At 60.4% G+C, this 56,050-nt stretch carries 52 protein-coding genes (1 of these 52 running past the window's edge); 32 read left to right on the top strand and 20 right to left on the bottom strand.

What is annotated here, in order from left to right; all coding sequences use genetic code 11:
* Window positions 1-4 precede the first annotated feature (4 nt).
* On the top strand, window positions 5-1,372 hold the full coding sequence (radA, locus tag ACW9HX_RS08755) for a DNA repair protein RadA (protein ID WP_039771749.1): 1,368 nt from the start codon (window positions 5-7) through the stop codon (window positions 1,370-1,372).
* Here radA and ACW9HX_RS08750 read toward each other — a convergent pair whose 3' ends face one another.
* A complete protein-coding gene (locus ACW9HX_RS08750) occupies window positions 1,373-1,741 on the bottom strand; it encodes a PilZ domain-containing protein (protein ID WP_085712214.1) in 369 nt (122 codons plus the stop codon).
* Between the two features lie 159 nt (window positions 1,742-1,900).
* Between ACW9HX_RS08750 and ACW9HX_RS08745 the strand changes: the two genes are divergently transcribed.
* From ACW9HX_RS08745 to yjiA, 3 genes are all read left to right on the top strand, one after another.
* Window positions 1,901-3,967, top strand: a complete 2,067-nt coding sequence (locus tag ACW9HX_RS08745; protein ID WP_457380267.1) for a carbon starvation CstA family protein — start codon at window positions 1,901-1,903, stop codon at window positions 3,965-3,967.
* A 15-nt stretch (window positions 3,968-3,982) separates the two neighbouring features.
* On the top strand, window positions 3,983-4,180 hold the full coding sequence (locus tag ACW9HX_RS08740; RefSeq protein ID WP_003228401.1) for a YbdD/YjiX family protein: 198 nt from the start codon (window positions 3,983-3,985) through the stop codon (window positions 4,178-4,180).
* Window positions 4,181-4,341: 161 nt separating this feature from the next.
* On the top strand, window positions 4,342-5,316 hold the full coding sequence (yjiA, locus tag ACW9HX_RS08735; protein ID WP_457380266.1) for a GTPase: 975 nt from the start codon (window positions 4,342-4,344) through the stop codon (window positions 5,314-5,316).
* A gap of 122 nt (window positions 5,317-5,438) precedes the next feature.
* On the opposite strand, the gene ACW9HX_RS08730 is transcribed toward yjiA, so the two are convergent.
* From ACW9HX_RS08730 to morA, 5 genes are all read right to left on the bottom strand, one after another.
* Window positions 5,439-6,149 (bottom strand): GntR family transcriptional regulator, encoded by a 711-nt coding sequence (locus ACW9HX_RS08730; protein WP_457380265.1) that lies wholly within the window; start codon window positions 6,147-6,149, stop codon window positions 5,439-5,441.
* Between the two features lie 24 nt (window positions 6,150-6,173).
* A complete protein-coding gene (locus ACW9HX_RS08725; RefSeq protein WP_457380264.1) occupies window positions 6,174-6,878 on the bottom strand; it encodes a FadR/GntR family transcriptional regulator in 705 nt (234 codons plus the stop codon).
* A gap of 49 nt (window positions 6,879-6,927) precedes the next feature.
* Window positions 6,928-8,241, bottom strand: coding sequence for a C4-dicarboxylate transporter DctA (locus ACW9HX_RS08720; RefSeq protein ID WP_457380263.1), 1,314 nt, complete (start codon window positions 8,239-8,241; stop codon window positions 6,928-6,930).
* Between the two features lie 278 nt (window positions 8,242-8,519).
* A complete protein-coding gene (glyA, locus tag ACW9HX_RS08715) occupies window positions 8,520-9,773 on the bottom strand; it encodes a serine hydroxymethyltransferase (protein WP_007950978.1) in 1,254 nt (417 codons plus the stop codon).
* 239 nt (window positions 9,774-10,012) lie between these two features.
* A complete protein-coding gene (morA, locus tag ACW9HX_RS08710) occupies window positions 10,013-13,861 on the bottom strand; it encodes a cyclic di-GMP receptor MorA (protein ID WP_457380262.1) in 3,849 nt (1,282 codons plus the stop codon).
* Between the two features lie 276 nt (window positions 13,862-14,137).
* Here morA and ettA point away from each other — a divergent pair, with 276 nt between their 5' ends.
* Both ettA and gdhA read left to right on the top strand, forming a co-directional pair.
* The gene (gene ettA / locus ACW9HX_RS08705; RefSeq protein WP_007950976.1) at window positions 14,138-15,802 is read left to right on the top strand and encodes an energy-dependent translational throttle protein EttA; all 1,665 of its coding nucleotides are present in this window, start codon (window positions 14,138-14,140) and stop codon (window positions 15,800-15,802) included.
* A gap of 193 nt (window positions 15,803-15,995) precedes the next feature.
* Window positions 15,996-17,333: an NADP-specific glutamate dehydrogenase gene (gene gdhA / locus ACW9HX_RS08700; RefSeq protein WP_457380261.1), complete on the top strand. Its 1,338-nt coding sequence runs from the start codon at window positions 15,996-15,998 to the stop codon at window positions 17,331-17,333.
* Here gdhA and ACW9HX_RS08695 read toward each other — a convergent pair.
* The 4 genes from ACW9HX_RS08695 to ACW9HX_RS08680 all read right to left on the bottom strand — a co-directional run bounded on the left by ACW9HX_RS08695 (window position 17,330) and on the right by ACW9HX_RS08680 (window position 20,771).
* A complete protein-coding gene (locus ACW9HX_RS08695) occupies window positions 17,330-17,824 on the bottom strand; it encodes a GreA/GreB family elongation factor (protein ID WP_457380260.1) in 495 nt (164 codons plus the stop codon). The genes gdhA and ACW9HX_RS08695 overlap by 4 nt on opposite strands.
* A 70-nt stretch (window positions 17,825-17,894) precedes the next feature.
* On the bottom strand, window positions 17,895-18,251 hold the full coding sequence (locus ACW9HX_RS08690; protein ID WP_457380259.1) for a hypothetical protein: 357 nt from the start codon (window positions 18,249-18,251) through the stop codon (window positions 17,895-17,897).
* An 84-nt stretch (window positions 18,252-18,335) separates the two neighbouring features.
* Entirely contained in the window at window positions 18,336-20,189 is a 1,854-nt protein-coding gene (locus tag ACW9HX_RS08685; protein WP_457380258.1) for an Lnb N-terminal periplasmic domain-containing protein, read from the bottom strand.
* Between the two features lie 93 nt (window positions 20,190-20,282).
* Entirely contained in the window at window positions 20,283-20,771 is a 489-nt protein-coding gene (locus ACW9HX_RS08680) for a DUF3015 domain-containing protein (RefSeq protein WP_025108775.1), read from the bottom strand.
* A gap of 301 nt (window positions 20,772-21,072) precedes the next feature.
* Between ACW9HX_RS08680 and ACW9HX_RS08675 the strand changes: the two genes are divergently transcribed.
* Together ACW9HX_RS08675 and ACW9HX_RS08670 are read left to right on the top strand one after the other, a co-directional pair.
* On the top strand, window positions 21,073-23,511 hold the full coding sequence (locus ACW9HX_RS08675; protein ID WP_457380257.1) for a Lon protease family protein: 2,439 nt from the start codon (window positions 21,073-21,075) through the stop codon (window positions 23,509-23,511).
* Between the two features lie 242 nt (window positions 23,512-23,753).
* Entirely contained in the window at window positions 23,754-24,083 is a 330-nt protein-coding gene (locus ACW9HX_RS08670; RefSeq protein ID WP_457380256.1) for a PA4575 family protein, read from the top strand.
* Window positions 24,084-24,089: 6 nt separating this feature from the next.
* On the opposite strand, the gene ACW9HX_RS08665 is transcribed toward ACW9HX_RS08670, so the two are convergent.
* Entirely contained in the window at window positions 24,090-25,919 is a 1,830-nt protein-coding gene (locus tag ACW9HX_RS08665; RefSeq protein WP_457380255.1) for a hypothetical protein, read from the bottom strand.
* Window positions 25,920-26,081: 162 nt separating this feature from the next.
* Here ACW9HX_RS08665 and ACW9HX_RS08660 point away from each other — a divergent pair, with 162 nt between their 5' ends.
* The 3 genes from ACW9HX_RS08660 (at window position 26,082) to ACW9HX_RS08650 (ending at window position 27,755) form a co-directional block, all read left to right on the top strand.
* Complete coding sequence (locus ACW9HX_RS08660; RefSeq protein WP_007950967.1) at window positions 26,082-26,570, top strand: TIGR00645 family protein; 489 nt, start codon at window positions 26,082-26,084, stop codon at window positions 26,568-26,570.
* A gap of 135 nt (window positions 26,571-26,705) precedes the next feature.
* Window positions 26,706-27,011 (top strand): DUF6482 family protein, encoded by a 306-nt coding sequence (locus tag ACW9HX_RS08655; protein ID WP_457380254.1) that lies wholly within the window; start codon window positions 26,706-26,708, stop codon window positions 27,009-27,011.
* Between the two features lie 126 nt (window positions 27,012-27,137).
* Entirely contained in the window at window positions 27,138-27,755 is a 618-nt protein-coding gene (locus ACW9HX_RS08650; protein WP_096820860.1) for an FKBP-type peptidyl-prolyl cis-trans isomerase, read from the top strand.
* Between the two features lie 49 nt (window positions 27,756-27,804).
* Here the strand turns inward: ACW9HX_RS08650 and ACW9HX_RS08645 are convergent, their stop codons facing one another.
* The 3 genes from ACW9HX_RS08645 to ACW9HX_RS08635 form a co-directional block, all read right to left on the bottom strand.
* Window positions 27,805-28,062 carry a PA4570 family protein gene (locus tag ACW9HX_RS08645; protein ID WP_039771721.1) on the bottom strand — a complete coding sequence of 86 codons (258 nt, stop codon included), beginning with the start codon at window positions 28,060-28,062 and terminating at the stop codon, window positions 27,805-27,807.
* A 204-nt stretch (window positions 28,063-28,266) separates the two neighbouring features.
* Window positions 28,267-28,608, bottom strand: coding sequence for a zinc ribbon domain-containing protein YjdM (locus tag ACW9HX_RS08640; protein ID WP_457380253.1), 342 nt, complete (start codon window positions 28,606-28,608; stop codon window positions 28,267-28,269).
* Between the two features lie 124 nt (window positions 28,609-28,732).
* On the bottom strand, window positions 28,733-29,701 hold the full coding sequence (locus ACW9HX_RS08635) for a polyprenyl synthetase family protein (protein WP_007909817.1): 969 nt from the start codon (window positions 29,699-29,701) through the stop codon (window positions 28,733-28,735).
* 239 nt (window positions 29,702-29,940) lie between these two features.
* On the opposite strand from ACW9HX_RS08635, the gene rplU reads away from it, so the two are divergent.
* From rplU to ACW9HX_RS08610, 5 genes are all read left to right on the top strand, one after another.
* The gene (rplU, locus tag ACW9HX_RS08630; RefSeq protein WP_007950961.1) at window positions 29,941-30,255 is read left to right on the top strand and encodes a 50S ribosomal protein L21; all 315 of its coding nucleotides are present in this window, start codon (window positions 29,941-29,943) and stop codon (window positions 30,253-30,255) included.
* 34 nt (window positions 30,256-30,289) lie between these two features.
* The gene (gene rpmA, locus ACW9HX_RS08625) at window positions 30,290-30,547 is read left to right on the top strand and encodes a 50S ribosomal protein L27 (RefSeq protein ID WP_016773121.1); all 258 of its coding nucleotides are present in this window, start codon (window positions 30,290-30,292) and stop codon (window positions 30,545-30,547) included.
* A 193-nt stretch (window positions 30,548-30,740) separates the two neighbouring features.
* Window positions 30,741-31,964, top strand: a complete 1,224-nt coding sequence (cgtA, locus tag ACW9HX_RS08620) for an Obg family GTPase CgtA (RefSeq protein WP_457380252.1) — start codon at window positions 30,741-30,743, stop codon at window positions 31,962-31,964.
* A gap of 137 nt (window positions 31,965-32,101) precedes the next feature.
* Window positions 32,102-33,220 carry a glutamate 5-kinase gene (gene proB / locus ACW9HX_RS08615; RefSeq protein WP_045121906.1) on the top strand — a complete coding sequence of 373 codons (1,119 nt, stop codon included), beginning with the start codon at window positions 32,102-32,104 and terminating at the stop codon, window positions 33,218-33,220.
* A 10-nt stretch (window positions 33,221-33,230) separates the two neighbouring features.
* On the top strand, window positions 33,231-33,695 hold the full coding sequence (locus ACW9HX_RS08610; protein ID WP_085712193.1) for a CreA family protein: 465 nt from the start codon (window positions 33,231-33,233) through the stop codon (window positions 33,693-33,695).
* 118 nt (window positions 33,696-33,813) lie between these two features.
* Here the strand turns inward: ACW9HX_RS08610 and rpsT are convergent, their stop codons facing one another.
* A complete protein-coding gene (gene rpsT, locus ACW9HX_RS08605) occupies window positions 33,814-34,086 on the bottom strand; it encodes a 30S ribosomal protein S20 (protein WP_011336008.1) in 273 nt (90 codons plus the stop codon).
* Between the two features lie 252 nt (window positions 34,087-34,338).
* Here rpsT and murJ point away from each other — a divergent pair, with 252 nt between their 5' ends.
* The 6 genes from murJ to ispH all read left to right on the top strand — a co-directional run bounded on the left by murJ (window position 34,339) and on the right by ispH (window position 41,840).
* Window positions 34,339-35,877, top strand: coding sequence for a murein biosynthesis integral membrane protein MurJ (gene murJ / locus ACW9HX_RS08600; RefSeq protein WP_457380251.1), 1,539 nt, complete (start codon window positions 34,339-34,341; stop codon window positions 35,875-35,877).
* Window positions 35,878-36,006: 129 nt separating this feature from the next.
* Window positions 36,007-36,945 carry a bifunctional riboflavin kinase/FAD synthetase gene (gene ribF / locus ACW9HX_RS08595; protein ID WP_007959537.1) on the top strand — a complete coding sequence of 313 codons (939 nt, stop codon included), beginning with the start codon at window positions 36,007-36,009 and terminating at the stop codon, window positions 36,943-36,945.
* 13 nt (window positions 36,946-36,958) lie between these two features.
* Window positions 36,959-39,790 carry an isoleucine--tRNA ligase gene (gene ileS / locus ACW9HX_RS08590; protein WP_457380250.1) on the top strand — a complete coding sequence of 944 codons (2,832 nt, stop codon included), beginning with the start codon at window positions 36,959-36,961 and terminating at the stop codon, window positions 39,788-39,790.
* A complete protein-coding gene (gene lspA, locus ACW9HX_RS08585; protein ID WP_085712189.1) occupies window positions 39,783-40,295 on the top strand; it encodes a signal peptidase II in 513 nt (170 codons plus the stop codon). The genes ileS and lspA overlap by 8 nt, the downstream gene beginning before the upstream one ends.
* Window positions 40,296-40,302: 7 nt before the next feature.
* The gene (gene fkpB, locus ACW9HX_RS08580) at window positions 40,303-40,740 is read left to right on the top strand and encodes an FKBP-type peptidyl-prolyl cis-trans isomerase (protein ID WP_457380274.1); all 438 of its coding nucleotides are present in this window, start codon (window positions 40,303-40,305) and stop codon (window positions 40,738-40,740) included.
* A 155-nt stretch (window positions 40,741-40,895) separates the two neighbouring features.
* A complete protein-coding gene (gene ispH / locus ACW9HX_RS08575) occupies window positions 40,896-41,840 on the top strand; it encodes a 4-hydroxy-3-methylbut-2-enyl diphosphate reductase (protein WP_457380249.1) in 945 nt (314 codons plus the stop codon).
* Here ispH and ACW9HX_RS08570 read toward each other — a convergent pair.
* Window positions 41,812-42,366 carry a GspH/FimT family pseudopilin gene (locus tag ACW9HX_RS08570; protein WP_457380248.1) on the bottom strand — a complete coding sequence of 185 codons (555 nt, stop codon included), beginning with the start codon at window positions 42,364-42,366 and terminating at the stop codon, window positions 41,812-41,814. The two genes, ispH and ACW9HX_RS08570, sit on opposite strands and share 29 nt — an antisense overlap.
* Before the next feature lie 130 nt (window positions 42,367-42,496).
* Here ACW9HX_RS08570 and ACW9HX_RS08565 point away from each other — a divergent pair, with 130 nt between their 5' ends.
* From ACW9HX_RS08565 to thiO, 7 genes are read left to right on the top strand one after another with little or no spacing between them, the layout of a single operon-like run.
* Window positions 42,497-42,970, top strand: coding sequence for a GspH/FimT family pseudopilin (locus ACW9HX_RS08565; RefSeq protein ID WP_096820869.1), 474 nt, complete (start codon window positions 42,497-42,499; stop codon window positions 42,968-42,970).
* Window positions 42,967-43,416, top strand: coding sequence for a type IV pilus modification protein PilV (gene pilV / locus ACW9HX_RS08560; protein WP_457380247.1), 450 nt, complete (start codon window positions 42,967-42,969; stop codon window positions 43,414-43,416). The genes ACW9HX_RS08565 and pilV overlap by 4 nt, the downstream gene beginning before the upstream one ends.
* Window positions 43,413-44,126 (top strand): PilW family protein, encoded by a 714-nt coding sequence (locus ACW9HX_RS08555; protein ID WP_457380246.1) that lies wholly within the window; start codon window positions 43,413-43,415, stop codon window positions 44,124-44,126. The genes pilV and ACW9HX_RS08555 overlap by 4 nt, the downstream gene beginning before the upstream one ends.
* Before the next feature lie 10 nt (window positions 44,127-44,136).
* Complete coding sequence (locus tag ACW9HX_RS08550; protein WP_457380245.1) at window positions 44,137-44,616, top strand: pilus assembly PilX family protein; 480 nt, start codon at window positions 44,137-44,139, stop codon at window positions 44,614-44,616.
* Complete coding sequence (locus ACW9HX_RS08545) at window positions 44,603-47,695, top strand: pilus assembly protein (RefSeq protein WP_457380244.1); 3,093 nt, start codon at window positions 44,603-44,605, stop codon at window positions 47,693-47,695. The genes ACW9HX_RS08550 and ACW9HX_RS08545 overlap by 14 nt, the downstream gene beginning before the upstream one ends.
* A 14-nt stretch (window positions 47,696-47,709) precedes the next feature.
* The gene (locus ACW9HX_RS08540; protein ID WP_457380243.1) at window positions 47,710-48,111 is read left to right on the top strand and encodes a type IV pilin protein; all 402 of its coding nucleotides are present in this window, start codon (window positions 47,710-47,712) and stop codon (window positions 48,109-48,111) included.
* Window positions 48,112-48,168: 57 nt separating this feature from the next.
* Window positions 48,169-49,269 (top strand): glycine oxidase ThiO, encoded by a 1,101-nt coding sequence (gene thiO, locus ACW9HX_RS08535; RefSeq protein WP_457380242.1) that lies wholly within the window; start codon window positions 48,169-48,171, stop codon window positions 49,267-49,269.
* 141 nt (window positions 49,270-49,410) lie between these two features.
* On the opposite strand, the gene ACW9HX_RS08530 is transcribed toward thiO, so the two are convergent.
* The 4 genes from ACW9HX_RS08530 to ACW9HX_RS08515 form a co-directional block, all read right to left on the bottom strand.
* Window positions 49,411-50,757 carry a sigma-54-dependent transcriptional regulator gene (locus ACW9HX_RS08530; RefSeq protein ID WP_457380241.1) on the bottom strand — a complete coding sequence of 449 codons (1,347 nt, stop codon included), beginning with the start codon at window positions 50,755-50,757 and terminating at the stop codon, window positions 49,411-49,413.
* Complete coding sequence (locus ACW9HX_RS08525; RefSeq protein WP_457380240.1) at window positions 50,754-52,343, bottom strand: sensor histidine kinase; 1,590 nt, start codon at window positions 52,341-52,343, stop codon at window positions 50,754-50,756. The genes ACW9HX_RS08530 and ACW9HX_RS08525 overlap by 4 nt, the downstream gene beginning before the upstream one ends.
* Complete coding sequence (locus ACW9HX_RS08520; RefSeq protein ID WP_457380239.1) at window positions 52,333-52,566, bottom strand: PP0621 family protein; 234 nt, start codon at window positions 52,564-52,566, stop codon at window positions 52,333-52,335. Before ACW9HX_RS08520 ends, ACW9HX_RS08525 begins: the two co-directional genes overlap by 11 nt.
* A gap of 126 nt (window positions 52,567-52,692) precedes the next feature.
* On the bottom strand, window positions 52,693-53,709 hold the full coding sequence (locus ACW9HX_RS08515) for an outer membrane protein assembly factor BamD (RefSeq protein ID WP_457380238.1): 1,017 nt from the start codon (window positions 53,707-53,709) through the stop codon (window positions 52,693-52,695).
* Window positions 53,710-53,861: 152 nt separating this feature from the next.
* Here ACW9HX_RS08515 and rluD point away from each other — a divergent pair, with 152 nt between their 5' ends.
* From rluD to clpB, 3 genes are all read left to right on the top strand, one after another.
* Entirely contained in the window at window positions 53,862-54,824 is a 963-nt protein-coding gene (gene rluD, locus ACW9HX_RS08510) for a 23S rRNA pseudouridine(1911/1915/1917) synthase RluD (protein ID WP_457380237.1), read from the top strand.
* A complete protein-coding gene (gene pgeF / locus ACW9HX_RS08505; protein WP_457380236.1) occupies window positions 54,821-55,570 on the top strand; it encodes a peptidoglycan editing factor PgeF in 750 nt (249 codons plus the stop codon). The genes rluD and pgeF overlap by 4 nt, the downstream gene beginning before the upstream one ends.
* 263 nt (window positions 55,571-55,833) lie before the next feature.
* A protein-coding gene (gene clpB, locus ACW9HX_RS08500) for an ATP-dependent chaperone ClpB (RefSeq protein WP_457380235.1) crosses the window boundary here: on the top strand, window positions 55,834-56,050 show its beginning. The gene runs 2,348 nt beyond the window's last position; 217 of the gene's 2,565 nt are visible here — the first part of the coding sequence; it begins with the start codon at window positions 55,834-55,836; its stop codon lies off the right edge, out of view.

Raw genomic sequence — 56,050 nt, 5'->3', positions numbered from 1 at the left:
TCAGATGGCCAAGGCCAAGCGCATGTACGGCTGCACCGAGTGCGGCGCAACCTTTCCCAAATGGGCCGGGCAGTGCGGCGAATGCGGCGCGTGGAACACCCTGACCGAAACCATGGTCGAGAGCGGCGGTGCCGCCGCCCCGAGCGGGCGCACCGGCTGGGCCGGGCAGCAAGCCCAGATCAAGACGCTGGCCGAAGTCAGCATCGAAGAGATTCCGCGTTTTTCCACAGCCTCCGGCGAACTGGACCGGGTGCTTGGTGGTGGTCTGGTGGACGGTTCGGTGGTGCTGATCGGCGGCGATCCGGGTATCGGCAAGTCGACAATTCTGTTGCAGACCCTGTGCAATCTCGCCAAGACCATGCCGGCGCTGTACGTCACCGGTGAGGAATCCCAGCAGCAAGTTGCGATGCGCGCACGTCGACTCGGGCTGCCGCAGGATCAACTGCGGGTCATGACCGAAACCTGCATCGAAACCATCATCGCCACCGCCCGCCAGGAAAAACCCAAGGTGATGGTGATCGACTCGATCCAGACGATCTTCACTGAACAACTGCAATCGGCGCCGGGTGGCGTGTCCCAGGTGCGCGAAAGTGCAGCGTTGCTGGTGCGTTACGCCAAGCAGAGCGGCACGGCGATTTTCCTGGTCGGCCATGTGACCAAGGAAGGCGCACTGGCCGGGCCACGTGTTCTGGAGCATATGGTCGATACCGTTCTTTATTTTGAAGGCGAATCCGATGGCCGGTTGCGCCTGCTGCGGGCGGTGAAAAACCGTTTCGGCGCGGTCAACGAACTCGGCGTCTTCGGCATGACCGACAAGGGCCTGAAAGAAGTTTCCAACCCTTCCGCGATTTTTCTCACCCGCGCGCAGGAAGAAGTCCCGGGCAGTGTGGTGATGGCAACGTGGGAAGGCACCCGGCCGATGCTGGTGGAAGTCCAGGCGCTGGTGGATGACAGTCATCTGGCCAACCCGCGTCGGGTCACGCTGGGTCTGGACCAGAATCGTCTGGCGATGCTGTTGGCTGTTCTGCACCGGCATGGCGGCATTCCGACCCACGATCAGGACGTGTTCCTCAACGTGGTCGGCGGGGTGAAGGTGCTGGAAACCGCGTCCGATCTGGCGTTGATGGCCGCGGTCATGTCGAGCCTGCGCAACCGTCCGCTGCCTCATGACTTGCTGGTGTTCGGTGAAGTCGGCCTGTCAGGCGAAGTGCGCCCGGTGCCGAGCGGTCAGGAACGTTTGAAGGAAGCCGCCAAGCACGGCTTCAAGCGCGCGATCGTGCCCAAGGGCAACGCGCCGAAGGAGGCGCCTCCTGGCCTGCAGATCATTGCGGTGACGCGCCTGGAGCAGGCGCTGGATTCACTCTTCGAGTAATCAGAGCTCCATCAATGCACCAAGCTCCCGTTCGAGCTCGGCCTCATCCCCGAGGTTGAGCTCGATCAGACGTCGCAGGCGCTGAATCGACTCCAGGCTGATGTGCCGACACTGGAAGCCCAGTTGGCCATGATCGTCGTGCGCCAGTTGCACATCCATCTGGATATCGGTGTCGTCGCTGAGGTGAATGTCGACGTTGAAGTCCTGCGTTTCATCCCCCAGCCACGGCTCCGGCCGTTCGATCAGCAGCCCCTTGAGCGACAGGTCGATCAGCTTCACCGGCCAGATGTACTCGCCCTGGCTCAATTCGGTTCTGGCATCGAACGCGATACGTTTGAAGCGGCGACGCTCGGACGGGTGCTCGCTCATGGCGCAATCCTCTGGACGGTTGCCTGACTATAGACCCGCCACGTCGAGTGTTGCCAGTCAGGCGGGGCGTCCGACCAATGTCGGGGTATGGCCTTTGCCGTCAGTAGCGCTAAACTCGGGGTGGCTGTCTTTCTTGTCCACCCTGGCTGGAATAATAAAATGAAAAATAATAATAGCCTGCTGCGCCACTTACCCTGGCTAGTGCTGGCAATCGTAGGAGCGTGCGCCCTGGGCGTAGTGGCATTGCGCCGAGGCGAGGCGATCAACGCCTTGTGGATCGTGGTCGCCGCCGTGGCCATTTATCTGGTTGCGTACCGTTACTACAGTCTGTTCATCGCTAACAATGTGATGCAACTCGATCCACGCCGGGCCACCCCCGCCGTGCTCAACAATGACGGTCTGGACTACGTTCCAACCAACAAACACATTCTCTTCGGACACCACTTCGCGGCCATCGCCGGCGCGGGGCCGCTGGTCGGTCCGGTACTGGCTGCGCAGATGGGCTATCTGCCCGGTACGCTGTGGCTGATCGCCGGCGTGGTGCTGGCGGGCGCGGTGCAGGACTTCATGGTCCTGTTCATGTCGACCCGTCGCAACGGCCGTTCCCTGGGCGACATGGTGCGTGAAGAAATGGGCCGCATCCCCGGCACCATCGCGCTGTTCGGCTGCTTCCTGATCATGATCATCATCCTCGCGGTGCTGGCGCTGATCGTGGTGAAAGCCTTGGCCGAGAGCCCGTGGGGCATCTTTACCGTGATGGCGACCATCCCGATCGCGATGTTCATGGGCATCTACATGCGCTACATCCGTCCGGGCCGCATCGGCGAGATATCGGTGATCGGCGTGGTGCTGTTGCTCGGTTCGATCTGGCTGGGCGGGCAGATTGCCGCTGATCCTGTGTGGGCCAAGGCCTTCAGCTTCACTGGCATTCAAATCACCTGGATGCTGATCGGTTATGGCTTCGTTGCCGCTGTGTTGCCGGTCTGGCTGATCCTCGCGCCGCGTGACTATCTTTCGACGTTCCTGAAGATCGGTACCATCATCGCCCTGGCGATCGGCATCCTGGTCACCATGCCCGAGCTGAAAATGCCGGCGCTGACCCAGTTCGTCGACGGCACCGGCCCGGTGTGGAAGGGCGGTCTGTTCCCGTTCCTGTTCATCACTATCGCGTGCGGTGCGGTATCGGGCTTCCATGCGCTGATCTCGTCCGGTACCACGCCGAAACTGCTGGATAACGAAACCAACGCCCGCTACATCGGTTACGGCGGCATGCTGATGGAATCGTTCGTGGCCATCATGGCCATGGTCGCAGCCTCGGTGATCGAGCCAGGCGTGTACTTCGCCATGAACAGCCCGGCAGCAGTCGTCGGCGGTGATGTGGTGGCCGTGGCAACCGCTGTCAGCAACTGGGGTTTTGCAATTACCCCGGAAGCGTTGCAAGCGGTGGCGCATGACATCGGCGAAACCACCATCCTGGCCCGTGCCGGCGGTGCTCCGACCCTGGCGGTCGGTATCGCGCAGATTCTGCACAGTGTCCTGCCGGGTGAAAACACCATGGCGTTCTGGTACCACTTCGCGATCCTGTTCGAAGCGCTGTTCATCCTGACCGCTGTGGACGCCGGCACCCGTGCCGGGCGCTTCATGCTGCAGGATCTGCTCGGCTCCTTTGTGCCGGCGCTGAAACGTACCGAATCCTGGACCGCCAACCTGATCGCCACCGCCGGTTGTGTGGCCATGTGGGGCTGGTTGCTGTATCAGGGCGTGATCGATCCGCTGGGCGGCATCAACACCTTGTGGCCGCTGTTCGGTATCTCCAACCAGATGCTGGCGGGTATCGCGCTGATGCTCGGCACCGTGGTCCTGATCAAAATGAAGCGTCAGCGCTACATCTGGGTCACCCTGCTGCCGGCCGCCTGGCTGCTGATCTGCACCACGACCGCAGGCTTCATCAAGCTGTTCGACGCCAACCCGGCCGTCGGCTTCCTGTCGCTGGCCAAGAAATACAGCGATGCGCTGGCCGCAGGCCAGGTGATCGCACCGGCCAAGAGCGTCGAGCAGATGCAGCACGTGATCTTCAACGCTTACACCAACGCAACGTTGACCGCGCTGTTCCTGTTCGTGGTATTCAGCATCCTGTTCTATGCGCTCAAGGTCGGCATCGCCGCCTGGGGCAAAAAAGAGCGTACGGATAAAGAATCGCCATTCCAGGCTCTGCCGGACGCGTAACCAGAGGATTGCACCATGTTCAATGACCTGAGTCGCCTCGGTAAATACCTCGGTCAGGCCGCGCGCCTGATGGTCGGCATGCCCGACTACGACACGTACGTCGAGCATATGCAAACCAAACACCCGGACAAGCCGGTGATGAGCTACGAGATGTTCTTTCGTGAACGTCAGGAAGCCCGTTACGGCGGCAAGGGTGGGCCGAAGTGCTGTTGATCTGACAGCCTTCGGTTGATGCAGTCCCCAACTGTGGGAGCGGGCTTGCTCGCGAAAGCGGTGTGTCATTGAGCAATGATGTCGACTGACACGACCCCTTCGCGAGCAAACCCGCTCCCACATTTTTTTTGTGTTGTTCATCAATTTTGTGAAGGGGATCGATGTTGTCTTCTCCAATACCCGTAACGGTGCTCAGCGGTTTCCTCGGCGCCGGCAAGACCACCTTGCTGCGCCATCTGTTGAAAGCCGAGCACGGCCTGAAAATCGCCGTGATCGAAAACGAATTCAGCGACGCCGGCATCGACACCCAATTGCTGGATGACGAGCCGGTGCAAGTCATGACCCTGGCCAACGGCTGCGTCTGCTGCACCATCCACACCGACCTGACCAAGGCCCTGTACCTGTTGCTCGAACGCCTGGACAGTGGCGAAATCGCCTTCGATCGTCTGGTCATCGAGTGCACCGGTCTGGCTGACCCGGCGCCGGTGGCGCAGACATTTTTCATCGATGAAGAACTGCGCGAGCGTTACCTGCTAGACGGCATCATCACCTTGGTGGACGCCGCTCACGCCGAACTGCACCTGACCCAGACCATCGCCCAGGCTCAGATCGGTTTTGCCGACCGATTGCTGGTGAGCAAGACCGACCTGGTGGACGAGGCCGCGTTCACGGCGCTCAGCGAACGTCTGACCCGTATCAACCGGCGGGCGCCGATTCGCGTGGTCGAACACGGCAATATCGATCTGGCCGAATTGCTCGATGTGCGCGGTTTCAACCTGAATGCCGATCTCGGCGGCGGGGTGAGTTTGCGGCCGGTGAGCAAGGCGCCGTCCATCGACCGGATTTCCAGCCTGGTGCTGCGAACGGATCAGCCGCTGGATATCGATCAGCTCAGCGAGTTCATGAACGAATTGCTGGAAGAGCACGGCAAGCAATTGCTGCGCTACAAAGGCGTGCTGAACATCGCGGGTGAAGACCGGCGGCTGGTGTTCCAGGGGGTGCTGAAACTCTACGGCTTCGACTGGGACACCGAGTGGGCCGAGGGCGAGGCGCGGGAAAGCGTGATCGTGTTTATCGCCGATGATTTGCCGGAAGAGAAGATCCGGGCGGGGTTTGCTCGGGTCGTGGCAGGCTGAGGGATGTTCGGTGCCCGTGATGAAGTCATCGCGGGCAAGCCCGCTCCCACAGGTTAAACAGCGGGCACAATATTTTTGATCACCTCAAGTCCTGTGGGAGCTGGCTTGCCAGCGATGGCGATCTAACCGACAACGCATTGCTCAAGAGCTGAACCCAGCAACGTCTGCTCAAGATGTTCCAGATGCCGATTCATCAGCATGCCGGCTTTTGAAATATCTCCCCGCTCCACCGCCTCGACAATTGCCAAGTGTTCCTCCCACGCGCAACAGCTGTGCGTCTGCTCGCCGCAACGCGCAATCGCCAGCGAAGTCAACGGCACCAGCGTGCCGAGAAAATGCGCCAACGGTGCATTCCCGGCCATTTTCGCCAACTGCAAATGAAACTCCCCGGACAGGCGAATTGCCGCGCCGCGTCGATCTTTTTCCACCGCTAATCGCTCACGTTCGATTAACGCTCGCAGGCGCTTCAGATCTTCAGCTAGCGCGTGCTCACAAGCCAGTCGCACCAGCGTGGTCTCGGCCAGGCGCCTGGCGTGCAGGGCCTGACGGGTCTGCTCGGCGTCCGGCGCGGCAACCCGTGGTCGATGGTTGGCCCGCAGCACGATGATCTGTTCGTGGGACAGTTGGGTCAGCACCCGACGCACATCGGCGCGGCTGACGCCGAACATGTTCTTGAGACTCTCTTCGGTGAAGCGGCTGGCGGCATCGAGACGCTGTTCGAGGATCGCGTCGAATAGTCGCGGATAGAGGTCGTCCACCGGCGCTTGCAGGCGGGAGAAGGGCAGGGCCGCCGAGGTCTGGCGAGAATGCGACGGCGTGGCAAGACTGTTCATGGCCGGTCTCCAGTGTGAGGCGTTTCAGTGGTTCAGGTTGTCATCCGGAATATTCAGCTCGATGCCCATGCGCTGGCCTTCACGCAGGATATGCCGGCGCATTTCGGCGCTGGCCTGAGCGCTGTTCTTGCTGCGGATCGCCCGCACCACGGCTTCGTTTTCCTCAAGGCGTTCGGCCAGATGCTCCGGCGAATTGCGCAGCACTTCGGCGCTTTGCTTGAGGGCGTTGCTGGTCTGTTGCACCACGCTCTGGAAAATCGGGTTCGAGGTCAGGGTGAACAGTTCTTCGTGGAAGGCGATGTAAGCGCTGACGCCGGCCTCGCTGTCACCCGCTTCGAGGGCTTCGCGCATATCCATCAGGGTCAGGCGCAACTGGCCGACCTCCTTGCTGCTGATCGACTGCGCCACCAGACCGACGATGAACGGTTCAAGGGTGTAACGCAGTTGCAGCACATCCTCGAGGCTCGCGCCGGCCACGGCGCTGTCGTGGCTTTGACTGTCACTGGTCTGGGCGTCGAGCACCACCACGCCTTTGCCCGGCATCGAACGCACCAGACCGAGGGTTTCCAGCACGATCACCGCTTCGCGCAGGCTCGGACGGCTGATGCCCAGTTGTTCGGCCAGTTCGCGCTGACCCGGCAGCATGTCACCGGAGCGCCATTGGCCGCGGGCGAGGGCGGCCCGGAGTTTTTCTACCACTGAGTTGACGACGGTTGATGTAGTAATCACGTGTTCGCTCCATGAGCCGTGCCTGCATTTGCGCAGGCACGGTGGTCATTCAGAATTCTTTGGCCGCCGCTTGAGCGACGGTTTTTCTCGGCTGAAAGTTATAGCCCTGCTCGCCGTTCAGCACCTTGTTCGCCCGTTGCACATCGATGTCCCTTTCCCAGCGGGCGATGGCCACGGTGGCGACGCAATTGCCGATCAGATTGGTCAGTGCCCGGCCGATGCCCATGAACCAGTCCACCGCCAGCACCAGCACCAGCCCGACCACCGGGATCGCCGGGATGGCCGTCAGCGTGGCCGCGAGAATCACCAGCGCCGATCCTGGAATGCCGTGGGCGCCTTTGGAGGTAATCAGCGACACCAGCAAAATCGTCAGCAGATCGGTCATGGCCAGCGGTGTGCCGGTGGCGTTGGCGATGAACACGATGGCCAGGGTCAGGTAGATCGAAAAGCCGTCGAGGTTGAACGAGTAACCGGTGGGAATCACCAGCCCGACGGTCGAGCTGCCGATGCCCAGATGTTCCAGCTTGCGCATGATCTGCGGCAGCACGGCGTCGGAGGACGCGGTGCCCATGACGATCAGCAGTTCTTCACGCAGGTACTTGAGCAGTGGCCACATGCGCAGGCCGGAGGCACGCATGACCAGACCCAGAATCACGCTGACGAAAGCGATGCAGGTCAGATAAAACAGGCCGACCAGACTGCCCAGGTGTTGCAGCGAGTCCAGGCCATATTTACTGGTGGTGAAGGCGATGGCGCCGAACACGCCGATCGGTGCCAGACGTACGATCATGCCCATGATGCGGAAGATCACATGGCTCAGTTCGTTGATCAGTCGCGAGATCCCGGAAGCGGCTTCACCCACCAGATTCAGCGCGCTGCCGAACAGCACCGAGAACAGCAACACCTGGAGGATGTTGTTGTCGGCGAAGGCGCCGAGTACCGAAGTCGGGATCAGGTCCATCAGGAACTGAGTGGTGGTGTGCATGTGCTGGCCGCGCTCGGCGATGTCGCCCATGTCGGCGGCGGACAGCTGTTCCAGATGGATATTGGCGCCGCTGCCGATCCCGGTGCTGAACGCGAACACCAGGCCGATCACCAGAGCGATGGTGGTCAGCACTTCGAAGTAGATCACCGATTTGAGACCGATGCGCCCGACCTTCTTCAGATCGCCGGCGCCGCTGATGCCGCTGACGACCACGCAGAACACGATCAGGCCGATGAGCATCTTGATCAGTTTTATGAAACCGTCGCCGAGCGGTTTGAGCTGGGCCGAGTATTCAGGAAGGGTCAGCCCGCAGACGATGCCGAGCACCAGTCCGAGAACCACTTGGAGGAAGATTGAACGCGAGCACCATCTGAGCATGGGAGGAATCCTGGTCGGTGTCCTGGCTGCCGTACGCGGGGCGTATCAGATTCAGGACTTAATTATTGTGGTCTTACCGGTATGTCCAGTGCGGGTGCAGTCTAGGCGCTGTTTTTTAGGGATCGCAAGTGAAAAATGACGAATTGGCATGACCGGTCTGACCAGTTGGGCGCAATGCCCCGACCTTGAGCCATTTGCCGTTCGAAACTTTTTTGCGGACGAAAAAAAACCGGCCAATCACTTGGCCGGTTTTTCATGCTGCGGTTTTAACGTCGCAATTAAGCGCCGTATACCGGCAGTTTCTTGCAGATGGCTTTGACTTTCTCACGAACGGCGTCGATCACCGCTTCGTTGTTCAGGTCAGCCAGGATGTCGCAGATCCAGCCAGCCAGCTCTTTGCACTCTGCTTCCTTGAAGCCGCGAGTGGTCACAGCCGGAGTACCGAAGCGCAGGCCGGAGGTGACGAACGGGGAGCGTGGGTCGTTTGGCACGGAGTTCTTGTTCACGGTGATGAACGCTTTGCCCAGAGCGGCGTCGGCGTCTTTACCGGAGATTTCCTGCTTGATCAGCGACAGCAGGAACAGGTGGTTTTCAGTACCGCCGGAAACCACGTCGAAACCGCGCTCGATGAACACGCCGGCCATGGCCTGGGCGTTTTTCACCACTTGTTGCTGGTAAGCCTTGAACTCAGGCTGCAGTGCTTCCTTGAAGCAGATCGCCTTGGCAGCGATCACGTGCTCCAGCGGACCACCCTGGGCGCCCGGGAATACGGCGGAGTTCAGCTTCTTCTCGATGTCGGCGTTGGCCTTGGCCAGGATCAGGCCACCACGTGGACCGCGCAGGGTCTTGTGGGTGGTGGTGGTCACGACGTCAGCGAATGGAACCGGGTTCGGGTAGACGCCAGCGGCGACCAGACCGGCCACGTGAGCCATGTCGACGAACAGGTAGGCGCCAACCTTGTCGGCGATGGCGCGGAAGCGCGGGAAGTCCAGGATCTGCGAGTAGGCAGAGAAACCGGCCACGATCATTTTCGGCTTGTGTTCAACGGCCAGACGCTCGACTTCGTCGTAGTCGATCAGGCCGTTGGCGTCGATGCCGTACTGGATGGCGTTGTACAGCTTGCCGGACGAGGAAACGCTGGCACCGTGGGTCAGGTGACCGCCGTGAGCCAGGCTCATGCCCAGAATAGTGTCACCGGCCGACAGCAGGGCCAGGTAAACAGCGGCGTTGGCTTGGGAACCGGCGTGCGGCTGAACGTTGGCGTAGTCGGCGCCGAACAGTTCCTTGGCACGGTCGATGGCCAGTTGCTCAACAACGTCGACGTACTCGCAACCACCGTAGTAGCGCTTGCCCGGGTAGCCTTCGGCGTACTTGTTGGTCAGTACCGAGCCTTGAGCTTCCATCACCGCTGGGCTGGTGTAGTTCTCCGAAGCGATCAGCTCGATGTGTTCTTCCTGGCGCTGGGCTTCTTGCTCCATGGCGGCAAAAAGATCGGCGTCGTACTTGGCAATAGTCAAATCACGGCTGAACATGGCGGTCCTCAAGGATCGGGGGCAGAAAAGGGGGGCATTCTAACCCATCGGGTTTTGGATGGCATATGAAACGACATCATGTCGCAGACAAGTGGCGTTCATGACAGATGTGCGGTGCTTTTGCCGGCCCAATCGCCAGCAGGCTGGCTCCCACATTAATCGCGACAGCCTGCAAATTCCCTGACCGGCATCAATCCTTGTGGGAGCCAGCCTGCTGGCGATGGCAGCGCCGCACTTTTTCAGTCGAACATGAACAGCGCATCGTTGCTGAACTGCGCCTCGAACCGTGTGGCCGGCATCGGCCGCCCGAACAGATAACCCTGAACCTCGTCGCAACCATGTTCACGCAGGAAGTCCAGTTGCTCATGGGTTTCCACGCCCTCGGCGATTACCGCCAGATTGAGGCTGTGGGCCATGGCGATGATCGCCCGGGCAATCTGCGCGTCCTGTTCGCCGGACGGCAGGCCGTCGACGAAGGTGCGGTCGATCTTCAGCACGTCGATCGGGAATTGCTTGAGGTAGTTCAGCGATGAGTAACCGGTGCCGAAGTCGTCGACCGCGATGCTCAGGCCGAGGTTCTTCAGGCCGGCAAGGATCTGCATCGCCTCGCTGACTTCGCGCATCAGGATACTTTCGGTCAGCTCCAGCTCCAGGCACGCCGGCGGCAGGCCTGTTTCCTTGAGGATGGTGGCGATCCGCGTGCCGAGCTGGCCGTCGGAGAACTGTCGGGCGGAAATGTTCACCGAGACCTTCGGCACGCGCACGCGACTCTGGTGCCAGGTCTTGAGCTGACGGCAGGCCTCGCTGATCACCCAGTCGCCGACGTCCACCACCAGCCCGAGTTCTTCGAGCACCGGAATGAAGTCCCCCGGCGGCACCAGCCCGCGACGCGGATGACGCCAGCGCAGCAGGGCTTCGGCGCCGGTCAGGCGTTTGCCGTCGCCGCTGAACTGCGGCTGGTAATACAGCACGAATTCGTTCTGCTCGAGGGCGTGGCGCAGGTCGCTTTCCAGCTCCAGGCGTTCCAGGGCACTGGCGTTCATGTCGGCCTGATAGAACTGGAAGTTGTTCTTGCCGCGCTCCTTGGCGTGATACATCGCCGTGTCGGCGTTCTTCATCAGTTGACTGAGTTCGTTGCCGTCCTGCGGGCTCAGGGCGATGCCGATACTGGCGGTGACGAAGAACTCGCGACCCTCCAGCACGAACGGCCGCACCAGACTGCCAAGAATCTGCTCGGCTACATGGATCGCACGGTTCAGCGCCATCTCGCGGCTGGAGCGGTGTTGCAGCAGCAAAGTGAATTCGTCGCCGCCCATCCGCGCCACGGTGTCGTCATCGTCGACGCAGGCCAGCAGCCGGGTGGCCATGTCCTTGAGCATGCGGTCGCCGGCGGCGTGGCCGAGGGAGTCGTTGATCGGTTTGAAGCGGTCGAGATCGAGGAACATCAGCACCACCCACGACTTCTGCCGGTCGGCCGATTGCAGCGCGGTGTGCAGGCGATCCTGGAACAGCGTGCGGTTCGGCAAGTGGGTCAGGGCGTCGTAGTAGGCGAGGCGGTGAATCCGCTGTTCACTGGCCTTGCGCTCACTGATGTCGCTGAAGAAGCACACGTAACTGGCAAGGTCGCCTTCATCGTCGAGCACCGCAGTGATGCCGACCCACGCCGGGTAATGCTCGCCGTTACGGCGCTTGAGCCAGACTTCACCTTCCCAGGTGCTGTGCTGATGCAATTGTTTGAGCACATAGCGCAGGTGCGCGTCCTGCTGCTCGTCGACGGTAAGCATGTTCGGCAACTGGTCGAGCACTTCGCTCACCGCATAGCCGCTGACACGACTGAACGCTTCGTTGGCCTGGACGATGTAACCGGCCGGGTCGGTGATCAGGATCGCCGAGGTCGAATGCTCGAATACCGTGGCCGCCATGCGCAGGTCTTTCTCGGCGCGGCGCTGCTGGCTGATGTCGCGACCGACCCCGAGCACGCCTTCGAAGGCGCCATGTTCGTCCCACACCAGCACCAGGCGCAGTTCGATCGGGATCTTGCGGCCATCGGCGCGCAGGCAGTCGAACAGGAACATCTGGGTCTGCACCTGGCTGCGCAGGACTGCCAGTTGTTCGGGCTTGTCCAGCGCTTTGCTGACCCGGTCCATCAGGTGATAAATGCCACTCAGTTGCTGCGGGTTGGCGATGGTCGACTGCCAGCCGTTCTGGAAAATCCATTCGGCGTCATAGCCGAGCACGGCTTGCACCGAAGGGCTGACGTAGTTGAGCGACAGCTTGCTGTCGGTGGAAAAGATCACGTCGCTGATGCTTTCGGCGAGCATCCTGTAGCGCTGTTCGCTGTCGCGCAGGGATTCGCTGGCTTCGATCTGCTCGGTGATGTCCTTGGCCACGCCGATTATCCGCGTGACCTGATCGTGCTTGTCCCTGGCCAGCGCCTGCTCGCGAATGTCGAAACGCCGCCATTTGCCGTCACGGTGACGGAAGCGCAACTGGCATTGCAGCAACTGGCTGTAACCGGCGTGACGCTGCATCTGCCGCGAGCGGTGGTAATAGTCGGCGTCTTCCGGGTGCAGGAGGATTTCCCAGAAGTATTCGCCCATCTGATGCAGCTCGGTACGGTTGTAACCGAGGGTCTGGCCGAGGTGGTGGTTGCTGAAAATCATCCGCTGGCTGATCACATCCTGCACGTACAGGTGATCCGGCACGGTGCGCACCACGTCCGACCAGAAGCCTTCGCGTTCCAGCAACGACAGCTCGATCAGCTTGCGGCTGGTGATGTCGTTGATGCTCAGGATCACAGCCTTGTAGTCGTGCTGCTCCTGCGGCAGGCGCAGCACCAGCCACAGGTGCTGGTCGCGACCGTTGATGTCCGGCAGTTTGATTTCCAGTTCCAGCTGCTTTTGCTGCTGCAGCACGGCGTCGAGCACTTGATTGCCGATGGCGCACTGGCTGTGCGGGTGACCGTCGATCAGCAATTGCCAGGCGTGGTCGCAGGAATTGACGTTGAGCAGTTGCAGCGCCACCTGGTTGACCTCGGTGACCCGCAGTTCCTGGAGCAATTGCTGGCGCTGCTGCGGCTGGTCGAGCCAGGCCTTGAGTTGGTCGCTGGTCTGGATCTGGGCTTTTTCGAAAACCTGCTTGAGCCCCGAAAGATCCAGCACGCACAACGCCACGCCGGTGCCTTCGAAAATGTCCTGGTACCGACGGCGACCTTCATGCACCTGGCGCTGACGGCGGCGCATGTTGAGCAAGGCGATGAACGGCAACAGCGAGAACGCCAGCCCCAGCAGACATTTACCAATGAACGCTGGCAGCAACTCTTCCAGCACATGTTGCCGATCGAACAGGCCGCGCAGTTGCCAGTCGCTGCTGCTCAGGGGCACGGTCAGCACGCTGTTGGCCAGATCCTCAGGCGTCAGGGTGCTGGCCTTGGTGGAGGGCACACCGTCATCGCGGCTGATGATCTGATGGTTGATGCGGTTTTCCACCAGCCACAGCGGGCGGATGCCGCTGTCGCCCTGCTTGGTCAGCGAGGCAAAGAACGTCGGGGTCAGGCGCAGCGCCCAGTAGCCGCGAGTGCTGCCACTGGACTGATGCAGCAGCAGATGCACCACCGAGCCGTCGTCGGCGTTACTGAAATAATGAGCCTGGGCACGACTGCGACGCACCAGATCGCTGAGGTAATCGGCGTCCTGGCTGTCCGTGGCGCTGTCGCTGATGATTTTCCCGGAGGGGCTGAGCAGCGCCAGGCTGCGCAGGTCCGGCAGCGATTGCTGCAACTTGCGCAGCAACGCCTGCTGTTCGTCGGTGGACTGCGGCTGTTCGACGATCGGTAGCAGATTGAGGGCGATCTGCGCGTTCAGCGACATGTTGAGGCTGACTTGCGAGGCGAGATCGGCGGTGTAATCGATGGTGTACTGGCGCTGGTTTTTCTGGGTTTCACGCAGCTGGTCGAGCAGTTGCCAGAACAGCAACGCCAGCAACAACAGCACCAAAGTCGCCAGCGCGCCTTTCAATGTCCCGCGCAGGGACGAGCCGGGCGCCGGTTGGGTGCTGCTCACAGAAGCTGGCGGAGTGACATTGGACAAGCTGTAATCCTGCGGTTTGGCTGGACTGGCGCGACGTGCACTATAAGCCGGACGCCCAAAGGGCGGCTAGCATGCCTTGAGTTGTGGCGAAGTGCCAGCCCCGCTCGGCTGGACTGCCTTCCGTCATTCAGGTAGCTTTGCCGGTTACGCGGGAGCGTTCCAGCTCCTAGACTTTCCGCGCGCACGCATTGATATCTTCCAGTGAACGACGCGCACGGTCTGGCCGGGCATTGCCTGTGTCCCAATCATTCATCAGTCACTGACCCAAGGTTCTCCATGGCTCAATACGTCTTCACCATGCATCGGCTGGGCAAAGTTGTTCCGCCGAAGCGGGAAATCCTGAAAAACATTTCGCTGTCTTTCTTCCCTGGCGCCAAGATCGGCGTCCTCGGCCTCAACGGTTCGGGTAAGTCCACGCTGCTGAAAATCATGGCCGGCGTCGACACCGAATTCGAAGGCGAAGCACGCCCGATGCCGGAACTGAACATCGGTTACCTGCCGCAAGAACCGCAACTTGATCCGACCAAGACCGTGCGTGAAGTGGTCGAGGAAGCAGTCAGCGTGATCAAGGACGCCCAGGCGCGCCTGGACGAGGTCTACGCGGCTTACGCCGACCCGGATGCCGACTTCGACAAGCTGGCCGCCGAACAGGCCAAGCTCGAAGCGATCCTGCAGGCCAGCGACGGTCACAACCTGGAGCGTCAACTGGAAGTCGCCGCCGATGCGCTGCGTCTGCCGGCCTGGGACGCGAAAGTGGAACACCTGTCCGGTGGTGAAAAACGTCGTGTGGCTCTTTGCCGCCTGCTGCTGTCCGCCCCGGACATGCTGCTGCTCGACGAACCGACCAACCACCTGGACGCCGACTCCGTTGCGTGGCTCGAACACTTCCTGCACGACTTCCCGGGCACTGTGGTAGCGATCACGCACGACCGTTACTTCCTGGACAACGTTGCCGGCTGGATTCTGGAACTCGACCGCGGCGCGGGCATTCCTTACGAGGGCAACTATTCGGGTTGGCTGGAAGCCAAGTCCGATCGTCTGGCCCAGGAATCCAAGCAGCAATCGGCTCACGAAAAAGCCATGAAGGAAGAACTGGAGTGGGTGCGCAAAGGCGCCAAGGCCCGCCAGTCGAAATCCAAGGCTCGTCTGCAGCGCTTCGAAGAAATGCAATCGCAGGAATTCCAGAAGCGTTCGGAAACCAACGAGATCTACATCCCGGCCGGTCCGCGCCTGGGCGACAAGGTCATCGAATTCAAGAACGTCACCAAGGGCTACGGCGATCGCGTACTGATCGACAACCTGTCGTTCTCGATGCCGAAAGGCGCCATCGTCGGCGTGATCGGCGGTAACGGTGCCGGTAAGTCGACCCTGTTCCGCATGCTGATGGGCAAGGAAACTCCGGACTCCGGCAGCATCGAGATCGGCGAAACCGTGCAACTGGCCTGTGTGGACCAGAGCCGCGAAGACCTGGACGGCAGCAAGACCGTGTTCCAGCAGATCTCCGACGGTTCCGACCAGATCCGCATCGGCAACTACGAGATCCCGTCGCGTACCTACGTCGGTCGCTTCAACTTCAAGGGCGGCGATCAGCAGAAGTTCGTCAAGGACCTGTCCGGTGGTGAGCGCGGTCGTCTGCACCTGGCGCTGACCCTGAAGGAGGGTGGCAACGTCCTGCTGCTCGACGAACCGTCCAACGACCTCGACGTTGAAACCCTGCGTTCCCTGGAAGAAGCCCTGCTGGACTTCCCGGGCGCCGCCATTGTGATCTCTCACGATCGGTGGTTCCTTGACCGCGTCGCGACGCACATCCTGGCGTACGAAGACGACTCGCAAGCGGTGTTCTTCGAAGGTAACTACACCGAGTATGAAGCCGATCGCAAAAAACGCCTCGGCGAAGCAGCGGCCCAGCCACACCGGGTACGCCACAAGAAACTGGCCTGATTACAGGTTGGTTGCATGAAAGAGTGGAGCCTTCGGGCTCCGCTTTTTTTTGCCTGCAATCCATCGTTATTTATAGCGTGTGTACTATTTGTTTTCATAAATGCGACATTTTTGTCTGTTGCTGTGTACAGATCGTTTGTTACAGTCCGGCTCAATCTCTTCCAACGACAACAAATTTGCCGAGACTTTTCCCATGATCGAATCCGTCGAATCCTTCCTCGCCCGTCTGAAAAAACGCGATCCGGATCAACCCGAATTCCACCAGGCCGTTGAAGAAGTCCTGCGCAGCCTGTGGCCGTTTCTCGAAGCCAATCCGCACTATCTGACCTCGGGGATTCTGGAGCGCATCTGCGAACCGGAGCGGGCGGTGGTGTTCCGCGTATCGTGGGTCGACGATCAGGGAAAGGTGCAGGTCAATCGCGGCTTCCGCATCCAGATGAACAGCGCCATCGGCCCATACAAGGGCGGTTTGCGCTTCCATCCTTCGGTGAATATGGGCGTGCTGAAATTCCTCGCCTTCGAACAGACCTTCAAGAACTCCCTGACCTCGCTGCCCATGGGCGGCGGCAAGGGCGGTTCGGACTTCGATCCGAAGGGCAAGAGCGATGCCGAAGTCATGCGTTTCTGCCAGGCGTTCATGAGCGAGTTGTACCGCCACATCGGTGCCGACGTGGACGTGCCTGCGGGTGATATCGGTGTCGGCGCACGGGAGATCGGTTTTCTGTTCGGCCAGTACAAGCGCCTGAGCAACCAGTTCACCAGCGTGCTGACCGGCAAGGGTATGACTTACGGCGGCAGCCTGATCCGCCCGGAAGCCACCGGCTTCGGTTGCGTGTATTTCGCCGAGGAAATGCTCAAGCGTCGCGAGCAGACTGTCGAAGGCAAGCGCGTGGCGATCTCTGGCTCCGGTAATGTTGCGCAATACGCGGCCCGCAAAGTGATGGATTTGGGCGGCAAGGTGATTTCCCTGTCCGACTCCGAAGGCACGCTGTATTGCGAGGCAGGCCTTAGCGAAGAACAGTGGCTGGCGCTGCTGGAACTGAAAAATGTCAAACGCGGACGGATCAGCGAATTGGCGACGGCGTTTGGCCTGGAGTTCCGCGCCGGCCAACTGCCATGGGCGTTGCCGTGCGATATCGCGCTGCCATGCGCCACCCAGAACGAACTCGACGCGGAATCCGCCCGCACCTTGCTGCGCAACGGCTGCACCTGCGTGGCCGAAGGCGCGAACATGCCGACCACCCTCGAGGCTGTGGATATCTTTATCGAGGCGGGCATTCTGTTCGCGCCGGGCAAGGCCTCGAATGCCGGCGGCGTGGCGGTCAGCGGTCTGGAGATGTCGCAGAACGCCATGCGCCTGCTGTGGACGGGCGGCGAGGTGGACAGCAAGCTGCACGGGATCATGCAGTCGATCCACCACGCCTGTGTGCATTACGGTGAGGAAAACGGCCGAATCAACTACGTCAAAGGCGCGAACATCGCCGGCTTCGTCAAAGTCGCCGACGCGATGCTGGCGCAAGGCGTGGTTTAAGGCAGATCGATGCGGATCACTTCGATCAGCTGATCGCCGGCTGGGCGCTGCCACAGCACTTCGTCGTTGAGCCGTGCACCGAGCAGCGCGCGGCCCAGCGGTGAGGCCCAGTTGATCAGACCGTTGGCCGCATCGGCCTGATCTTCGCCGACCAGTTGTACACGTCGTTCGGTGCTGTGCTCGTCGGCGTAGGTCACCCAACTGCCGATCTGCACCTTTTCGTTGGAAGTCGGGGCAGGTGCTACCTGAGCGCTGCCGGCCCGCTGATTGAAATAACGCAAATCCCGTTCGAGATCGGCCAGCCGTTGCTTGTCGGCCTGTTCGCCCTTGGCAGACTCTTCGGTGTGCATGGTTTGCAGCTCGGCGACTTTCGCCTGCAACTGGGCGAGCCCTTGCGGGGTGACGTAGTTGGGCTGGCTACTGACCTGCCGTTCAACTGGCTGATCGGCCTGCGCGGCGGCATTGTCTTCGTTGACGAAAGCACGGCTCATGGTGACCTCCTGTGACAACCGTTGGGCCATGGTCGCAGGCAAAAGGTTTCGCTGGATGTCTGGAAACGACCTACTGCGATCGATACGCCCGCGCGGCACCCTGATCCTTCTGTTGCTGCCAGGCCCGTTCGCGCTCATCCCAATGTTCGTTGCGATACTCTTCGCGATCCTTGTTTTCCAGCATCGCCTGGCATTGGCGGAAACCGTCGTTCCAACCCTCGGCGTATTGCTGGTCCTTGAGATAGCGCGGCACGTTCTTGCGAAACTCGCCACTGATCGAACCGGCCGCCTGGCGACCGCTGATGCAACCGTCATCGAAACCGTCGGCGAACGCCGGCGGATAACCCTTGGCAATCAGATCTTCGTGGGTGCTCTGACAGCCACCCAGCAACAGCAACACGCCCGCAAAAAACGCACACCGCCACATCACACTCTCCTGCGCCGTTATCCGGCTTACAGGGAAAGTCTAGAAGCGGATTCGTCGACGGGGTGTGAAAGGAAGATCAAAACATTAGTAGTGATACCACTTCACCTCGAGCATCACTTCGGTCTCCGGCGTTGCCAGATGGCTGAACTCACGCTGGGCGCTGAGGCGCAGGCCGAGGTTGCGGGATAACTCCCACTGCTGGTTCAGGCTCAGGCTGCGGCGCACTTCGCCATTGAAGAAGTAATCGCCCTTGGCCTCCACACTGAGATTGCCCAACGGGTTTTTCCACAGAACGCCGGTATTGAAACCGCCGGCGGGGGAAACGAACTCGGCGAAATCATTGTTGTGTTCAACGCGCACGGTGCCGAGAGCAAACCCCAGCACATCATCACCCAGTTGCCAGGTGCCGCCACCACCACCGTTCACATGGCTGACCAAGGTTTCGTCGTCATGCTTGCCCGGCACTCGCTCCAGGCCGCCTGTGACTTGCCACGACAGCGGCTGCAGCAGCGCATTGCGCGGCGTCAGGGAGCGGATGGTCGCCAGGTCCAGTTGCTGGAATTGCCAGTGATTGCCTTCGTACTGGCGCAGTTTCATTTGCAGGATTTCGATCTGCGCGCCGAGGGGGAAGCTCTCGGCGTTGTCGTTGAGGTCGTGATAGGCCATGCGCAAGCCGTACTCGCCGAACGCGCGGTCACCGCGGGTGCCGAGACCGGCCTGCCAGGTGCGGGATTCGTGGCCGTCCTCGGGCAGACCCGGCTGCGGGATTTGCAACTCCGGCGCCGGGTTTTTGTTGATCGCTCGCAGCAATTCGAAACTGCGCTGTGCTCGCTGTGGATCCCGTTCCTGGCCATTGGCGCGGTAGCGTTCCAGGCGATACGCCGCGTCGATGATCAACGCTTGCCGGTCGCGGGGCAGGGCCTTGAAGGCCGGATCCTGCAATTGTTGCTGGTCGGCACTGACTTTCAGCACCCAGTCCTGTTCCTCGCCGGTCAATGGCGCGGCGCGGCTGAGCAGTTCGCGCTCGCGGGACGGGCGGTATTCGATGTGCTCCACCAGCCCGGCTTCTTTCACCGCTTTGACCGTGTCGGTGGGGATCGCGGTCAGCGGGAATTGTTCGGTCAGGCGCAGACTCGGGCGCGCCACCTGCAACAGTTCGAGCAGACGATAGGAGCAGTTTTCATCGAAGAAGAAGTAGTCGAACTGAATCTGCTTCAGCTCCCACACATGCTCGACCATCCGTGCGGTTTCTGCTTGCGTCAGATTGAGCCGGTATTCCCACAAATCGCGGTTTTCCAGGCTGCGGTATTCCGAGAGTTTTTCCTGATACGGCACCAGGGCGAACAGCCCGGGATAGCCGCCCATCAGGCCTTTCCAGGCATACAGGATGCTGTTGTCCGAACCTTCGATGTAGGCGCCGAAGTTGATCGCGTAGCTGAGCAGCGAAGTCTTGTCGCTCTGCACATCAGCCTGGTCGATGCGCAGCAGGGTGTGGCCGAACATCGACGACGGGCTGTTGAGGTAGGCCGCCGGGAAAATCATCACCGCGCTGTGGGGCGAGACGTCCTTGAACCATTTCTTGAATTCGGCGCAGTCCGGCGCCGGTAAGTCGGTCAGGTTCAGTTGATCTTTCAGCCAGCGGGTGCGCGCCGGGTAAACGCACTGGGCGTGTTGCTCACCGAGACTGGCGGGGGCGTAAAGCGCTTGCACGGTGGCGGCCAGTTCATGGTCGGGATGTTCGTTGCCGTCGGGGGCGAGGAAGAACTTCTTGTCGCTGACGTAGCTGCGCCAGCCGCCGAGCTTCGCGGTTTCGTAGTGGCCGAGGGAAATCCAGAAGCGATTGTTGGCCAGTTGCTGCAAACGTTGAGGGTCGATGTGGGGCGCGGCGGACAGCGGGGCGCAGACACACAGCGCCAGCCAGGCAAGGCGTTTGAGCATAAATGGCAACTTAAGTCGAAAGAAACAAAGACCCAAGAAGGGCGGGCCGAAAAAACAAAACCCGCTTCCCGAAAGAAGCGGGTGGGGTCGAGCTTATGCCTGAGTCGCGTACTTGGCCAGACGAGGGTCTGCTTTCAGCACGGCCAGGGTATTGGTATGCACGTCTTCGGCGGTCACGTCAGCCTTGCTGAAGATCTGCTGGAAGTGCTCGTGAGTGACGGCGGCGAAGTGCGCACGGTCTTCCGGCGCCACGCCCAGTACCACGGCATAGGTCGTCAGCGCTTCGCCGTTGCCTTTCGCCATGTCTTCGGACAGCTCGTTCATCATGCCATTCATGGCAAACCAGGATTTGCCGCCATAGGTCAGCGAGGCGTTGGTGGAGCAACCGTTGGTGCCGGACGTCATGCCGAACGTCGCGTTGCCGGAGGTGCCGTTGGTGGTGGAAGCGAGGAAGTGAGCCGGGGTGCCACGCTGACCTTCGAACAGCATGTTGCCCCAACCGCAATCCGGACCGCCTGGCGCCTGAGCCATGGCGTTGAGTGATACAACGGTGAAGAGAGTACCGAGAAGAATCCGTTTCATAGCTTTGTTCTCTTTGTGTGCATACCAATGGACAGGGTTCTGGCCCCCCAAGCTCTGTACGAAACAGATCAAAACGAAGCCAGTGGGCCGGTATTAGTTCCAGCCGCGCAGTTTGGAGTTTAGGCACGTTCCCGGGGTTCCGTGATTTTTTACGAAAGATTCGGTGATAACCCCGGTTTCACGAGGGCTGCGGCAGGGTGGGCCGTTTGTCTATGCTTTGTCGTGTGGCGCGCCTTGCCAGTGGGGCACGGGCAGCGCCAGAATGCCGCTATCTGCCCCGCCTGATTGTTAAGGAAGCCCGATGCCTGATCCTGTTGCTGCCAGCTTGCGTCTAGCGCCCGAAGCGCTGACCCGTCCGTTTTCCGCTGAACAGTTCAGCTTCACTACCACCAATGATCTGGAGCCCTTTCGCGGTGTGCTTGGCCAGGAACGTGCGGTCGAAGCCTTGCAGTTCGGTGTGGCCATGCCACGCCCCGGTTACAACGTATTCGTCATGGGCGAGCCCGGCACCGGCCGTTTCTCGTTCGTCAAACGCTACCTGAAGGCCGAAGGCAAACGCCTGCAGACCCCGGCGGACTGGGTCTACGTCAACAATTTCGATGAGCCGCGCGAGCCTCGCGCCCTGGAGTTGCCGTCGGGCACCGCCGGTGAGTTCACCGGTGACATCAACGGCTTGATCGACAACCTGTTGTCGACTTTTCCCGCCGTGTTCGAACACCCGTCCTACCAGCAGAAGAAAAGCGCCATCGACCGCGCCTTCAACCAGCGCTACGACAAGGCGCTGGACATCATCGAGCGTCTGGCCCTGGAAAAAGACGTCGCCCTGTACCGCGACAGCAGCAACATCGCGTTCACGCCGATGCTCGAAGGCAAGGCGCTGGACGAGGCCGAATTCGCCCAACTGCCGGAAGCCGAGCGCGAGCGTTTCCACGAAGATATTTCCGGCCTCGAAGAACGCCTGAACGAAGAGCTCGCCAGCCTGCCGCAATGGAAGCGCGAGTCGAGCAACCAGCTGCGCCAGCTCAACGAAGAAACCATCACGTTGGCCCTGCAACCATTGCTTTCGCCGCTGTCGGAAAAGTACGCGGAAAATGCGGCGGTCTGCGGTTACCTGCAAGCCGTGCAGGTTTACCTGCTGAAAACCGTGGTCGAGCAACTGGTGGACGACAGCAAGACCGATGCGGTCGCGCGCAAGTTGCTGGAAGAACAATACGCGCCGAGCCTGGTGGTCGGGCATCCGAGCAGCGGCGGTGCGCCGGTGGTGTTCGAGCCGCATCCGACGTATGAAAACCTGTTCGGTCGTATCGAATACACCACTGATCAGGGCGCGCTTTACACCACCTATCGCCAGTTGCGTCCGGGTGCGCTGCACCGCGCCAACGGTGGGTTCCTGATCCTTGAAGCGGAAAAAATGCTCGGCGAGCCGTTCGTGTGGGATGCGCTCAAGCGCGCCCTTCAATCGCGCAAACTGAAAATGGAATCGCCACTGGGCGAGATGGGCCGTTTCGCTACCGTGACGCTCAACCCGCAGTTCATTCCGTTGAATGTCAAAGTCATCATCATTGGTGCGCGGTCGCTGTACTACACGTTGCAGGATCTCGATCCGGACTTCCAGGAGATGTTTCGCGTCCTGGTGGATTTCGACGAAGACATCCCGATGGTCGACGAAAGCCTGGAGCAGTTCGCCCAGTTGCTGAAAACCCGTACTTCTGAAGAAGGCATGGCGCCGCTGACCGCCGACGCGGTGGCACGTCTGGCGACTTACAGCGCACGTCTGGCGGAGCACCAGGGGCGTTTGTCGGCGCGGATCGGCGATCTGTTCCAGTTGGTCAGCGAGGCGGATTTCATTCGTCACCTGGCCAACGATGAAATGACCGACGCCGGCCATATCGAGCGCGCACTGAAAGCCAAGGCCACTCGCACCGGCCGTGTGTCGGCGCGGATTCTCGACGACATGCTGGCGGGGATCATCCTGATCGACACTGACGGCGCGGCCGTTGGCAAGTGCAACGGCCTGACCGTGCTGGAAGTCGGCGACTCGGCGTTCGGTGTCCCGGCGCGAATTTCCGCCACGGTGTACCCGGGCGGCAGCGGCATTGTCGACATCGAGCGTGAGGTCAACCTTGGCCAGCCGATTCACTCCAAGGGTGTGATGATTCTCACCGGGTATCTGGGCAGCCGTTACGCCCAGGAATTCCCGCTGGCGATTTCCGCGAGCATCGCGCTGGAGCAGTCCTACGGTTACGTCGATGGCGACAGTGCATCGCTGGGTGAGGCGTGCACGCTGATTTCGGCGTTGTCGAAAACTCCGCTCAAGCAATGTTTCGCGATTACCGGTTCGATCAACCAGTTCGGCGAAGTGCAGGCGGTGGGCGGGGTCAACGAGAAGATCGAAGGCTTCTTCCGCCTCTGCGAAGCACGCGGGCTGACGGGCGAGCAGGGCGCGATCATTCCGCAGGCCAACGTCGCCACCTTGATGCTCGATGAGAAGGTACTGGCGGCGGTGCGTGCCGGGCAGTTCCACGTTTACGCGGTGCGTCAGGCGGATGAAGCGCTGAGTCTTCTGGTGGGCGAACCTGCCGGTGAGCCGAACGAGGAGGGTGAATTCCCCGAAGGCAGCGTCAACGCGCGGGTGGTGGAGCGTTTGCGGGTGATTGCCGAGATGATCAGCGAAGAAGACCTGAAAGAAGCCGAGAAGGAACTGGCGCAGGAGGCACTGGCCGAGGCCAAACCGGCGTAAGCCAGCCTGCAGTCAACAAAATGGGAGCCTGTGCTCCCATTTTGTTTTGTCGCGAACGTCGGCAAAAGTGCCATCACTCTGGCGTCAATATTCACACAATGACCATTCGGCGCCTTCTGGTTCTGTGCGGCTTGCGCGGCGGACTTTTCTTCTATTCTCTGCTCAAGGACATCGACAGTATCACGGGATCGAAACAGCTCTTCAGCAAGGGCTGAACACCGGCTTTACCGAGGGTCGCCGCCATGTCGCGCAACCTCTGCCTCACCCGTCAGTGCCTGGGTCTTGTGACCCGTATCGAATGTGCCATCAAGCCGTTGGCCGGCGATAACGGCATGTGGACATTGCTCTTCGCCGCCGGCATGGCCGGTGAACAACCTTCCGCCATCAAGGCCCAGGGCCCGTTTCATGGGCCGATCGCCGCCGAATCGATCCTCGATACCATCGTCGAAAGCCTGACGATGCACGGCTACGAGCTGGCCAATGATCCGCAGATCTGGTCCTTGCACCTGCAAGCCCAGCTACGGCAGATCAACGGTGGACGTGGACGCAATATCGGCGTTTTTGACCACTAGCACCGGTCATGGCGCAGCACCTTGTGTGTGGGCCTTGTCGAGTTTGACCTCAAAGCCGTATTGCACGGTGGCGAGGTCGGTTCGCTGGTAGGTTTCCACGTGCGTCGGACGGCCATAGAAATAGTGCACGCCGAACAGCGCCGGGCCTTCTGCGCTCGCGTCGTGGCTGACTGAAAGAATCTGTTTCAGGTAGTTGCCACTGTCGTCCTTGACGAAGAATCGCCATTCATTGGCCGGGAACAGTTTCAGGTCCACCAGCAGTTCGTTGTTCCTGACTTCCAGGCCCTTGGGCAATGCCTTGGCCTCAAAGGACTGCTTCGCCACCGTGGCCAGAAACAGCGGCATCGAGCCGACGGCAATCGCCGGGGTTTCCGGGAACAGGTTCAAATCGTAGGTGATGGTCGCCTGCAACGGGTCCACCTGATACGCCTCGGGCGGCAGTTCGATCGGTTCGTTCAGTTTGCCGCTGCTCTTTTCGGTGAAAAACGTCACCGGGCTGTCGCCGGGGCTGAGGTCGTCACCCAGCAGTTCGTCATTGAAGGTTTTGCGGTGATCGAACTCGATGCGTGCGGCGCTGGGCTCTTCCACTGACTGGCGGATATGGATGCTTTTTTTCAGCTCGTCCTCGGTCAGTGCCGCACCTTTGAGCCAGTTGGGCGCCTGGTCGTCGTAGACGGTGATCGCCAGATCCAGCGGTTGCACGGTTTTCGCCGTGGTGTGCGAGTCGAATTCGCGGACCGGCAGGTCCAGAGGCTTGCGGGTGACGGTCGCTTCGGAAAAGTCCAGCACGCTGACTTCCAGGGTGTCGATCGGGCCGTTGAAGTACACCTTGTTGTAGCGGCGCGGGTGCTGTTGTTCGAAGGCGTGCTGATCGTCGTTCAGCTGTTGCTCCAGTTCATCGCTCCAGGCTTTTTGCTGTTGCAGGTGCGCCAGCTGTTTTTGATAGAAACCGACTTGCTCCGGGCTTTCGTTGATGGCGCCGGCACGTACCAGATATTGGCCAGTCGTGTCGCGAGCCTGGACGATCAGCGGATTGAGCGGGGTGTTGGCGACTTCCGGGGCGAGCGGCAGGCTGTTGCTGAACTCGACTTCGGCGTAGTTCTTTTCCAGCTTCAGCAGGGTCACGCTGAGGTTGGCGTCGGTTCGGGTCTGACCGATGTCCTTTTTGCCCAGATTGAAGCTGTACAGGCGTTTCGGGGCGATGACTTCCACCTGACCTTGCAGGCTCACGGGGCGCGGCCGGGTTTTCTTGTCGACATCCAGGCCCTCGATGAACGGGTAGGTCACGGTCAGGTCGTCGGGATTGGTGACGTTGGAACTGGACGGGCTCAACTGGATGCCCGGATCGGTTTCCGACCATTCCGGCTGGTAGGCAATCACCCGTTTGTTGCTCAGGGTCACCGACTGCCATTCCACGCCATGGGGGAACAGGAACCCGCCGGGAATGTTGAGGTTGAAGGGGAACACCGGCTGCAGGTCAGTGAGGTAGTCGGAGCTGGCGTCCTTGTGCAGCACGAACAGGCCGTTGATGAAGGTGTCGACCAGGGCCTGAGGCGTCGGGTAGTGCTTGAGCACGCCGAGGGCGTCTTCGCCGTATTCGGTTCTGGGCGGTTTGTTGTCGAGTCGTTGCTGCGCGCGCTCCAGCAGTAGCAATGAGCCGCCGAGTTCGGTCACGGCATCCTTGAGTTTCGGGTCGGTGATCGCGTCCAGCGACTGTTCGAACTGTGCAGTCTTCTGTTCGAGGCTGAGCGGGTGTTTTTCCTCGCCGGGCGAGCAGCCGCCGATCATAAAGGCGAGGCAGATTCCGGCAGTCGTTAACGGCAATCGCACATCCATTTCCAGTCGTCCTGTCCACTGTCGCTGGGCTGTCAATGGTTTGGACACTAGCAGAAAAACTTTGACACACACACGCAGGTAGCGGATTTCCGGGCGGTTTCTGGCTGTCATGGGGGGCTGGTATACTCGCCGCCGATTACAACCCCCCTTGTGTGAGAGTCAATGGAACGCTTTATCGAAAATGCAATGTACGCCACGCGCTGGCTGCTGGCGCCGATCTACATCGGGCTGTCCCTCGGGCTGCTGGCGCTGGCATTGAAATTCTTCCAGGAAGTGTTTCATGTCATTCCCAACGTGTTCTCCATGGCCGAGTCCGAGCTGATTCTGGTGCTGCTGTCGCTGATCGACATGGCGCTGGTGGGCGGTTTGCTGGTGATGGTGATGATTTCCGGCTACGAGAACTTCGTGTCCGAACTGAACATCGACGAAGGCAAAGAGAAGCTCAGCTGGCTGGGCACCATGGACTCTTCCTCGTTGAAGATGAAAGTGGCGGCGTCGATCGTGGCGATCTCCTCGATCCACCTGCTGCGGATCTTCATGGATGCCAAGAACGTCGATCCCGAGCATCTGATGTGGTACGTGATCATTCACATGACCTTCGTGATCTCGGCGTTTGCCATGGGGTATCTGGACAAGCTCACCAAGCACTGATGAGTTGTCAAAGGCTGTAACATAACCGCCCGTCTGTTGCGAAACAGACGGGCGGTGTCGTTTGTGGCTTGTACTTTGATCGGCTGAGGCATATCCCTGTAGGTCTCAAGGCTCGCCACCGCGTGAGGTGCGTTCATGAACCTGCAAGAGTTGAATGCGTTTGCCGTCGCCAGAAAGGTCGACGAACTGAACCTGATCTCCATGGAAGGAGGGATCTATCTGCTGGAGGCCCGGATGCATGGCGCGGCATATCCGCTGAGCGATCCGCAGGGGAATATGCTGAAGCTGCGTTCGGTCGAGCATGCCCGGGATATGCTGCATAACTTTCCGGTGCTGCCGTTCAACCTGGTGCACACCTCGGTGCACGATGAAATGTGCGGTCTTGGCGCCAGTGGCGAAGAAAGCCTGAAGGTGCCGCTGGCCTGGCGATCCGCACTGTAGGCCTTGGGGCCTGATCAATGCCGGAACATCTGTGCTAGTCTGCTCGCCCTTTTGGTTCCGGGCGCGCCGGGACGCGCTGTGCACGCACGGCATGTCCTGAGGCCGTCCGCACAGCGGAGCAGTGTCATGTCCGAAGTAAATCTGTCCACCGACGAAACCCGCGTCAGCTACGGTATCGGCCGTCAGCTGGGTGACCAGCTGCGCGACAACCCGCCACCGGGTGTCAGCCTGGACGCCATCCTGGCCGGTCTGACCGACGCATTCGCCGGCAAGCCAAGCCGTGTGGGTCAGGACGAATTGTCCGCCAGCTTCAAAGTGATCCGCGAGATCATGCAAGCCGAAGCCGCTGCCAAGGCTGAAGCCGCCGCTGGCGAAGGTCGTGCGTTCCTGGCTGAAAACGCCAAGAAGGACGGCATCACCACTCTGGCTTCCGGTCTGCAATTCGAAGTGCTGACCCAGGGCGAAGGCGCCAAGCCATCCCGTGAAGACACCGTGCGTACTCACTACCACGGCACGCTGATCGACGGCACTGTGTTCGACAGCTCCTACGAGCGTGGTCAGCCTGCAGAATTCCCGGTTGGCGGCGTGATCGCTGGCTGGACCGAAGCCCTGCAACTGATGAATGCCGGCAGCAAATGGCGTCTGTACGTGCCGAGCGAACTGGCTTACGGCGCTCAAGGCGTTGGCAGCATCCCGCCGCACAGCGTTCTGGTGTTCGACGTCGAGCTGCTCGACGTTCTGTAATCCCGTTACCCTGCACAAGCGTGACTTGTGCAGGGTTTCTCCGCCGTTCTCATACTTCGATCTTGTGATGCAGCTCACTGGTCGGGCGCAATGCCCGGGCATAGCAGAACAGGAACAGATTGCGCACCAGCTCCTTGAGCACCAACGGTTCGCTGGAACTCAGGCCACTGACGTCCAGATCCCCTTGATCCTGCAACTCGTGCAGGGCTTCTTCTTCCAGTACCGCGCAGACTTCGCCGGTTTCCCGATGCAGGATCCTGAGGTACGGGTGCGGGCGGTCCAGCCAGGCGTCGATCAAATAAGTCATGGTTCATCTCCATTGAAAGGGTTTCAATGAGAATAATTCTTATTCGTCAAATAGCAAGCGCCTATTGGCGGTTTGTGATTTTTTGCGGGTAAAGATTGCGTAAGGTCAAAACGGCTGGCGTTTGGCTATCGTGTGGGTTTGTTGGGGAAAGCGGGGAGGGCGAAGCTCCATCCCACGGCGGGCGCGGGATGGAATACAACAGACTCAGACTTTTCTGACGAACTCGGATTTGAGTTTCATCGGGCCGATGCCGTCGATCTTGCAGTCGATGTCGTGATCGCCATCGCACAGGCGGATGTTCTTGACCTTGGTGCCGACCTTGACCACCAGCGAGGTGCCCTTGACCTTCAGGTCCTTGATCACGGTGATGGTGTCGCCGTCCTGCAGGACGTTGCCGACCGAATCTTTCTTCACGGCATCATCGGTCGCCACTTCGGCTTCACCACCGGCAGACCACTCGTGGGCGCACTCCGGGCACACCAGTTGGGTGCCGTCTTCGTAGGTGTATTCGGAATTGCATTTCGGGCAGGGTGGCAACGTGCTCACTAAGGCTCCTTGGTTTGAGGATCGCTAAAAGTCGCACATTGTATAGGGTTTTAGCCGCTGTTGGCAGGCAACAAAAAACCGCAGGCTCCATGGAGGCTGCGGTTTTTTGATGGTGCGGCGTTGATCAGTGCGTGCGGGCGACCGCGAACTCGCTCAGTTCAACCAGTGCATCGCGGTATTCGCTGGCCGGCAGTGCTTCGAGGCACTTGATCGCACGGGCCACGTAGTCTCGTGCCAGTTGCGCGGTGTACTCCAGCGAACCGGACGCTTCCACGGCAATGCGGATGCTTTCAAGGTCTTCGATCCCGCCTTTCTGGATCGCCTGGCGTACCAGGGCAGCCTGTTCCGGCGTGCCTTCGCGCATGGTGTAAATCAGCGGCAGGGTCGGCTTGCCTTCGGCCAGATCGTCACCGACGTTCTTGCCCAGGGTTTCGGCGTCGCCCTTGTAGTCGAGAAGGTCGTCGACCAGTTGGAACGCCACACCCAGATGATCACCGAAGGTGCGCAGGGCTTCGCTCTGTTCGGCGGTCGCACCGGCCAGTGCCGCGGCGCTGTGGGTCGACGCCTCGAAAAGCATCGCGGTCTTGCCGCGGATGACTTCCATATAGGTTTCTTCGGTGGTGCTGGCGTCGCGAACCTTGGACAGCTGCAGCACTTCGCCTTCGGCGATGATGCGCGTGGCCTGGGACAGGATCTTCATCACCGGCATCGAACCCAGTTCGACCATCATTTCGAACGAGCGCGAGTACAGGAAGTCGCCGACCAGTACGCTCGGGGCATTGCCCCACATGGCGTTGGCGGTCGAACGGCCACGGCGCATGCCGGACATGTCGACCACGTCGTCATGCAGCAGGGTGGCGGTGTGCAGGAATTCGATGGTGGCGGCCAGCAGGCGCATGTCGTCGCCTTCGCGACCCAGGGCCTTGCCACACAGCAGCACCAATAAAGGACGCAGGCGTTTTCCGCCGGCCGACGTGATGTAATCGCCGATTTTCGATACCAGCGGCACTCGGGAAGTCAGCTGCTTCTTGATGATGCCGTCGACGGCGCTAAAATCGTCCGCCACCGCGCGGTAGAAAGCTTGGGGTTGCATCAGCGACAGGTGCTCCAGAAGGGTTGCGCGGCATGCTAGGACCCACGTCCGGGCCTGTCAAGGCGCGATGGACGGCCACTTGCATGACTCTTGTAGCTTGCGTACAATCGCGCACCCTGAACTTCCTGGGCAGCACCTGCCTTACGCAATTGCAATCGGGCCTCCAGCCCAATGCAGCCATGCCAGCCAATACCTCTTCTTATAAAGAGCTGGGTGAGCAGGATTATCGGAGAAATACCATGTCTTATGCAGTAATCGTTACTGGTGGCAAGCAGTACAAAGTTGCACCAGGTGAATACCTGAAGATCGAAAAACTGGAAGTCGCTACTGGCGAATCCGTAACTTTTGATCGCGTTCTGTTGGTTGCCAATGGCGACGACGTGAATATCGGCGCTCCAGTTGTTGCTGGCGCTACCGTTGTGGCTGAAGTGATCTCCCAAGGTCGTCACGATAAAGTTCGCATCATCAAGTTCCGTCGTCGTAAGCACCACATGAAGCGTATGGGCCACCGCCAGTGGTACACCGAGATCAAAATCACCGGTATTCAGGCTTAATTTCAGCCTAATTCCTCACTAGGAGAATTGACTCATGGCACACAAAAAAGCTGGTGGTAGTACCCGTAACGGTCGCGACTCAGAAGCCAAACGCCTTGGCGTGAAGATGTATGGCGGCCAGGTCATCAAGGCCGGCAACATCATCGTGCGTCAGCGCGGCACCCAATTCCACGCTGGCTACGGCGTTGGCATGGGTAAAGATCACACCCTCTTCGCGAAAATCGAAGGCGTGATCAAGTTCGAAGTAAAAGGCGCCTTCGGTCGTCGTTACGTGAGCGTAATCGCAGCCTAACTGCGAGAGTGCTGGAGAAGCCCTGTCTTGCGACGGGGCTTTTTCGTTTGTGGGGTGAGTCTCTTGCAAAGCTGTTTGTATGGGCTGCCGGCGTGCGATGCAGGTCGTGGATTGGGGTCGCTGCGCTCATTTTTGCAAGAGTCTTATGTCTTGATTGTTTTTCGGCTCGTCCGTACGGCGAGAGGCGTTGGTTATGAAGTTTGTTGATGAAGTATCGATTCGCGTAAAAGCTGGCGACGGCGGCAATGGCGCCATGAGTTTCCGTCGGGAAAAATTCATTGAAAACGGTGGCCCGAACGGCGGTGACGGCGGTGACGGCGGTTCCATCTTCATGATGGCCGACGAAAACCTGAACACCCTGGTGGACTACCGCTACACCCGGCACTTCGACGCCGAGCGTGGTTCCAACGGCGGCAGCACTGACTGCACCGGCAAGAAGGGTGAGGATCTGATCCTGCGCGTGCCGGTCGGCACCACCGTGATCGACTCTGCCACTCAGGAAGTCATCGGTGACCTGACCAAGGCCGGTCAGAAACTGATGGTGGTTCAGGGTGGCTGGCACGGTCTGGGCAACACCCGTTTCAAATCCAGTACCAACCGTGCGCCGCGTCAGACCACGCCGGGCAAGCCGGGCGAGCAGCGCGATCTGAAGCTGGAAATGAAAGTTCTGGCCGACGTTGGTCTGCTGGGTCTGCCGAACGCCGGTAAAAGTACCTTTATTCGTTCGGTGTCGGCTGCCAAGCCGAAGGTCGCCGATTACCCGTTCACCACCCTGGTGCCAAACCTGGGCGTGGTCAGCGTCGATCGCTGGAAAAGCTTCGTGATCGCCGACATTCCGGGTCTGATCGAAGGTGCTTCCGACGGCGCCGGTCTCGGTATCCGCTTCCTCAAGCACTTGGCGCGTACCCGTCTGCTGCTGCACCTCGTGGACATGGCGCCGCTGGATGACACCAGCGCACCGGATGCTGCCGAGGTGATCGTCAGCGAGCTGATCAAGTTCAGTCCTTCGCTGGCTGAGCGTGATCGCTGGCTGGTGCTGAACAAATGCGACCAGATCCTTGAGGAGGAGCACGATGCTCGCGTCAAGGAAATCGTTGATCGCCTGGAGTGGACCGGTCCGGTCTACGTGATCTCGGCGATCTCCAAGTTGGGTACCGAGCGTCTGTGTCACGACATCATGCGTTACATGGAAGATCGTGCCGATCGCCTGGCCAATGACCCGGCCTACAAGGAAGAGCTGGCCGATCTCGATCAGCGTATCGAAGACGAAGCCCGTGCTCAGCTGCAGGCGCTGGATGACAAGCGCGCCCTGCGTCGCAGCGGCGTGAAGTCGGTCCACGACATCGGCGACGATGACTGGGACGAAGAAGATGTGGATGACGAAGACGGTCCGGAAATCATTTACGTGCGTGACTGATTCGTTGAAGTAAACTTAAGCGCCGCTCAATCGAGCGGCGTTTTAGTATCTGGAAATCGATCGTTGGTCACGAATAACCACGAATAATGTCATGGGCAGTGCCAGGTCGCGCTGCCCTCAAGCTAAGGTTGAAGATGATGCGGAGCAAGGTGACGGGTGCGCAGCGTTGGGTCGTGAAGATCGGCAGCGCTTTGCTGACAGCGGATGGCAAAGGGCTCGATCGTGCGGCAATGGGTGTCTGGGTCGAGCAGATGGTGGCCTTGCATGAGGCTGGCGTCGAGTTGGTGCTGGTGTCCTCCGGGGCGGTGGCGGCCGGCATGAGTCGCTTGGGCTGGACTGCGCGACCCAGCGCGATGCACGAGCTCCAGGCCGCTGCTGCAATCGGTCAGATGGGCTTGGTGCAGGCGTGGGAATCGAGCTTTGCCGAGCACGGCCGGCACACCGCGCAGATTCTCCTGACTCACGACGACCTGTCCGACCGCAAGCGCTACCTGAACGCCCGCAGCACCTTGCGTGCGCTGGTCGAGCTGAAAGTCATCCCGGTGATCAACGAAAACGACACCGTGGTCACTGATGAAATCCGTTTTGGCGACAATGACACGCTTGCTGCGCTGGTGGCCAACCTGGTCGAGGCTGATCTGTTGGTGATCCTGACGGATCGCGACGGCATGTTCGATGCTGATCCGCGCAACAATCCCGATGCGCAGCTGATTTACGAGGCGCGCGCCGATGATCCGACTCTGGATGCGGTAGCGGGCGGTACTGGTGGTGCGCTGGGTCGTGGCGGCATGCAGACCAAGTTGCGTGCGGCGCGTCTGGCAGCGCGTTCCGGTGCGCATACCATTATTGTCGGTGGGCGTCTGGAGCGAGTGCTGGATCGTCTGAAGGCTGGCGAGCGCATTGGTACGCTGCTGTCGCCTGAGCGCGGCATGCTGGCGGCGCGCAAGCAGTGGCTGGCCGGGCATCTGCAAACCCGTGGCACGCTGGTGCTGGACGATGGTGCTGTCTCTGCGTTATCCCAGGGCAACAAAAGTTTGCTGCCGGTCGGCGTCAAGCTGGTGCAGGGCAGTTTCCGTCGCGGCGAAATGGTGGTTTGCGTGGCGCCGGACGGTCGTGAAATCGCCCGTGGCCTGGCCAACTACAGTGCACTGGAAGCACAAAAAATCATCGGTCAGTCGTCAGATGCGATTGTCGGTTTACTGGGTTACATGGCTGAGCCGGAACTGGTTCACCGTGACAACCTGATTCTGGTTTGAGGAAAGCGCAATGCGCATGGCAAAAGGATTGTTGGGCTTGCTGATGGCGTTGCCATTGCTGGCCTCGGCCGAGGAAATCGGTCAGGTATCGACGGTGTTCAAGTTTGTCGGCCCGAACGACCGGATTGTGGTCGAGGCCTTCGATGATCCGAAGGTCGAGGGTGTGACGTGCTATCTGTCGCGCGCCAAGACGGGTGGCGTGAAGGGCGGGTTGGGGCTGGCCGAGGATCGTGCCGAGGCGTCCATTGCTTGCCGTCAGGTAGGGCCTATCAACTTCAAGGGTGAGTTGAAGGATGGCGAAGAGGTGTTCAAGGAGCGCACTTCGCTGGTGTTCAAGACCATGCAGGTGGTGCGTTTCCTCGACAAGAAGCGCAATACGCTGGTGTATCTGGTCTACAGTGATCGCCTGATCGAGGGTAGTCCGCAGAATGCGGTGACAGCGATCCCGATTCTGCCGTGGGCGCCAGTCCACTGATTTGGGTGTAAATAAAAAGAGGAGCTGTGGTTAGCTCCTCTTTTTTTTGCGTTGTTTTCAGCAAATCGCAGGCAATAAAAAACCGACCCTGAGGTCGGTTTTTTAATGATTACGTCGCTTAGGCAGCAGCTTTCAGTGCCTTGACGTGACCATTCAGGCGGCTCTTATGACGAGCAGCCTTGTTCTTGTGGATGATGCCTTTATCGGCCATACGGTCGATAACTGGCACAGCCAGAACGTATGCAGCTTGAGCTTTTTCAGCGTCTTTTGCGTCGATGGCTTTAACTACATTCTTGATGTAGGTACGAACCATGGAACGCAGGCTGGCGTTGTGGCTGCGACGCTTCTCAGCCTGTTTTGCACGTTTTTTGGCGGAAGGTGAGTTGGCCACCGTCGAGCTCCTCGAAAGACTTTTTAGGAAATAGCAAACAAAATAGGCCGCGAATCATGCCGATGAAGAGATGTCTTGTCAAGGGCGCTTGAGACGTTCCGCTAAGTGGTAGGTATAAAGAGGCGGGATATTTATTTCCGGCGCTTGACCTGTAAACTCGCGAGCTTTGGCTCTGTGCTGTTGCGGCGCGGAGTATCGCACAAGTAGGCGCATTGTTCGCCTGCTGTTTATCGACAGGCACAAATTCCCTCAATGAATCTGCTCAAATCGTTGGCCGCCGTCAGCTCTATCACGATGCTTTCCCGGATTCTCGGGTTTGTCCGCGACACGCTCATCGCGCGTACATTCGGCGCCGGAATGGCGACAGACGCCTTCTTTATCGCCTTCAAACTGCCCAATCTTTTGCGGCGGATCTTTGCCGAGGGGGCGTTTTCCCAGGCATTCGTGCCGATTCTTGCCGAATACAAAAGTCAGAAGGGCGAGGAGGCGACTCGTACCTTCATTGCTTATGTGACTGGGCTTCTGACGCTGGTTCTGGCGCTGGTGACGGCGCTGGGCATGATTGCCGCGCCCTGGGTGATCTGGGCCACCGCCCCCGGTTTTACCGATACGCCGGAAAAATTCCAGCTGACCTCCGACCTGCTGCGAGTGACCTTCCCCTATATATTGCTGATCTCCCTGTCATCCCTGGCGGGTGCGATTCTCAATACCTGGAACCGTTTCTCGGTGCCGGCGTTCGTGCCGACCCTGCTCAACGTCAGCATGATCGTGTTCGCATTGTTCCTGACGCCGTATTTCAACCCACCGGTCATGGCCCTCGGCTGGGCGGTGCTGGTCGGTGGCCTGGCGCAGTTGCTTTATCAACTGCCGCACCTGAAAAAGATCGGCATGCTGGTGCTGCCACGCCTGAATCTGCGCGATACCGGCGTCTGGCGGGTGATGAAGCAGATGTTGCCGGCAATCATCGGCGTCTCGGTCAGCCAGATTTCCCTGATCATCAACACCATCTTCGCCTCGTTTCTGGTGGCGGGCTCGGTGTCGTGGATGTATTACGCCGACCGTTTGATGGAGCTGCCGTCCGGTGTGCTGGGTGTGGCGTTGGGCACGATTCTGCTGCCGACCTTGGCCAAGACCTACGCCAGCAAGGACCGTCACGAGTATTCGCGGATTCTCGACTGGGGCCTGCGCCTGTGCTTCGTGCTGGTGTTGCCGTGTGCGCTGGCGCTGGGAATTCTGGCCGAGCCGTTGACGGTTTCGCTGTTCCAGTACGGTCAGTTCAGCGGTTTTGACGCGGCCATGACTCAGCGGGCGTTGATTGCCTATTCTGTCGGTCTGCTCGGGATTATCGTGATCAAAGTGCTGGCGCCAGGCTTCTATGCGCAGCAGAACATCCGCACGCCGGTAAAAATCGCAATCTTCACCCTGGTGGTCACGCAGCTGTTCAACCTGGTGTTGATCGGCCCGCTGGCGCACGCCGGGCTGGCGTTGGCGATCAGCGCCGGTGCCTGTCTGAACGCCGGGCTGCTGTTCTATCAACTGCGCAAGCAGCAGATGTACCAACCGCAGCCGGGCTGGCTGAAGTTCGGTTTGAAGTTGTTGGTTGCGGTGGCGGTGATGTCGGCGGTGCTGTTGATCGGCATGCATTTCATGCCCGCGTGGGATCAGGGCCACATGCTTGAGCGCTTCCTGCGCCTGGGCGTGCTGGTGGCTGCCGGCGTGGTGGCTTATTTCGGCATGTTGCTGCTGCTCGGTTTTCGCCTGCGCGACTTCAATCGCAAGGCGTTGAGCTGAGGTTTTACCCTTGATAAACGGGCTTGAGCCGGCAGTTTTGTCGGCTCGATCACTTTGGGTTACGGTGTTGCCTGTCGTCTGTCGTCGGGTGTGGTTATAATCGGCCACTTTATGAGCAAGAAGCGCGTTATGCAGCTGGTTCGAGGCCTTCACAACTTGCGCCCCCAGCATCGGGGCTGCGTCGCCACTATTGGCAACTTTGACGGTGTTCACCGTGGTCACCAGGCCATCCTGGCCCGACTGCGTGAGCGTGCGCTCGAGTTGGGCGTACCCAGCTGCGTGGTGATTTTCGAGCCGCAGCCACGGGAATTCTTTGCCCCGGAGACCGCTCCGGCGCGTCTGGCCCGGTTGCGCGACAAGCTGCAACTGCTGGCCGCCGAAGGGGTCGACCGGGTCTTGTGTCTGGCCTTCAACCAGCGCCTGAGCAAGCTCAGCGCCAGTGAATTCGTCGATACGATTCTGGTAGATGGCCTGGGCGTGCAGCATCTGGAAGTCGGTGACGATTTCCGCTTCGGTTGCGACCGCCTCGGCGATTTCGATTTTCTGTTGCAGGCCGGGCAGGTTCACGGTTTCACCGTGGAGGCCGCGCAAACCGTCGAGCTGGACGGTATTCGTGTCAGCAGCACTCAGGTGCGCAATGCGTTGGCCGCCGCCGATTTTGCCTTGGCAGAACGTCTGCTTGGCCGCCCGTACAGGATTGCCGGTCGCGTGCTGCATGGTCAGAAACTGGCCCGGCAACTGGGTACGCCCACTGCCAACATTCAACTCAAGCGCCGTCGCGTGCCGTTCACCGGAGTTTACCTGGTCGACGTCGATATCGACGGCAAGACCTGGCCCGGCGTCGCCAATATCGGCGTGCGGCCCACGGTGCAAGGTGATGGCAAGGCCCACCTTGAAGTCCATCTTTTAGATTTTGCCGGCGATCTGTATGACCGGCGTTTGACGGTGGTTTTCCACCAGAAGCTGCGTGAAGAGCAGCGTTTCGCCTCCCTGGAGGCATTGAAAACGGCGATCAGCGCGGATGTCGCCGCCGCCCGTGCACTAGCCGCACCTAGCGCCCATCGCTAATGAAGAGCCTTAAATGACCGACTATAAAGCCACGCTAAACCTTCCGGACACCGCCTTCCCAATGAAGGCCGGCCTGCCACAGCGCGAACCGCAGATCCTGCAGCGCTGGGACAGTATTGGCCTGTACGGAAAGTTGCGCGAGATTGGCAAGGATCGTCCGAAGTTCGTCCTGCACGACGGCCCTCCGTACGCCAACGGTACGATCCACATCGGTCACGCACTGAACAAGATTCTCAAGGACATGATCATCCGCTCGAAGACCCTGTCGGGCTTCGACGCGCCGTATGTCCCGGGCTGGGATTGCCACGGCCTGCCGATCGAACACAAGGTTGAAGTGACCCACGGCAAGAACCTGGGCGCGGACAAGACCCGCGAGCTGTGCCGTGCTTACGCCACCGAGCAGATCGAAGGGCAGAAGACCGAGTTCATCCGTCTCGGCGTGCTGGGCGACTTCGCCAACCCGTACAAGACCATGGACTTCAAGAACGAGGCCGGTGAAATCCGCGCCCTCGCCGAAATCGTCAAAGGCGGTTTCGTGTTCAAGGGCCTCAAGCCTGTGAACTGGTGCTTCGATTGCGGTTCGGCCCTGGCTGAAGCGGAAGTCGAGTACGAGAACAAGAAGTCCTCGACCATCGACGTGGCCTTCCCGATCGCTGACGAGGCCAAACTGGCCGCCGCGTTCGGTCTGCCGTCGCTGGGCAAACCTGCTTCGATCGTGATCTGGACCACCACCCCGTGGACCATCCCGGCCAACCAGGCGCTGAACGTTCACCCGGAATTCACTTACGCCCTCGTCGATATCGGCGACAAGCTGCTGGTGCTGGCTGAAGAACTGGTCGAATCCTGCCTGACCCGTTACGGCGTCGAAGGCACCGTATTGGCGACCGCACCGGGCTCGGCGCTGGAGCTGATCAATTTCCGTCACCCGTTCTACGACCGTCTGTCGCCGGTGTACCTGGCCGACTACGTGGAACTGGGCGCCGGCACCGGCGTGGTTCACTCCGCGCCGGCTTACGGTGTGGACGACTTCGTGACCTGCAAGAAATACGGCATGGTCAACGACGACATCCTCAACCCGGTACAGAGCAACGGCGTCTACGTTCCTTCGCTGGAGTTCTTCGGCGGCCAGTTCATCTGGAAGGCCAACCCGGCCATCGTCGACAAACTGACTGAAGTCGGTGCGCTGCTGCACACCACGGTCATCGAACACAGCTACATGCACTGCTGGCGTCACAAGACCCCGCTGATCTACCGCGCCACCGCGCAGTGGTTCATCGGCATGGACAAAGAGCCGGTCAGTGGCGATACCCTGCGTGTACGCTCGCTCAAAGCGATCGAAGACACCAAGTTCGTTCCGGCCTGGGGCCAGGCGCGCCTGCACTCGATGATCGCCAACCGTCCGGACTGGTGCATCTCCCGTCAGCGCAACTGGGGCGTGCCGATCCCGTTCTTCCTGAACAAGGAAAGCGGCGAGCTGCACCCACGCACCGTCGAGCTGATGGAAGAAGTCGCCAAGCGCGTCGAAGTCGAAGGCATCGAAGCCTGGTTCAAACTCGACGCTGCCGAACTGCTGGGCGATGAAGCACCGCAGTACGACAAGATCAGCGACACCCTCGACGTCTGGTTCGACTCGGGCACCACGCACTGGCACGTCCTGCGCGGTTCGCACCCGATGGGCCACGAGACCGGCCCGCGCGCCGACCTGTACCTGGAAGGTTCCGACCAGCACCGTGGCTGGTTCCACTCGTCCTTGCTGACCGGTTGCGCCATCGACAACCACGCGCCGTACCGCGAGCTGCTGACCCACGGTTTCACCGTGGACGAGTCCGGCCGCAAGATGTCCAAGTCTCTGGGTAACGTGATCGCACCGCAGAAAGTCAACGACACCCTGGGCGCCGACATCATGCGTCTGTGGGTCGCTTCGACCGACTACTCCGGCGAAATGGCCGTTTCCGAGCAGATCCTGCAGCGCAGCGCGGACGCCTATCGTCGTATCCGTAACACCGCGCGTTTCCTGCTTTCCAACCTGACCGGTTTCAACCCGGCCACCGACCTGCTGCCGGCCGAAGACATGCTGGCGCTTGATCGCTGGGCGGTGGACCGTACCCTGCTGCTGCAACGCGAGCTGCAAGAGCACTACGGCGAATACCGTTTCTGGAACGTCTACTCGAAGATCCACAACTTCTGCGTGCAGGAGCTGGGTGGTTTCTACCTCGACATCATCAAGGATCGCCAGTACACCACCGGCGCCGACAGCAAGGCCCGCCGCTCGTGCCAGACCGCGCTGTTCCACATCTCCGAAGCGCTGGTGCGCTGGATCGCACCGATCCTGGCCTTCACCGCTGACGAACTGTGGCAATACCTGCCGGGCGAGCGCAACGAATCGGTGATGCTCAACACCTGGTACGAAGGCCTGACCGAGTTGCCGGAAGGCTTCGAGCTGGGGCGCGCCTACTGGGATCGCATCATGGAAGTGAAGGTTGCGGTCAACAAAGAGATGGAAATCCAGCGCGCAGCCAAGGCTGTCGGTGGCAACCTGCAAGCTGAAGTGACGCTGTTCGCCGAAGAGGCTCTGACCGCCGACCTGGCCAAGCTGAGCAACGAGCTGCGCTTTGTTCTGATCACGTCGACCGCCAGCGTAGCGCCGTTCGTGCAAGCGCCGGCTGACGCTGTAGCGACAGAAGTCAGCGGCCTGAAGCTGAAGATCGTCAAATCGGCCTTCCCGAAGTGCGCCCGTTGCTGGCACTGCCGTGAAGACGTCGGCGTGAACCCGGAGCATCCGGAAATCTGCGGCCGTTGCGTGGACAACATCGATGGCGCCGGGGAGGTTCGTCACTATGCCTAATGCCGTTGGCCGTTTCGGACGGCTGAGCTGGCTCTGGTTGAGCTTGCTGGTTCTGGTCATTGACCAGGCCAGCAAGTTTTACTTCGAAGGCAAGCTCGAGATGTACCAGCAGATCGTGATCATTCCCGATTACTTCAGCTGGACCCTGGCCTACAACACCGGTGCGGCATTCAGCTTCCTGGCTGACAGCTCCGGCTGGCAGCGCTGGCTGTTCGCCCTGATAGCAGTCGTGGTCAGCGCGGTGCTGGTGGTCTGGCTCAAGCGCCTGGGCCGCAACGAAACCTGGCTGGCCATTGCGCTGGCGCTGGTGCTGGGCGGCGCGCTGGGCAATCTGTATGACCGCATTGCCCTGGGCCATGTGATCGACTTCATTCTGGTGCACTGGCAGAACCGCTGGTACTTCCCGGCGTTCAACTTCGCCGACAGCGCCATCACCGTTGGCGCGGTGATGCTGGCACTGGACATGTTCAAAAGTAAAAAAACCGGAGAAGCCGTTCATGACTGAACAGGTATTGGCTGAGCAACGCATCGGCCAGAACACGGAAGTCACTTTGCATTTTGCATTGCGCCTGGAGAACGGCGACACGGTCGACAGCACCTTCGACAAGGCTCCGGCTACTTTCAAGGTCGGCGACGGCAACCTGCTGCCGGGCTTTGAAGCGGCTCTGTTCGGCTTCAAGGCGGGCGACAAGCGCACTCTGACCATCGAGCCGGAAAATGCGTTCGGCCAGCCGAACCCGCAGAACGTGCAGGTCATTCCACGTTCGCAGTTTGCGGACATGGAACTGTCGCCGGGTCTGCTGGTGATCTTCAACGATGCGGCCAATACTGAGCTGCCGGGTGTGGTGAAAGAGTTCGACGACGCGCAAGTGACCGTCGACTTCAACCACCCGCTGGCCGGCAAGACGCTGACCTTTGACGTCGAGATCATCAACGTCAAAGCGCTGTAACTGACCATACGCGGTCAAAAATGTGGGAGCGGGCTTGCTCGCGAATGCTGACTGACATTCAACATCGATGTTGTCTGACTTATCGCTTTCGCGAGCAAGCCCGCTCCCACAGTAGTTATTCACCGTTTTTTCGCGCGCAAGACACGAGGCACAGCATGCAAATCAAACTCGCCAACCCCCGTGGCTTCTGCGCCGGCGTGGACCGGGCGATCGAAATCGTCAACCGCGCCCTGGAAGTCTTCGGGCCGCCTATTTATGTGCGTCATGAAGTGGTGCACAACAAGTTTGTCGTCGAAGACCTGCGCAGTCGTGGCGCGATCTTCGTCGAAGAGCTGGATCAGGTACCGGACGACGTCATCGTGATCTTCAGTGCCCATGGCGTCTCGCAAGCCGTGCGTACTGAAGCCACCGGTCGCGGCCTGAAAGTGTTCGATGCCACCTGTCCGCTGGTGACCAAGGTGCACATCGAAGTCGCCAAATACAGCCGCGACGGTCGTGAGTGCATCCTGATCGGCCACGCCGGTCACCCGGAAGTCGAAGGCACCATGGGTCAGTATGACGCCAGCAATGGCGGTGCGATCTACCTCGTCGAAGACGAGAAGGATGTCGCTGAGTTGCAGGTACACAATCCCGAGAAACTGGCCTTCGTGACCCAGACCACCTTGTCGATGGACGACACCAGTCGAGTCATCGACGCATTGCGCTCCCGTTTCCCGGCCATCGGTGGCCCGCGCAAGGACGATATCTGCTACGCCACGCAGAACCGTCAGGACGCGGTCAAGCAACTGGCCGACGAATGCGACGTGGTCCTGGTGGTCGGTAGTCCGAACAGCTCCAACTCCAACCGTCTGCGTGAACTGGCCGAGCGCATGGCTACGCCGGCGTATCTGATCGACGGTGCCGAAGACCTGCAAAAGAGCTGGTTCGATGGCGTCGAGCGTATCGGCATCACTGCCGGTGCTTCTGCGCCGGAAGTGCTGGTGCGTGGTGTGATCCAGCAATTGCAGGCATGGGGCGCCACCGGCGCCGACGAGTTGGCCGGACGGGAAGAGAACATCACCTTCTCGATGCCTAAAGAGTTGCGCGTCCGTTCGATCTGACCGCTTTATCCTTTCGACACAGTGCCTGTTCAGCCTTTTCGCTGGACAGGCGCACGCGACCGGTTGCCGCCAGCACCAGTTGAAGCTGGCTGACCGGCTCGCGGGTCGAACAGATGTGTAGTTTTCCTGCCTGAAACGCTCGCCCGGGCATCAGCGGTTGTCCCAGACTGCTGAACCGAATGTACCGACTGACGAACCAGTTGCCGACAATGGGTATTCGCCCGTCACTGGCTTGTTCGATCAATAGCGGATTGCTGCTGTCCTCCGCACCCTTGCCACTGACATCCAGAATGATCCGCCAGCCCTGGCCCCAATCTCCGTTGATGCCATGAATCACCACGCTCTGATTGCGCGTGATCGCCTGGGTGCGGGCATTGCGGATCCCGCTGATCAGCGATTCAGCAGCGTGTTGCCGGTGGTTCGACTCCATCAGCGTGGCGAACGCCGGACTGACCAGTGACAGAACAATTGCGCCGATCGCCAGTCCCATAAGCAGTTCGACCAGGCTGAAACCCTGTTGCGGCATATGTATTCCCTCCGTGGAGCAGTGTGTCCGACGCGATCCGTGCACCGGGCAGGGCAAATCAACCGACGTAACCCGGTCGAATGTTCTAGGTTTACAGGGCAGGTATAGCCGACGGCAACGGAGGGCATCGATGGATCATCGTACAAAAGGTTTCACGCTGATCGAGCTGTTGGTGGCGGTCGCGTTGTTTGTGATCCTGATCACGATGGCCGTACCGGCGTTTACCCGTTCGATCCAGGGCAGCAAGGCCGACACCGAAGTCGGCGACCTGCAGCGGGCGCTCAACTACGCACGCCTTGAAGCCATTGATCGCGGTACGACTATTCGCTTGCGACCAACCGCCGGGGGCAGCGTCTGGACGGGTGAGTTGTCGGTCTACGACAGTACTGGCACTTCGGCCAATGTATTGCGGGTTGTTCCAGCGATGAGCAGTGGCGCGACTCTGACGCTAACCTCAGGAGTGACCGCGCTGGATTTCAACAATCTGGGTGGCCTGGCAGCACCGTCCACGGCGGTGGTGTTCAGTTACACGCTGGGAACGCAAAGCAGGACGCTGAACGTGTGTCTGAATGGACGAATTCAATCGGGTGGAAGCTGCGGATGAGGGCAGGGAGCACAGTTGCACAGGAAGGCATGTCGCTGATCGAAATTCTGGTCGCGTTGCTGATTCTGACGGTCGGGTTGTTGGGGGCGGCGGCAGTTCAGCTCAATGCGCTGAAATACACCGACAGCTCGCGCATGACCAGTCAGGCCAGCTTCATCGCCTATGACATGATGGACCGCATCCGCGCCAACTCCGGCGCCGACTACACCGTCACGCCGCCGACATCGGGCAACCTGAACGTCACCCGCGATCAGGATCTCTACGACTTCACCACCAACATCGTCAATTTCGGCGGACCGACCGCCACCGGCAGCATTACCCTCAACCAGCGCGTGTACACCATCACCATCAACTGGAGTGATGCCCGGGCCGCCAATACCGCGAGCGCCCCGCGCAGTTTTGTCCTGACGAGCCGCGCCGCGGTCGATCCGGTGGCCACGCCATGAAGCGGCATAACCAGGGTTTCGGCCTGATCGAAATGCTCATCGCCTTGGCGCTGGGGCTGATCATCGTGCTGGGCGTCGTACAAACCTTTCTTGCGGCGAAGAATACCTACGTCAGCCAGAACACCTCGGCTGCCATGCAGGAAGATGCGCGGTTCGTGTTGAGCAAGATGACTCAGGAATTGCGCATGGTCGGGATGTTCGGCTGCCTGGGGACCATTACCGATTCCAGTAGCAGCGGCGACTTCAACGCCGCCCAGATCACGCCGATCAGTTGGGACAACACCAACCTCAAGCTGACACTGGTCACCGCCGACGTCGGTGGCGCAGGCGGGACGCCGACCTGGACGGTGGTGTCCGACTGTCGCAACAGTTCAACGGCTTATACGGGTGTGCGTGCGCCGGCGACCGGGCAAATCGCGTTTCCGATCCGGCGTCTGGTTTACAGCTTCAGCAACAACCAGATCCTGATGGGCACCGGCAGCGGTACGCCCACCCAACAAGTGCTGGTGAGCAATGTCAGTGCGTTCACCGTCCTGTTTGGCCTGGCCAGCACCGCGACTGATGTGGCCGCTTCGACCTACAGCAGCAACCCCAGTGATCCGGCACGCATCCGCAGCGTACGCCTGAGCCTGACCCTTACCGATCCGAACAACCGGATCGCCAATCAAACCTTCAACGTGGTTGCCGCGCTGCGCAACCGCTTGCAGTGAGGGCTGGTCGATGAGCGTTTCTCTCCACCAGCGACGAAGCCAGCACGGCATGGTGTTATTGGTCAGTCTGGTGTTTCTGTTGCTCCTGACCGTGATCGGTCTTTCATCGATGCAGAGTGCCAACCTGCAGGAAAAAATGGCCGGCAGCGTCGGGCTGCGCAACCAATCGTTCCAGACCGCCGAGGCGGCGTTGCGCATTGGTGAAAGCGCGGTGCAACTGGACAGTTATTCACTGGCGGTGTGTGCCAACACCACGCAATGCGCGCCGCCGGCGGAGTCATCGGTGGTCAGTTCAGCGGGGCTCAATTCCACGTCGGGCGTCAACTGGATTGCCGCCGGCAGCGGCTTCTATGGGGTGCAGAACATCGGCACCACTCTGACGGCGGTGAACGTGCCGAGCAATACCTCGGCGACGCTTTACCGGGTCACGGCGGTCGGCATCGTCGGCAGTTCACGTAGTGTGGTGGAGAGCGTTTATGCGAAGTATTGAGCGACGCTCTGGCGGGTGGGCCCGGTTCATGGGGCTGTTATTGGGCCTGTATCTGGCGGCGCCAGCGTATGCCTTCACCCCATCCGACTCGCCACTGTTGAGCGCGGCCGCAGTACCGCCGAATGTCATGCTGCTGATCGACGATTCGGGAAGTATGAACAGCATCATCTACGCCACCGGTTTTGATCCGACGGTGACCCGCACGCCGGCACGCCAGTGCAACGCGGTGCTTGGTTTGTGCCTGTCATCGACGGCAATCACCGGTGATCCGGTATTTCTGTCGAGCCTGCCGACCTCCGGCTGCTCCGGCGGTGCCTACGCGTTCTACAACAACAGCCTGACGCCGTTGTGCCTGAAGCTGCCGGACCCGGTGGGCGGTGGAAACACCCGCTATTACGGGGATTACATCGCCTACGTGGTCGGCCTCGCCATCAACAACGGTACGCGTGATTTCACCACCGGGGCCATTCCCAACGACTACCGGATCAACGTCGCACGCAACGTTTCCACTGCGCTGGTGACCAGCAACCGCAACCTGCGCATCGGCCTGACGACATTCAACCCGGCCACCAGCAACAACCCGGGCAACGGCGGGTACATTGCCCGCTCCATCAGCGACCTGTCGCCGGTCAGTGGCAGCGTGACCCAGGCCCAGGCCGACAGCAACTACAACGCCCTGATCTCATCGATCAATGGCCTGAGCGCCGTGGCCAACACGCCACTGGCGGAGACCTATTACGAAATCACCCGCTACATGCGCGGTATGGCGCCGTACTACAACAACACGCCAAACACCTACACCAGCCCGATCCAGTACCGCTGTCAGAAAAACTACGGGGTGGTGATTACTGACGGCCTGCCGACCTACGACCGCACATTCCCCAGCAACGATCCCCTCGGGGGCAGTCGCCTGCCGAACTGGGACGGGGTCAACAATGACGGCAACAACCTCAACGGTGACAACGAGGGCGATACGCTGTACCTGGACGACATCGCCAAGTTTGCCTTCGACATCGACATGCGTTCGACCGGTGTCGATGCGGCCGGCAAGAGCTGGAGTTCGGCAGACTTTCCCAAGCAGAACATGAACACCTATACCGTTGGCTTCACCGCCGATAACGATATGTTGTCGGACGCGGCGGCGTACGGGCAGGGCAGGTATTACCAGGCCACCGACAGCGCCGGTCTCAACACAGCGTTGTCGGCGGCATTGAGCGACATCACCTCCAGGGCAGGTTCCGGCGGCAGCGGTGTCACCAGCGGCACCACGCTGGCGAGCGGCAGCAGTTATTTTCAGACCAGTTATGACCCCAGGGACTGGCGCGGCACCATCAAGTCGTTCGGTTTCACTTCGGCCGGGACGGTGAATACCTCAACGGTGCTGTGGACAACCGATACCGCCATCGTTCCCGGTGCGGTGGCGCCGACTTATCAGTCGTGGAATACCTCCAGCAATGCGGCCGTCACCCTGGCCTACGGTAACTTCTCGGCCACCCAGCAGACTTCGCTCAGCCAGAGCCTGCCCACCGGCATCAGTGGCAGCGATCTGGTGGAGTGGAGCAAAGGCACCAACAAGACCGGGCTCAAGGTACGCAGCGTGCTGTTGGGCGACATCATCAACTCGCCGCTGGTGCTGGCCTCGCCCTCGGACAAGACTGCTTCCGACCTGTCGGGTGACACCACCTACACCAGTTACCTGACTACCAAAGCCGCGAACATGAACGCCAGCCTGGTGGTGAATGCCAACGACGGTTTCGTCAGCGTCATCAACTCGGCCAATGGCACCCGGCGTTATGCCTACATGCCATCGAGCGTGTTGCCATCATTGCGGCTGATCGCCGACCCGAACTACATCAATGGCGTCAGTCACAAGTTTCTGGTGGACGGACAGGTCGGTGTCTACGACGCTCAGTTCGGCAGCGCCTGGAAAACCCTGGCCATCGGCGGGGCCGGGGCCGGTGGCAAGACCTTCTATGCGCTGCAACTGTTCGACGCATCGGCAGGGAACATTCTCAATGCGCTGTGGGAAGTCAGCGCTCCTGCCACAGCCAACACGGCCAACACTTTCAATGATCTGGGTTATGCCTACGCCCGGCCGGAAGTGGCACGCTTGGCCGATGGTCGTTGGGCGGCCTTCATCGCCAACGGTTACGGCAGCAACTCGGGAGTTGCGGCGTTGTATGTGCTGGATGTGCGCGATGGTTCGTTGATCAAGAAAATCGTCATCGACAGCACGGAAACCACCAATGGCTTGTCCTCGGTGAAGCTCAAGGTCAATTCGCAGAATGTGGTGCAGGCTGCCTATGGCGGAGATTTGAAGGGGCGGCTGTGGAAGTTCGACCTGAGCGCCACCACGACCGACGGCTGGGGTGTGGCGTTCTCCGGCAAACCACTGTTCACGACGGCGGGCGGGGCGACTCAACCGATCACTGCGCAACCGCTGTTGGCGGACAATTCATTGGGCGGCAAACAGATATTCGTCGGCACCGGCAAGTTCAATGAAACCGCCGACAAGACCAACAAGGATCTGCAGGCGTTCTACTCGGTGTGGGATGCCGACGGCGGTTCGGGCCAGCTCACGGTCAGCAGTTTGCAGGCGCAAGCCATTACCGGTGTGTTTTCCGGCAGTTCGGGGCAGTTCGTCACCACGACCCAGAACGACACGACGTATCCGGCGGAGAAGGGCTGGTACCTGCCGCTGGTGTACAACAACGTATTGACGGGTGAGCGGGTGATCAATCAGGCCAGCCTGGTACTCGGGCGCATCGTATTCACCACGGCCAGTGTCGATACCACTGACCCGTGCTCCAGCTTCGGCACCGGCAAACTGGTCGAACTCGATGCTTTCAGCGGTAAGATGCTCAACTATGCGGTGCTCGACACCAACGCCGACGGCGTGGTCGACAGCAACGACACGATTTCCAGCGGCGTGGTGTTCAGCGGCGGCATTCCGACCCTGAACGCCATCGTCAATGGCGCAACGCGCAAGATCGTGAACGATTCCAGTGGCGGTATCACCACCCTGGTGGAAAAATCCGGCGGCGGCAGCCGTCGTATCATGTGGCGACAAATACAGTAAGCGAGAGTTGAGGCATGCGCAGATCCGTCCGAGGATTCACCCTGATCGAAATCATGATCGTGATTGCGATTATCGGGATCATCATCACCATTGCCGCACCGAGCTATACCGAATACCTGAAAAAGGGCCGTCGCGCCGAGGTGGTATCACTGCTGTCGGAACAGGCGCAGACTCTCGAGCGCTTCTACACCAAGAACAATGTCTACACCGGTATCACCGGACTCAGTACGGGCAACGATTTCTACACCATCACGCCGACCATTGCTGACCAGACCTTCCTGCTGACCGCGACCCGCAAGGCCGGTACGACCATGGCCGGCGACAAGTGCGGGGACTTCACCCTCACCAACACCGGTGTGCGCAGTATGAACAACGCGACAACCGGGCTGACCTCCAAGGATTGCTGGGGCCGCTGAGCCGCTTTCATTCGGGTGCCTTTTGCGCCCGCTGTCTTTTTTACGGTTGGAACAAACATGACCAGGCAACAGCAAGTGGTGATTGTCGGTGGCGGGGTGATTGGCCTGCTCACCGCGTACAACCTCGCCTCCGAGGTACGCAGCGTGGTGCTGCTGGATCGTTCGAACGTCGGTCAGGAATCGTCCTGGGCCGGCGGCGGCATCGTTTCTCCGCTGTATCCATGGCGTTATAGCCCGGCGGTCACGGCGCTGGCGCACTGGTCGCAGGATTTTTATCCACAGCTGGGCGAGCGTTTGTTTGCCGACACCGGCGTCGATCCTGAAGTGCACACCACCGGCCTGTACTGGCTGGACCTGGACGACGAAGCCGAAGCGCTGGCCTGGGCCGAGCGAGAAAACCGTCCGCTGCGGGCTGTGGATATCTCGGCGGCCCATGACGCGGTGCCGGTACTCGGCGGCGGATTTTCCCGGGCGATCTACATGGCCGATGTGGCCAACGTACGCAATCCTCGGCTGGTGAAGTCTTTGAAAGCGGCGTTGCAGGCGCTGCCGAACGTGACGATTCACGAGCAGTGCGAGGTCAGCGGGTTTGTCCGCGAGGGCGAGCGGGTTGTCGGTGTGCAAACGTCGAAGGGCGTGATATCCGGCGATCAGGTGGTGCTGACGGCGGGGGCATGGAGCGGTGAATTGCTCAAGACTCTGAATCTTTCGCTGCCGGTTGAGCCGGTCAAGGGTCAGATGATTCTCTACAAGTGCGCGGCGGACTTCCTGCCGAGCATGGTGCTGGCCAAGGGGCGTTACGCGATCCCGCGCCGCGACGGGCACATCCTGATTGGCAGCACGCTGGAGCACGAAGGTTTCGACAAGACTCCAACCGACAACGCACTGGAAAGCCTCAAGGCCTCGGCGGTGGAATTGCTGCCGGCGCTGGCGGATGCCGAAGTGGTGGGGCATTGGGCCGGGTTGCGTCCTGGCTCACCGGAGGGCATTCCCTATATTGGGCGGGTGCCGGGGTTTGAAGGCCTGTGGCTCAATTGCGGGCATTACCGCAACGGGCTGGTGCTGGCGCCGGCGTCGTGCCAGCTGTTTGCCGATGTGATGCTGGAGCGGACGCCGATCATCGATCCAGCGCCGTATGCACCGACTGGGCGTATCTAGCCCTTTATTTCTCGGTGACTGGCAAATCGCTTTCGCGGGCAAGTCGAATCGTCGCACCGCCGCTCCCACAGTTCTGTGGCGTCCTCAAATTTGAGTGAAACGCTGAACCCTGTGGGAGCGGGCTTGCCCGGGAAGGGGCCCTCAATCCAGGCCCAGCTTCTTCAGTCGATAGCGCATCGAGCGAAACGATAGATTCAAGCGCTGCGCAGCCGCCGTGCGGTTCCAGCGTGTCTCTTCCAGCGCCTGCAGGATCAACTTGCGCTCGACGTTCTCCAGATAGTCTTCCAGGTTGTCGATCTGCGTGAGATCAGCGATGCCTCCCTCGACCGCGCAATTACCTTCACTCAGACGCAGGTCGTCAGCTTCGATCATGCGGTTTTCGCACAGTGTGTGCGCACGTTCGAGGACATTCTCAAGCTCCCGGACATTCCCCGGGAAGCGATAGTTCTTCAGGGCCTCAAGCGCTTGCGGATGCAGGCGGGTAGAAGGCTGACCAGTGCCGTGGGCCAGACGCTTGAGCATATGGGAGGCCAGCGCTTCGATATCGTCACGACGTTCACGCAGGGACGGTACGCGCAGTTCGATCACGTTCAGCCGGTAATACAGATCCTGCCGAAAGCGCTCGGCGGCAACTTCCGCGTCCAGGTCCTTGTGGGTGGCGCAGAGAATGCGCACATCGACCACGGTTTCCTGCTGGCCGCCGACGCTGCGCACGGCTTTTTCCTGAATCGCCCGTAACAACTTGACCTGCATCGACAGTGGCAGGTCCGCCACTTCATCGAGAAACAGCGTGCCGCCATGGGCTGCCTGGAACAGCCCCGGTTTGTCCTCCACTGCACCAGTGAAACTGCCTTTGCGATGGCCGAAGAACTCGCTTTCCATCAACTCTGAAGGGATCGCCCCGCAGTTCACCGGCACGAACGGCTGGCTGGCGCGTGGGCCTTGTTCGTGGATCAGGCGTGCGACCAGTTCCTTGCCACTGCCGGACTCGCCGCTGATATAGACCGGCGCCTGGCTGCGGGCCAGTTTGTCGATCTGTTTGCGCAGGTCGCGCATCGGCTGCGAGTCGCCGAGCAGGCGTCGGTCAATCGAGGTGCAGACACCACCGGTCGCCGGCATGCGCAATGCCGTGGCGACCAGTTCACGCAGACGCGTCAGGTCCACCGGTTTGGTGAGGAAGTCGAAAGCCCCGGCCTTCAAGGCGTTGATCGCTGTTTCCAGGCTGCCATAAGCCGTGATCATCGCCACGGGCAATTGCGGATAGCGTTGTTGAATGTGCTGCACCAGCTCCAGCCCGGTGCCGTCGGGCAGGCGCATGTCGGTCAGGCACAGGTCGAAGGTGTCGCGGTGCAGCAATGCCCGGGCTTCGCCGAGGTTGCGTGCGCTGAAAGTGTCGAGTTTCATCCGTCCCAGGGTGATTTCCAGGAGTTCGCGGATATCCGGTTCGTCGTCGACGATGAGGATTTTTTGCCGTGGGCTCGTGTTCAACTTTGTTTCCGTCCGTGAGCAAAGGTGATGCGAAAGCAGCCGCCGCCTTGGCGTGGTTTGAAGTCTAGGCGGGCCTGGTTGCTTTCGCACAGCTCACGGGACAGATAAAGCCCAAGGCCGGTGCCCTGGCTGCTGGTGGTAAAAAAGGGTTCGAACAGATGGGCCTGCTGATCCAGCGCCACGCCGGGGCCGTTGTCCTGTACTTCGAGTACGGCCAGTTGGCTCTCCGGGTCAATGAATAGCCGCAGCCAGACCTGCGCCGGGTCGTGCAACAGCGCGCTGTGCCGCCAGCCGTTGCGCAACAGGTTGTCGAGAATCTGCGTCAGTTGGCCCGGGTCCATCAGAGTGCGGAAATCCCCGGATTCGATGCTCAGATGAATCCGCTGGCGCTCGCCGGCCTGTTCCCGGCTTTCCTCGACGAACTGCACAAGCCACGGCTCGAGATCCAGCCGCTGCGGCGCGCTCTGCTGGCGGCGGGAGAGTTGCAGGACGTTTTCAATGACTCGGTTCATGCGCTGGGAGTGATCCTGAATGATCTGCGTCAGACGCCGATCCGCGCCGTCGAGTTCCTCGGACTCCTGCAACAGCTGCGCGGCATGACTGATGGCGCCCAATGGGTTGCGGATCTCGTGGGCGATGCCGGCGGTCAGGCGTCCGAGGGCGGCGAGCTTCAGCTGCTGGGCCTGCTGGGCGATCTGTGCGAGGTCTTCGAGAAACACCAGAGTCTGACGGTTGGGGCTCTGTTCCAGGGCGATGAAACTCGGTTGCAATTCCAGGCCATTGGCGGCGATTTTCAGGCTCTGTGGTCGCAGGGTCGGGTTGTTCAGCCACAGGTGCAGGCGTTCGACCAGCGCAGTCGAATAGTCATCGATCAAATGGCCTTCAAGGGGCGACTGCGCGAGCAGGGCTCGTGCGCTGTGGTTCGCCAGTTGCACCCGGCGTTGCTCGTCGAGCACCAGAATGCCGGTGCGCATGCGTTGCAGGATCAAGGCGTTGAGGGCTTCGAGGCTGACCACCTCACTGGCCCGTTGTTCGGCCAGGGTTTCGCTGACTTCGAGGCGGCGGATCAAGCCTTGCACCAGCAGGGCTCCGGCAAAACACAGGGCGCCGAGGGTGCCCGCTTGCAGGTATTCGTTGGCGCTCAAGGGATGGCTGAAGCTCAGCAGGAAGCTGAGGCCGACAATGCCGAGTGCGCCGATCGCCGCAATCAGCACGCCGATACGGCGCCGCAGCAAGGTGTTGCTGATGGCCACCGAGACAATCAGCAAATTACCGATCGGGCTGGCCACACCGCCAGCGGCGTAGAACAGCCCGCACAGCAGCAGGATGTCGGCCAGGGCCAGCCCGAACAACTGGGCCGGGCGGCGGATGTTCTCCAGAAACACCACCAGCAGGATATTCAGCACCAGGTACAACCAGCTGCCATTACGCAGCAACTCGTCGTCGGCCGACGTCAGCAGGCGGTTGTCCATGTTGCTGGAAATCAGCAACACCAGAGTGATGCCGACGCTTAAACGGTAGAGGTGATAGAGGCGCAGCAGTCGCTGGGCCTGTTTGCGAGTGGCGTTGGCGGCCTCAGCGATCACTGGAGCCTGGGCCTTGCTCGAGGTGAGCCTGGCTGCAATACCACTGTTGTCGAAGACTCAGCGCACGGTCGCGTGGCAGGTGCACACCGCAATGGGCGCAACGCACCATCGGCGCGGCATCCTGTTCGCGAGGGGATTGCGTCGGCGAAGCAGGAGCCTTGAATTTGCGCCACAACCAGACGGCGGCGGCGATCAGGGCGATCCAGAACAGTAAACGAAGCATGATGGGCGGCTTTTTGGCTGATGATCCGGCAGTTTAGCCAAGGACCCGGCAGGCGCACAGCTCAATAAAACGCGGCAATAAAAAAGGGAGATCCGAAGATCTCCCTTTTTGGCATCACCGAAGTGATCAGTCGAACAGACCGAAGGTCATGTAACTGAAAATGGAGCGGTCGCTGTCGCTCGACTCTGCTTGCGGTGGCTCGATCACGTCGCCGTTTTCGTCTTTAGGCTTGAGCTCGTTCGGGATCGCGTCTTTCGCGTCCTGGAACTGCTTCTGCACGTCCTGGTTGGCGCGGGTTTCTCCCGGCGGCAGCGGCGGACGGGATTCGATCAGGCCCAGAGTGGCCTTGCTCAGCCACGAACGGTTGTCGGCTTCGGCGACCGACGGTACGAACTGACCGTCTTTCAGGCTCGGGTGGTTCGGGTAGTTGAGCTTCAGGGTTTCCAGGCTGGAAGCTGCCAGTTCGTCCAGGTGCAGACGCTGGTAGGCTTCGGTCATCACCGCCAGGCCGTCGCCGACCGATGGGGTTTCCTGGAAGTTTTCCACTACGTAACGACCACGGTTGGCAGCGGCAACGTAAGCCTGACGGGTCAGGTAGTAGTCGGCCACGTGGATTTCGTAGGCTGCCAGCAGGTTGCGCAGGTAGATCATGCGCTGCTTGGCGTCCGGCGCGTAGCGGCTGTTCGGGTAGCGGCTGGTCAGCTGGGCGAACTCGTTGTAGGAGTCGCGGGCAGCGCCAGGGTCACGCTTGGTCATGTCCAGCGGCAGGAAGCGCGCCAGCAGGCCGACGTCCTGGTCGAACGAGGTCAGGCCCTTGAGGTAGTAGGCGTAATCGACGTTCGGGTGCTGTGGGTGCAGACGAATGAAGCGCTCGGCAGCGGACTTTGCAGCTTCCGGCTCCGAGTTCTTGTAGTTGGCGTAGATCAGCTCCAGCTGCGCCTGATCCGCGTAGCGACCGAACGGATAGCGCGATTCCAGAGCCTTCAGCTTGGCTGTGGCGCTGGTATAGCTGTTGTTGTCCAGGTCCTGTTGAGCCTGCTGGTACAGCTCGGCTTCACTCAGGTTTTCGTCTACGACTTCCTTCGATGAGCAAGCAGCGGTCAATGCGAGGATGGCGATCAGCAGCAGGTGTTTCACTTGCATGGCGGCTTGCGTCCCTATGACGGCCGCTGTCTTGGGCGGGGCCGTCCTGTTATGATGAGCGCCCCGTTGAAAAGCCCCGGGGCAAAAGACGCCGTATTTAACCACAAGCGCGCAGCCGAAACCAAAGGCTGTAGCCGACGCCCAGTCCGAGCATGTCCGATAAAATTGAACTTCGCGCAGAGGTGCCGTCCGAATTGGGCGGCCAACGCCTCGATCAAGTCGCCGCCCAACTCTTCGCAGAGCACTCACGCTCGCGCCTTTCCGCCTGGATCAAAGAAGGTCGTCTGACTGTGGACGGGGCGGTCATCCGCCCGCGCGACATCGTTCATGGCGGCGCCATCCTTGAGCTGACCGCCGAGCAGGAGGCCCAGGGTGAATGGGTCGCTCAGGACATCGAGCTCGACATCGTCTATGAAGACGACGACATTCTGGTGATCAACAAGCCTGCGGGCCTGGTGGTGCACCCGGCTGCCGGTCACGCCGATGGCACTTTGCTCAATGCCTTGCTGCACCATGTGCCGGACATCATCAATGTCCCGCGTGCCGGTATCGTGCATCGTCTGGACAAGGACACCACCGGTCTGATGGTGGTGGCCAAGACCATTCAGGCGCAGACCAAACTGGTTGCCCAGCTGCAAAGCCGCAGCGTGAGCCGGATCTACGAGTGCATCGTGATCGGCGTAGTGACGGCCGGTGGCAAGATCAATGCCCCGATCGGTCGCCACGGCCAGCAGCGTCAGCGCATGGCGGTGATGGAAGGTGGCAAGCCGGCCGTCAGCCACTACCGCGTGCTGGAGCGTTTCCGTTCGCACACCCACGTACGGGTGAAGCTGGAAACCGGTCGTACCCACCAGATCCGCGTACACATGGCGCACATCAACTTTCCATTGGTCGGTGATCCGGCGTACGGCGGTCGTTTCCGCATTCCGCCAGCGGCGAACCCGACCATGGTCGAGTCCCTCAAGCACTTTCCGCGTCAGGCCCTGCACGCGCGTTTCCTGGAGTTGGACCATCCGACCACCGGTGAGCGCATGAGCTGGGAATCGCCGTTGCCGGAAGATTTCGTCTGGCTGCTGACCCTGCTCAAGCAGGATCGCGAGGCATTCGTCGGATGAACTGGCTGACGCCGGACTGGCCCGCGCCGGCCAGCGTCAAGGCTTGTGTCACCACCCGCGAGGGCGGCGTCAGCGAGGCGCCGTTCGACAGCCTCAATCTGGGCGATCATGTCGATGACCGCCCTGAGGCCGTCGCCGAAAACCGTCGGCGTCTGACCGAACACTTCTCTATAAAGCCTGCCTGGTTGCAGCAAGTGCACGGGATTGCCGTGGCGCATGCCGATCCATCCATCGTGGCAACGGCGGATGCCAGCTGGACTGCAACACCCGGTATCGCTTGTGCGGCTATGACAGCCGATTGCCTGCCGGCGTTGTTCTGCGATCGTGCCGGTACTCGAGTGGCGGCGGCTCATGCAGGTTGGCGTGGGCTGGCGGCCGGCGTGCTGGAAGCCACCCTCGACAGTCTGGACGTACCCGCCGAGGACATTCTGGTCTGGCTCGGCCCGGCCATCGGCCCGCAAGCCTTCGAAGTCGGCCCGGAAGTCCGGGAAGTCTTCATCAATCAGTTGTCCGAAGCCGCGACAGCCTTTGTCCCGAGCCACAACGCGGGCAAGTTCATGGCCGACATCTATAAGCTGGCGCGACTGCGTCTGGCGGTTCGCGGTGTCACGGCTGTTTATGGTGGCGGTTTCTGTACCGTGACCGATCCGCGCTTCTTTTCCTACCGTCGTGCATCACGTACCGGTCGCTTCGCCTCCCTCGTTTGGCTTGAGGCGCCCAGCCTCACAAATACTGTTTCTTTTTGACGGCGTCTGTTTACGTCATGCTGCGTTGCCGCTCCTCGCCATAGCGGGCTATGACTCGTCGCGGCGCCTTGCCTGACGAAAACAGCCACTCGTCAAAAGAGAAACGTATTTGCGAGGCTGGGCGCCCTCTAAGCTTGTCTGACCTGCATCAACTCCCTGACGCTTGAATCTTCCAGAATCGACCGCATGTATAGCGGTATCTGGCAGGTTTCTTTATTCAGGATGGTTTTTTAGGTCCGGCCTGCTCAAAAGGAAGGTGACCCATGCGTATAGACCGTTTAACCAGCAAATTACAGTTGGCGTTGTCCGATGCCCAATCCCTGGCTGTCGGCCACGATCACCCGGCCATCGAGCCGGCGCATTTGATGCAAGCGATGCTTGAACAGCAGGGTGGTTCGATCAAACCCTTGTTGATGCAGGTGGGCTTCGACGTCAACAGCCTGCGCAAAGAGCTGACCAAAGAGCTCGATCAATTACCGA

The organism is Pseudomonas sp. SDO52101_S400, from assembly GCF_054071635.1.
This window is presented reverse-complemented; position numbering and strand designations above follow the sequence as displayed.

What these genes read in the sequence shown, in the direction of transcription:
- radA (WP_039771749.1), top strand. Translation starts at nt 5, where the DNA reads ATGGCCAAGGCCAAGCGCATGTACGGCTGCACCGAGTGCGGCGCAACC.
- ACW9HX_RS08750 (WP_085712214.1), bottom strand. Translation starts at nt 1,741, where the DNA reads ATGAGCGAGCACCCGTCCGAGCGTCGCCGCTTCAAACGTATCGCGTTC.
- ACW9HX_RS08745 (WP_457380267.1), top strand. Translation starts at nt 1,901, where the DNA reads ATGAAAAATAATAATAGCCTGCTGCGCCACTTACCCTGGCTAGTGCTG.
- ACW9HX_RS08740 (WP_003228401.1), top strand. Translation starts at nt 3,983, where the DNA reads ATGTTCAATGACCTGAGTCGCCTCGGTAAATACCTCGGTCAGGCCGCG.
- yjiA (WP_457380266.1), top strand. Translation starts at nt 4,342, where the DNA reads ATGTTGTCTTCTCCAATACCCGTAACGGTGCTCAGCGGTTTCCTCGGC.
- ACW9HX_RS08730 (WP_457380265.1), bottom strand. Translation starts at nt 6,149, where the DNA reads ATGAACAGTCTTGCCACGCCGTCGCATTCTCGCCAGACCTCGGCGGCC.
- ACW9HX_RS08720 (WP_457380263.1), bottom strand. Translation starts at nt 8,241, where the DNA reads ATGCTCAGATGGTGCTCGCGTTCAATCTTCCTCCAAGTGGTTCTCGGA.
- glyA (WP_007950978.1), bottom strand. Translation starts at nt 9,773, where the DNA reads ATGTTCAGCCGTGATTTGACTATTGCCAAGTACGACGCCGATCTTTTT.
- ettA (WP_007950976.1), top strand. Translation starts at nt 14,138, where the DNA reads ATGGCTCAATACGTCTTCACCATGCATCGGCTGGGCAAAGTTGTTCCG.
- gdhA (WP_457380261.1), top strand. Translation starts at nt 15,996, where the DNA reads ATGATCGAATCCGTCGAATCCTTCCTCGCCCGTCTGAAAAAACGCGAT.
- ACW9HX_RS08695 (WP_457380260.1), bottom strand. Translation starts at nt 17,824, where the DNA reads ATGAGCCGTGCTTTCGTCAACGAAGACAATGCCGCCGCGCAGGCCGAT.
- ACW9HX_RS08690 (WP_457380259.1), bottom strand. Translation starts at nt 18,251, where the DNA reads ATGTGGCGGTGTGCGTTTTTTGCGGGCGTGTTGCTGTTGCTGGGTGGC.
- ACW9HX_RS08685 (WP_457380258.1), bottom strand. Translation starts at nt 20,189, where the DNA reads ATGCTCAAACGCCTTGCCTGGCTGGCGCTGTGTGTCTGCGCCCCGCTG.
- ACW9HX_RS08680 (WP_025108775.1), bottom strand. Translation starts at nt 20,771, where the DNA reads ATGAAACGGATTCTTCTCGGTACTCTCTTCACCGTTGTATCACTCAAC.
- ACW9HX_RS08675 (WP_457380257.1), top strand. Translation starts at nt 21,073, where the DNA reads ATGCCTGATCCTGTTGCTGCCAGCTTGCGTCTAGCGCCCGAAGCGCTG.
- ACW9HX_RS08670 (WP_457380256.1), top strand. Translation starts at nt 23,754, where the DNA reads ATGTCGCGCAACCTCTGCCTCACCCGTCAGTGCCTGGGTCTTGTGACC.
- ACW9HX_RS08665 (WP_457380255.1), bottom strand. Translation starts at nt 25,919, where the DNA reads ATGGATGTGCGATTGCCGTTAACGACTGCCGGAATCTGCCTCGCCTTT.
- ACW9HX_RS08660 (WP_007950967.1), top strand. Translation starts at nt 26,082, where the DNA reads ATGGAACGCTTTATCGAAAATGCAATGTACGCCACGCGCTGGCTGCTG.
- ACW9HX_RS08655 (WP_457380254.1), top strand. Translation starts at nt 26,706, where the DNA reads ATGAACCTGCAAGAGTTGAATGCGTTTGCCGTCGCCAGAAAGGTCGAC.
- ACW9HX_RS08650 (WP_096820860.1), top strand. Translation starts at nt 27,138, where the DNA reads ATGTCCGAAGTAAATCTGTCCACCGACGAAACCCGCGTCAGCTACGGT.
- ACW9HX_RS08645 (WP_039771721.1), bottom strand. Translation starts at nt 28,062, where the DNA reads ATGACTTATTTGATCGACGCCTGGCTGGACCGCCCGCACCCGTACCTC.
- ACW9HX_RS08635 (WP_007909817.1), bottom strand. Translation starts at nt 29,701, where the DNA reads ATGCAACCCCAAGCTTTCTACCGCGCGGTGGCGGACGATTTTAGCGCC.
- rplU (WP_007950961.1), top strand. Translation starts at nt 29,941, where the DNA reads ATGTCTTATGCAGTAATCGTTACTGGTGGCAAGCAGTACAAAGTTGCA.
- rpmA (WP_016773121.1), top strand. Translation starts at nt 30,290, where the DNA reads ATGGCACACAAAAAAGCTGGTGGTAGTACCCGTAACGGTCGCGACTCA.
- cgtA (WP_457380252.1), top strand. Translation starts at nt 30,741, where the DNA reads ATGAAGTTTGTTGATGAAGTATCGATTCGCGTAAAAGCTGGCGACGGC.
- proB (WP_045121906.1), top strand. Translation starts at nt 32,102, where the DNA reads ATGCGGAGCAAGGTGACGGGTGCGCAGCGTTGGGTCGTGAAGATCGGC.
- ACW9HX_RS08610 (WP_085712193.1), top strand. Translation starts at nt 33,231, where the DNA reads ATGCGCATGGCAAAAGGATTGTTGGGCTTGCTGATGGCGTTGCCATTG.
- murJ (WP_457380251.1), top strand. Translation starts at nt 34,339, where the DNA reads ATGAATCTGCTCAAATCGTTGGCCGCCGTCAGCTCTATCACGATGCTT.
- ribF (WP_007959537.1), top strand. Translation starts at nt 36,007, where the DNA reads ATGCAGCTGGTTCGAGGCCTTCACAACTTGCGCCCCCAGCATCGGGGC.
- ileS (WP_457380250.1), top strand. Translation starts at nt 36,959, where the DNA reads ATGACCGACTATAAAGCCACGCTAAACCTTCCGGACACCGCCTTCCCA.
- lspA (WP_085712189.1), top strand. Translation starts at nt 39,783, where the DNA reads ATGCCTAATGCCGTTGGCCGTTTCGGACGGCTGAGCTGGCTCTGGTTG.
- ispH (WP_457380249.1), top strand. Translation starts at nt 40,896, where the DNA reads ATGCAAATCAAACTCGCCAACCCCCGTGGCTTCTGCGCCGGCGTGGAC.
- ACW9HX_RS08570 (WP_457380248.1), bottom strand. Translation starts at nt 42,366, where the DNA reads ATGCCGCAACAGGGTTTCAGCCTGGTCGAACTGCTTATGGGACTGGCG.
- ACW9HX_RS08565 (WP_096820869.1), top strand. Translation starts at nt 42,497, where the DNA reads ATGGATCATCGTACAAAAGGTTTCACGCTGATCGAGCTGTTGGTGGCG.
- pilV (WP_457380247.1), top strand. Translation starts at nt 42,967, where the DNA reads ATGAGGGCAGGGAGCACAGTTGCACAGGAAGGCATGTCGCTGATCGAA.
- ACW9HX_RS08555 (WP_457380246.1), top strand. Translation starts at nt 43,413, where the DNA reads ATGAAGCGGCATAACCAGGGTTTCGGCCTGATCGAAATGCTCATCGCC.
- ACW9HX_RS08550 (WP_457380245.1), top strand. Translation starts at nt 44,137, where the DNA reads ATGAGCGTTTCTCTCCACCAGCGACGAAGCCAGCACGGCATGGTGTTA.
- ACW9HX_RS08545 (WP_457380244.1), top strand. Translation starts at nt 44,603, where the DNA reads ATGCGAAGTATTGAGCGACGCTCTGGCGGGTGGGCCCGGTTCATGGGG.
- ACW9HX_RS08540 (WP_457380243.1), top strand. Translation starts at nt 47,710, where the DNA reads ATGCGCAGATCCGTCCGAGGATTCACCCTGATCGAAATCATGATCGTG.
- thiO (WP_457380242.1), top strand. Translation starts at nt 48,169, where the DNA reads ATGACCAGGCAACAGCAAGTGGTGATTGTCGGTGGCGGGGTGATTGGC.
- ACW9HX_RS08520 (WP_457380239.1), bottom strand. Translation starts at nt 52,566, where the DNA reads ATGCTTCGTTTACTGTTCTGGATCGCCCTGATCGCCGCCGCCGTCTGG.
- ACW9HX_RS08515 (WP_457380238.1), bottom strand. Translation starts at nt 53,709, where the DNA reads ATGCAAGTGAAACACCTGCTGCTGATCGCCATCCTCGCATTGACCGCT.
- rluD (WP_457380237.1), top strand. Translation starts at nt 53,862, where the DNA reads ATGTCCGATAAAATTGAACTTCGCGCAGAGGTGCCGTCCGAATTGGGC.
- pgeF (WP_457380236.1), top strand. Translation starts at nt 54,821, where the DNA reads ATGAACTGGCTGACGCCGGACTGGCCCGCGCCGGCCAGCGTCAAGGCT.